This is a genomic window from Streptomyces sp. NPDC051976 (assembly GCF_040680795.1).
Taxonomy (GTDB): domain Bacteria; phylum Actinomycetota; class Actinomycetes; order Streptomycetales; family Streptomycetaceae; genus Actinacidiphila.
In genome coordinates, this window is sequence record NZ_JBFAXL010000067.1 from 1 (window position 1) to 45,763 (window position 45,763).

36 protein-coding genes and 9 pseudogenes are annotated in these 45,763 nt (G+C 68.1%); 29 read left to right on the forward strand and 16 right to left on the reverse strand.

Annotation, left to right across the window (positions count from 1 at the left end; genetic code table 11):
• Window positions 1–147 precede the first annotated feature (147 nt).
• Window positions 148–293, forward strand: a pseudogene (locus AB0M29_RS38560) (peptidase M55); the annotation flags it as partial.
• Window positions 294–606: 313 nt separating this feature from the next.
• On the opposite strand, the gene AB0M29_RS38565 reads toward AB0M29_RS38560, so the two are convergent.
• From AB0M29_RS38565 to AB0M29_RS38575, 3 genes are all read right to left on the reverse strand, one after another.
• Window positions 607–963 (reverse strand): hypothetical protein, encoded by a 357-nt coding sequence (locus AB0M29_RS38565; protein WP_365391480.1) that lies wholly within the window; start codon window positions 961–963, stop codon window positions 607–609.
• 752 nt (window positions 964–1,715) lie between these two features.
• Window positions 1,716–2,792 (reverse strand): carbohydrate kinase, encoded by a 1,077-nt coding sequence (locus AB0M29_RS38570; RefSeq protein WP_365391481.1) that lies wholly within the window; start codon window positions 2,790–2,792, stop codon window positions 1,716–1,718.
• Window positions 2,785–3,843 (reverse strand): LacI family DNA-binding transcriptional regulator, encoded by a 1,059-nt coding sequence (locus AB0M29_RS38575; protein WP_365391482.1) that lies wholly within the window; start codon window positions 3,841–3,843, stop codon window positions 2,785–2,787. Before AB0M29_RS38575 ends, AB0M29_RS38570 begins: the two co-directional genes overlap by 8 nt.
• Window positions 3,844–4,146: 303 nt before the next feature.
• On the opposite strand from AB0M29_RS38575, the gene AB0M29_RS38580 reads away from it, so the two are divergent.
• From AB0M29_RS38580 to AB0M29_RS38595, 4 genes are all read left to right on the forward strand, one after another.
• On the forward strand, window positions 4,147–5,121 hold the full coding sequence (locus AB0M29_RS38580) for a substrate-binding domain-containing protein (protein ID WP_365391483.1): 975 nt from the start codon (window positions 4,147–4,149) through the stop codon (window positions 5,119–5,121).
• Window positions 5,122–5,232: 111 nt separating this feature from the next.
• The gene (locus AB0M29_RS38585; RefSeq protein ID WP_365391484.1) at window positions 5,233–6,264 is read left to right on the forward strand and encodes an ABC transporter permease; all 1,032 of its coding nucleotides are present in this window, start codon (window positions 5,233–5,235) and stop codon (window positions 6,262–6,264) included.
• Window positions 6,261–7,043: an ATP-binding cassette domain-containing protein gene (locus tag AB0M29_RS38590; RefSeq protein ID WP_365391485.1), complete on the forward strand. Its 783-nt coding sequence runs from the start codon at window positions 6,261–6,263 to the stop codon at window positions 7,041–7,043. The genes AB0M29_RS38585 and AB0M29_RS38590 overlap by 4 nt, the downstream gene beginning before the upstream one ends.
• Before the next feature lie 18 nt (window positions 7,044–7,061).
• Window positions 7,062–8,081: an aldose 1-epimerase gene (locus tag AB0M29_RS38595; RefSeq protein WP_365391486.1), complete on the forward strand. Its 1,020-nt coding sequence runs from the start codon at window positions 7,062–7,064 to the stop codon at window positions 8,079–8,081.
• Between the two features lie 156 nt (window positions 8,082–8,237).
• Here the strand turns inward: AB0M29_RS38595 and AB0M29_RS38600 are convergent, their stop codons facing one another.
• Both AB0M29_RS38600 and AB0M29_RS38605 read right to left on the reverse strand, forming a co-directional pair.
• Entirely contained in the window at window positions 8,238–8,528 is a 291-nt protein-coding gene (locus tag AB0M29_RS38600; RefSeq protein ID WP_365391514.1) for a DUF6009 family protein, read from the reverse strand.
• Window positions 8,511–8,648: pseudogene (locus AB0M29_RS38605) on the reverse strand (SpoIIE family protein phosphatase); the annotation flags it as partial. The gene AB0M29_RS38600 and the pseudogene AB0M29_RS38605, both read right to left, overlap by 18 nt.
• Window positions 8,649–8,878: 230 nt before the next feature.
• Here AB0M29_RS38605 and AB0M29_RS38610 point away from each other — a divergent pair.
• From AB0M29_RS38610 to AB0M29_RS38630, 5 genes are all read left to right on the forward strand, one after another.
• Entirely contained in the window at window positions 8,879–9,937 is a 1,059-nt protein-coding gene (locus tag AB0M29_RS38610) for a LacI family DNA-binding transcriptional regulator (protein ID WP_365391487.1), read from the forward strand.
• A gap of 234 nt (window positions 9,938–10,171) precedes the next feature.
• Window positions 10,172–11,443, forward strand: coding sequence for a sugar ABC transporter substrate-binding protein (locus AB0M29_RS38615; protein ID WP_365391488.1), 1,272 nt, complete (start codon window positions 10,172–10,174; stop codon window positions 11,441–11,443).
• Window positions 11,418–12,443 (forward strand): sugar ABC transporter permease, encoded by a 1,026-nt coding sequence (locus AB0M29_RS38620; RefSeq protein ID WP_365391489.1) that lies wholly within the window; start codon window positions 11,418–11,420, stop codon window positions 12,441–12,443. Before AB0M29_RS38615 ends, AB0M29_RS38620 begins: the two co-directional genes overlap by 26 nt.
• A gap of 98 nt (window positions 12,444–12,541) precedes the next feature.
• Window positions 12,542–13,318 carry a carbohydrate ABC transporter permease gene (locus tag AB0M29_RS38625; RefSeq protein WP_365391490.1) on the forward strand — a complete coding sequence of 259 codons (777 nt, stop codon included), beginning with the start codon at window positions 12,542–12,544 and terminating at the stop codon, window positions 13,316–13,318.
• A gap of 44 nt (window positions 13,319–13,362) precedes the next feature.
• Entirely contained in the window at window positions 13,363–14,832 is a 1,470-nt protein-coding gene (locus AB0M29_RS38630; protein ID WP_365391491.1) for a glycoside hydrolase family 32 protein, read from the forward strand.
• Window positions 14,833–15,791: 959 nt separating this feature from the next.
• On the opposite strand, the pseudogene AB0M29_RS38635 reads toward AB0M29_RS38630, so the two are convergent.
• The 3 pseudogenes from AB0M29_RS38635 to AB0M29_RS38645 all read right to left on the reverse strand — a co-directional run.
• Window positions 15,792–16,542: pseudogene (locus tag AB0M29_RS38635) on the reverse strand (LacI family DNA-binding transcriptional regulator); the annotation flags it as partial.
• Window positions 16,543–16,611: 69 nt separating this feature from the next.
• Window positions 16,612–17,392, reverse strand: a pseudogene (locus AB0M29_RS38640) (ATP-binding cassette domain-containing protein).
• Window positions 17,388–17,567: pseudogene (locus AB0M29_RS38645) on the reverse strand (ABC transporter permease); the annotation flags it as partial. The pseudogenes AB0M29_RS38645 and AB0M29_RS38640, both read right to left, overlap by 5 nt.
• A 504-nt stretch (window positions 17,568–18,071) precedes the next feature.
• On the opposite strand from AB0M29_RS38645, the gene AB0M29_RS38650 reads away from it, so the two are divergent.
• The 6 genes from AB0M29_RS38650 (at window position 18,072) to AB0M29_RS38675 (ending at window position 24,571) form a co-directional block, all read left to right on the forward strand.
• Complete coding sequence (locus AB0M29_RS38650; protein WP_365391492.1) at window positions 18,072–18,536, forward strand: hypothetical protein; 465 nt, start codon at window positions 18,072–18,074, stop codon at window positions 18,534–18,536.
• Between the two features lies 1 nt (window position 18,537).
• Window positions 18,538–19,671 (forward strand): LacI family DNA-binding transcriptional regulator, encoded by a 1,134-nt coding sequence (locus tag AB0M29_RS38655; RefSeq protein WP_365391493.1) that lies wholly within the window; start codon window positions 18,538–18,540, stop codon window positions 19,669–19,671.
• A 129-nt stretch (window positions 19,672–19,800) separates the two neighbouring features.
• The gene (locus tag AB0M29_RS38660) at window positions 19,801–21,105 is read left to right on the forward strand and encodes an extracellular solute-binding protein (protein WP_365391494.1); all 1,305 of its coding nucleotides are present in this window, start codon (window positions 19,801–19,803) and stop codon (window positions 21,103–21,105) included.
• An 87-nt stretch (window positions 21,106–21,192) separates the two neighbouring features.
• Window positions 21,193–22,119, forward strand: a complete 927-nt coding sequence (locus tag AB0M29_RS38665) for a sugar ABC transporter permease (protein ID WP_365391495.1) — start codon at window positions 21,193–21,195, stop codon at window positions 22,117–22,119.
• A gap of 1 nt (window position 22,120) precedes the next feature.
• Window positions 22,121–23,035, forward strand: a complete 915-nt coding sequence (locus tag AB0M29_RS38670; RefSeq protein WP_365391496.1) for a carbohydrate ABC transporter permease — start codon at window positions 22,121–22,123, stop codon at window positions 23,033–23,035.
• Between the two features lie 6 nt (window positions 23,036–23,041).
• The gene (locus tag AB0M29_RS38675) at window positions 23,042–24,571 is read left to right on the forward strand and encodes a glycoside hydrolase family 32 protein (RefSeq protein WP_365391497.1); all 1,530 of its coding nucleotides are present in this window, start codon (window positions 23,042–23,044) and stop codon (window positions 24,569–24,571) included.
• Window positions 24,572–25,265: 694 nt separating this feature from the next.
• Here the strand turns inward: AB0M29_RS38675 and AB0M29_RS38680 are convergent.
• Complete coding sequence (locus AB0M29_RS38680) at window positions 25,266–27,818, reverse strand: GH32 C-terminal domain-containing protein (protein ID WP_365391515.1); 2,553 nt, start codon at window positions 27,816–27,818, stop codon at window positions 25,266–25,268.
• 139 nt (window positions 27,819–27,957) lie between these two features.
• Here AB0M29_RS38680 and AB0M29_RS38685 point away from each other — a divergent pair, with 139 nt between their 5' ends.
• Window positions 27,958–28,989: a LacI family DNA-binding transcriptional regulator gene (locus AB0M29_RS38685; RefSeq protein ID WP_365391498.1), complete on the forward strand. Its 1,032-nt coding sequence runs from the start codon at window positions 27,958–27,960 to the stop codon at window positions 28,987–28,989.
• A gap of 8 nt (window positions 28,990–28,997) precedes the next feature.
• On the opposite strand, the gene AB0M29_RS38690 is transcribed toward AB0M29_RS38685, so the two are convergent.
• Window positions 28,998–31,556, reverse strand: a complete 2,559-nt coding sequence (locus tag AB0M29_RS38690) for a GH32 C-terminal domain-containing protein (RefSeq protein WP_365391499.1) — start codon at window positions 31,554–31,556, stop codon at window positions 28,998–29,000.
• Between the two features lie 598 nt (window positions 31,557–32,154).
• On the opposite strand from AB0M29_RS38690, the pseudogene AB0M29_RS38695 reads away from it, so the two are divergent.
• A pseudogene (locus tag AB0M29_RS38695) lies at window positions 32,155–32,343 on the forward strand (helix-turn-helix transcriptional regulator); the annotation flags it as partial.
• Between the two features lie 49 nt (window positions 32,344–32,392).
• Here AB0M29_RS38695 and AB0M29_RS38700 read toward each other — a convergent pair.
• Window positions 32,393–33,133, reverse strand: coding sequence for a TetR/AcrR family transcriptional regulator C-terminal domain-containing protein (locus tag AB0M29_RS38700; protein WP_365391500.1), 741 nt, complete (start codon window positions 33,131–33,133; stop codon window positions 32,393–32,395).
• 56 nt (window positions 33,134–33,189) lie between these two features.
• On the opposite strand from AB0M29_RS38700, the gene AB0M29_RS38705 reads away from it, so the two are divergent.
• A complete protein-coding gene (locus tag AB0M29_RS38705; protein ID WP_365391501.1) occupies window positions 33,190–34,683 on the forward strand; it encodes an MFS transporter in 1,494 nt (497 codons plus the stop codon).
• A gap of 20 nt (window positions 34,684–34,703) precedes the next feature.
• Here the strand turns inward: AB0M29_RS38705 and AB0M29_RS38710 are convergent, their stop codons facing one another.
• The gene (locus AB0M29_RS38710) at window positions 34,704–35,075 is read right to left on the reverse strand and encodes a transposase (RefSeq protein WP_365391502.1); all 372 of its coding nucleotides are present in this window, start codon (window positions 35,073–35,075) and stop codon (window positions 34,704–34,706) included.
• A 155-nt stretch (window positions 35,076–35,230) separates the two neighbouring features.
• Between AB0M29_RS38710 and AB0M29_RS38715 the strand changes: the two genes are divergently transcribed.
• The 5 genes and pseudogenes from AB0M29_RS38715 (at window position 35,231) to AB0M29_RS38735 (ending at window position 37,698) form a co-directional block, all read left to right on the forward strand.
• Window positions 35,231–35,710, forward strand: a complete 480-nt coding sequence (locus AB0M29_RS38715) for a winged helix-turn-helix domain-containing protein (RefSeq protein WP_365391503.1) — start codon at window positions 35,231–35,233, stop codon at window positions 35,708–35,710.
• 110 nt (window positions 35,711–35,820) lie between these two features.
• Window positions 35,821–36,234, forward strand: a complete 414-nt coding sequence (locus tag AB0M29_RS38720; protein ID WP_365391504.1) for a hypothetical protein — start codon at window positions 35,821–35,823, stop codon at window positions 36,232–36,234.
• A 211-nt stretch (window positions 36,235–36,445) separates the two neighbouring features.
• Window positions 36,446–36,661, forward strand: a complete 216-nt coding sequence (locus AB0M29_RS38725; RefSeq protein WP_365391505.1) for a hypothetical protein — start codon at window positions 36,446–36,448, stop codon at window positions 36,659–36,661.
• A 70-nt stretch (window positions 36,662–36,731) separates the two neighbouring features.
• Window positions 36,732–37,252, forward strand: a pseudogene (locus AB0M29_RS38730) (transposase); the annotation flags it as partial.
• Complete coding sequence (locus AB0M29_RS38735) at window positions 37,249–37,698, forward strand: hypothetical protein (protein ID WP_365391506.1); 450 nt, start codon at window positions 37,249–37,251, stop codon at window positions 37,696–37,698. The pseudogene AB0M29_RS38730 and the gene AB0M29_RS38735, both read left to right, overlap by 4 nt.
• A gap of 43 nt (window positions 37,699–37,741) precedes the next feature.
• Here the strand turns inward: AB0M29_RS38735 and AB0M29_RS38740 are convergent, their stop codons facing one another.
• Complete coding sequence (locus AB0M29_RS38740) at window positions 37,742–37,969, reverse strand: helix-turn-helix domain-containing protein (RefSeq protein ID WP_365391507.1); 228 nt, start codon at window positions 37,967–37,969, stop codon at window positions 37,742–37,744.
• 202 nt (window positions 37,970–38,171) lie between these two features.
• Between AB0M29_RS38740 and AB0M29_RS38745 the strand changes: the two are divergent.
• Window positions 38,172–38,240 (forward strand): annotated as a pseudogene (locus AB0M29_RS38745) (hypothetical protein); the annotation flags it as partial.
• Between the two features lie 207 nt (window positions 38,241–38,447).
• Window positions 38,448–39,248 carry a hypothetical protein gene (locus tag AB0M29_RS38750; RefSeq protein WP_365391508.1) on the forward strand — a complete coding sequence of 267 codons (801 nt, stop codon included), beginning with the start codon at window positions 38,448–38,450 and terminating at the stop codon, window positions 39,246–39,248.
• Window positions 39,249–39,495: 247 nt separating this feature from the next.
• On the opposite strand, the pseudogene AB0M29_RS38755 reads toward AB0M29_RS38750, so the two are convergent.
• From AB0M29_RS38755 to AB0M29_RS38765, 3 genes and pseudogenes are all read right to left on the reverse strand, one after another.
• Window positions 39,496–40,407, reverse strand: a pseudogene (locus AB0M29_RS38755) (NB-ARC domain-containing protein); the annotation flags it as partial.
• On the reverse strand, window positions 40,352–40,711 hold the full coding sequence (locus AB0M29_RS38760; RefSeq protein ID WP_365391509.1) for a protein kinase: 360 nt from the start codon (window positions 40,709–40,711) through the stop codon (window positions 40,352–40,354). The pseudogene AB0M29_RS38755 and the gene AB0M29_RS38760, both read right to left, overlap by 56 nt.
• A gap of 407 nt (window positions 40,712–41,118) precedes the next feature.
• The gene (locus AB0M29_RS38765; protein ID WP_365391510.1) at window positions 41,119–41,322 is read right to left on the reverse strand and encodes a hypothetical protein; all 204 of its coding nucleotides are present in this window, start codon (window positions 41,320–41,322) and stop codon (window positions 41,119–41,121) included.
• 1,173 nt (window positions 41,323–42,495) lie between these two features.
• Between AB0M29_RS38765 and AB0M29_RS38770 the strand changes: the two genes are divergently transcribed.
• The 3 genes from AB0M29_RS38770 to AB0M29_RS38780 form a co-directional block, all read left to right on the forward strand.
• On the forward strand, window positions 42,496–43,578 hold the full coding sequence (locus tag AB0M29_RS38770; protein WP_365391511.1) for a hypothetical protein: 1,083 nt from the start codon (window positions 42,496–42,498) through the stop codon (window positions 43,576–43,578).
• A gap of 52 nt (window positions 43,579–43,630) precedes the next feature.
• Window positions 43,631–44,473 carry an alpha/beta hydrolase gene (locus AB0M29_RS38775; RefSeq protein ID WP_365391512.1) on the forward strand — a complete coding sequence of 281 codons (843 nt, stop codon included), beginning with the start codon at window positions 43,631–43,633 and terminating at the stop codon, window positions 44,471–44,473.
• 780 nt (window positions 44,474–45,253) lie between these two features.
• Window positions 45,254–45,763, forward strand: a 510-nt coding sequence (locus tag AB0M29_RS38780) for a cytochrome P450 (RefSeq protein ID WP_365391513.1), incomplete at its 3' end; no start/stop codon positions are given.

Here is a 45,763-nt window from a genome sequence, read left to right on the forward strand (position 1 = left end):
GCCGCACCCAGCACACGCGCCCGAGCCGAAACGCCCGCCCCGGTGGCCGACCGCTGCAGAGCATGCGGGTGCTCGGCTCTCAGCGAAGGGCCATCACGCGCCGACCCAGAAGACATCCGGCGCGAGCATTGAACCGTTCCGGTTCTGGTGGCCTCGACACTCTTGGGAATCCCAGGCGCCACCTCGGCCGATTCCCGGACCATCCAGGCGCAGGGCACTGTGCCCAGTCTCTACCGGCGGTTTGACGTGTGGATGCGGGTGGCGGCGTCCTGACCAATCAACCTCCCTACTGCTGTCCACCGCCGGGCAACACGACCGGCCGGAGAGCCGGGCGCGGCCCTGCGGTTGCCGTTTGGCCAGGTGCGGGGTGCCCGACCGAGGCTGGTCGCGACTGGTCGAGGGCGGCACCATGAAGGTGACTGGCGTCAGCAGCACCCCCGGGATTCGCGGCACAGCGACGGTTCGGCCCGCCGGCGTCACCTGGACCACATCACTGGTTGCGACGAGGGCGTAAGAGGTGACGTTCGTGGTGCAGTTGGTGAGTACGTCCTGGGGATCCGGGAGTCCATCCGCAACGGCCTTTCGTGACCGCGGCCCGCCATGACGTTATTGACGCTTGAAGGTCTCCTGGGTTCCCGACTGCCATGTAACGCTGAGCGTTGTGCCGTCATCGCTCAACGTGGCTTGGCCGGAGGCTCGATCGGCGTTGCCGTCGGTGCACCTGTCGAACCTGACAACAACGCTGCTGCCGTTGTTGTCCACGCTGCCGCCGCAGGTACGCGGGGTGATCATCAGGACTGATGAGTTCGTGACGCCGAAGGACACATAGTCGGCTCCGGCGTCCGAAACCCAGGTACCGTCCATTCCCATCGTGCCCGATGCCTTCACCGGGCCGGGCTTGCTGTCGCTGCCGCAGCCGCTCACCATCACAGCTGCCGCGAGGACAAGACCCGCAATTCCCATTCCCCTACGCATGATTCTTCCCCGGGTGCGGACTGGCGTTCGCGGCCTCGCGGGCCACAGGCTGGGCTCGATCTCCCCTTGCACGATGTCGTTTCCACGTCGCTCTCCGGCGCCGGGCCGCGACGTCGCTCCAGTTCCCGCGTCATGAACGGCTCATGCCCCCACCTGGCCAACCCATCTGCCATCCCTGGCGCTCCCCTTGGTGAAGCCGACCCCGGGCGGTGCGCCTTTTCGCTCTGGCCGTTGCAGGATTGTGGCGGAGACCCGCTCACCGTGTGTTCGGGCGACGCAGTACTGGCCCGATGGCAAGAGCCCATCGGGCCAGGCCCTATGGCGTACCGTCAGGTTCTCGTCGCCCGTCACTCCGGGCTCTACTCGCGGCGATCCGCGAGGCCGCCTGCGGGACGCCCCTGACGGCCGTCCACTCGCGATGCCACACCCCATCCCCCCGATTGTTTGCGCCCCGGCCAAACCCCGTGACATCACCGTGCCAGCCGCACTGCATCGGGCCATCCGTGAAACTACGTATCCGCCGAGATACTCCGCCGCCGACCAGCACGCGCCATTCCCCGAACTGCGAGCAGAAACGGCTGAGGCGTGTCGGCACGCACGGCACCTCACGGCTGTGGGTATCCCTGCGCCCCAACCACTCCGGTCAACCCACCACCGACGCAGCCGACTTGCGCGCCGGCAGCTGACGGGCGCCCCGCCGCCCGCGCAAACGACCAACCGTCGCACCAAAATACTGTCTGTCAGGGTTTGATCGGTGACCGTTCCAGCGGGCGCGGTGAACCGCCGGTTCCCGCCTGTCCGGTGCCTTCCGCGAACGTCAGATCCGTGGCCCTCAGGGGGGTCTGGGCAGGCAGGCCGGGGCGGGGCATGGCCGCGGGCGGGTCGGCGCCCAGCCGCTCGCAGGTCAGCGCGGAGACCAGGATCGCGTCGTCCACGACGGTCCCCAGCGCGCCCTGATCGGCCACGGCGAGCGCACGCGGGTGGTGCAATCCGTGGCGGGTCAGCGCGCCGAGCAGTCCGGCGGTGAACGCGTCGCCCGCGCCGACGGTGTCGACCACCGTGACCTTGCGTCCGGGACGGCGCACATGTCCGGCACCGGTATGGAAGGCGAGGGCGCCGTCAGGACCGTCGGTGATCACGACGAGTAGCGCGCCGAGTTCCAGCCAGCGGGCGGCGATCTTCTCGGCCGGCTCGTTCGGGTAGAGCCATTCGACGTCTTCACGGCTGGCCTTGACGACGTGGGCGATGGTGACGCTGCGCTCGACCATCCGTCGGCCACGCTCGGGGTCGCCCAGGAGGGCGGGTCGGACGTTGGGGTCGTAGCTGATCAGCGTCCCGCCTTCGGCGTGCAGGCGCTGGGCCAGGCCGTGGATGTGCCGGTCGCCAGGAGATGTCCAGGCGGCGAGCGAGCCGAAGTGGAGGACGGCTGTGTCCGGCGGGACGAGGGACGTCTCGGCCTCGGTCCACTGCCAGTCCGCGGTGCCGTCGAGGTAGAAGTCGTAGCTCGCCCTGCCGTCCGCGTCCATGGAGACCACCGCGAGTGTGGTGGGCTCGGCGGCCGCCGGCGCGGACGACAGGCCGACACCTTCCGCGGTTGCGTGCCCGCGGAGCATCCGGCCGAAGGTGTTGTCGGCCAGACGTGCCATCAGGGCGGTGCGGTGCCCGAGCCGGGTGAGGCCGACGGCGACGTTGAAGGGGCTCCCGCCCGGCTGGGCGCGGTAGTCGCCGGTCGCGTCGAGCTGGACCATGTCGATGAGTGCCTCACCGATCACGGTCACGCACGGGCGCTGCGCGGCGGTGGGTACGGCTTCAGTCATGGCGGGGCCCTTCGGCTGCGATCTCGCCGGAACCCCGCTCGATCAGTCGGGTCGGCACGGTGACGGTTCGGGTGGGTGATTCATCGCCGTCCAGCCGCTGGAAGAGCATCTCGGCGGCGGCCCTGCCCATGGCCTCGACGTCCTGGGCGATGACGGAGATGCCGGGGCTGAGGATGTCGGCCAGCGGGAAGTCGTCGAAGCCGACCTGGGCGACGGTGTTCTGCAGCCCGAGGTCGCGCAGAGCCCGCAGGGCGCCGATGGTGACCAGGTTCTGGCTGGTGAACAGTGCCGTGGGCGGGTCGGGCAGCTCCAGCAGCCGCTCGGTGGCGGCCACCGCGGCCTTCTCGCCGGCCGGCACCTGGTGCACGATCTCCTCGTCGTACGGGATGTGGGCGACCTCCAGCGCGTGCCGGTAGCCCTCGAAACGCCGGGCGGCGGTCGGGATGGAGACACGGTCACCGAGGTAGGCGATACGGCGGTGTCCGCCCGTGATGAGGTGGTTGACGGCGGTGACGGCGCCCTGCCGGTTGTTGGAGACCACCGCGTCCGCGTCGAGCAGGTTGGCCTCGCGGTCGACGAAGACCATGCAGGTGCCGGAACGCTGCTCGGTGATCAGGTAGCTCTGGTCACGTCCCGCCGGGACGATGACCAGGCCGTCGACCCGGCGGTCCACGAGTGCCTGGGCGAGTTCCCGCTCACGCGAGGGATTCTCGTCCACGCTGCCGACCAGGACCAGTACTCCGCGTTCCCTGGCCACGTTCTCCACCGTACGGGTCAGGGCGGCCGAGAAGGGGTTCGCGGCGTCCTCGACGATCATGCCGATGGTGGCGGTGCGGCCGTCGCCGCGGCGCAGGCTGCTGGCCGTGAGGTTGGGGCGGTACCCGAGCTGGTCGGCGGCCTCGCGGACCCTGGCGACGATCGCCGGATCGACGGTGGGCACGCCGTTGAACACGCGCGAGACCGTCTTGATGGCGACACCGGCCAACGCCGCGACCTCACGCATGGTGGGGCGGCTGCGCGTGGACCGGGGCGGCATCTCCCCCTGAGTCATCGTTGTCTCCCACCGGATTCTCGTTACCTACCCGTTGCTTGTGCATGTCTATCAGGGTCTTGACGCACTCGTCCATACAGGGCAAGTATCGCACTCGGTCAACGTTGTCTCAGCGTCGATCAAGGGACGGCTCCGAAAGGGATCACTACGATGAACATCACCTCCAGCCGGGTTTCGAGCCGCCGCAGCCGGCGTGTTCGGGCAGCAGCTATCGGCGTGACGGTCTGCCTCGGCGCGACGCTCGTGGCCTGCGGTTCTTCCAAGGGAAGCTCCTCTTCGTCCGCCTCGGGCAGCGGGAGCACGGTGGGTGTCTCGCTGATCCTCAAGACGCTCACCAACCCGTACTTCGTGAGCATGGAGAAGGACGCCAAGACCGCGGCCGCCAAGGACAACGTGAAACTCACCGTCGCGGCCGGCACCACCGACGGCGATACCCAGACGCAGATCACCGCCATCGACAACGCCATCGCGCGCGGCGACAAGGGCATCCTCATCACCACCAACGGTGACGCGGTGAACACGGCCCTGGGCCGTGCCAAGGGCGCCGGACTGTTCGTGATCGCCCTGGACACCGCGCCCAACCCGGCCAGCACCGCGGACATCACCTACGCCACGGACAACGAGCAGGCCGGCAAGCTCATCGGCCAGTACGCCGCGGCGGCCCTGGACGGCAAGCCGGCGGTCATCGCCATGCTCGACCTGTTCAACAACCAGGTCGTCTCCGTCGATGTCAACCGCGACCACGGTTTTCTGGAGGGTCTGGGCATCGACCCCGGCAGCAAGACCGAGAACGGCAAGGAAGCCAAGACCGGCAAGTACACCGGCGGCAAGGGCGGCTCGTACACGATCGCCTGTCACCAGCCCACCCAGGGGGCTATCGACGGCGGCCGCACCGCGATGGAGAACTGCCTGTCTGCCAACCCCGACATCAACGTCGTCTACGCGATCAACGAGCCCGCGGGTGAGGGCGGCTACAACGCGCTGAAGGCGGCCGGCAAGGACAAGCAGGCCGCCGTCTACGCCATCGACGGCAGCTGCTCCGGACTGAAGAACGTCACCAGCGGTGAGTTCGCCGCGGACGCGGTGCAGTACCCGGGCAAGATGGCCGCTCTCGGCGTCAGCTCGATCGCGAAGCTGGCCCGGGGCGGCAGCAAGCCCAGCGTGACCACCGGAAAGTCGTTCTTCGACACCGGCACCGCCCTGGTCGCCACCAAGCCCATGGCCGGCCAGACGCTGCAGTCCCCCGACCAGGCCGCCACCGCCTGCTGGGGCAGCTGACCCCCGAGCAGGGTGCGGCGCCGCAGGCCAACCTGACCACGCCACCAGCGCCGCACCCCCGTCTCACGAGCACATGAGCCCGAACCAGGGAAAACACCGGAAGGACCCCCTGTGACCACCCACGTCGACCAAGCCACACCGGCGCCGGCGGAGGATCTCCTCAACAGGCCCGCCACCCCCAGCCAGCGCATCCACTCGGTACTCCACCGCCAGCCGGCCCTCAGCCCGGCCATCGTCCTGGTGCTCGCCGCGATCGTGTTCTCCCTGGTGAACGAGCGCTTCTACGCGCTGCAGAACCTCTCGCTGGTCGCCCAGCAGGTCGCCGTCGTCGGCGCGCTCGCCGTCGGGCAGACCGTCATCATCCTCACCGCCGGCATCGACCTGTCGATCGGCGCGGTGATGGTGCTGTCCTCACTGCTGATGTCCAAGCTCGTCGCGGACCACCACTGGCCCGGGGTGCTCGCCCTGCTGGCCGGAATGGTCGTCGCGATCGCCGCGCAAGCCGTCAACGGCCTGCTCGTCACGAAGATCAAGCTGCCGCCGTTCATCGTCACCCTCGGCACGCTCAGCATCTTCACCGCGATCACCCTCATCTACGCCAAGGGCCAGACCGTCGCCCTGCACCCGGGCGGCATCCTGCTGTGGAGCGGCAAGACCGTCTCGCTGGGGCAGCTGAACCTCACCTACGGCGTCCTGCTCATGATCGCCCTGTACGCGGTGGTCGGCTACGCGCTGCGCTACACCGCCTGGGGACGCCACCTCTACGCGGCCGGCGACGACATCGAGGCCGCCCGGCTGGCCGGTATCTCCGTCAACCGGGTCCTGCTCAGCGCGTACATGGTGGGCGGATTCGCCATCGCCGTGGGCGCCTGGATCCTGGTCGGCCGGGTCGGCGGCGGTGACCCCAACAGCGGTCTGAACGCCAACCTGCAGTCCATCACCGCCGTGGTGATCGGCGGCACCAGCCTGTTCGGCGGACGCGGGGTGGTCTTCGGCTCGCTCATCGGCGCGCTGATCGTCCAGGTCTTCGTCAACGGCCTCGCCCTGGCCGGTATCGACCCCAACTACCAAGTCCTCGCAGTCGGCGTCCTGGTGATCGCAGCCGTCTCCGTCGACCAGTGGATCCGGAGCGTGAAGTCGTGACCAGTACCACCACCCCCGTCCTCGAGGCCAAGGGCCTGGTCAAGCTCTTCGGCAGGGTCGTCGGCCTGAACAGCGTCGACCTCACCCTCCACCCCGGAGAGGTCCTCGCCGTCATCGGTGACAACGGCGCCGGCAAATCCACCCTGATCAAGTGCCTGTCCGGAGCCCTCACCCCCGACCAGGGCAGCCTCCACGTCGACGGCAAGGAGGTCCACTTCAAGCGCCCGCAAGATGCCCGCGAAGCCGGCATCGAGACGGTCTACCAGACCCTGGCCGTCGCCCCGGCCCTGGACATCGCCAGCAACCTCTTCCTCGCCCGCGAGATCCGCCGCAAAGGCATCCTCGGCTCGGTGTTCCGCATGCTCGACACCGCCGAGATGAAGAAGCAGGCCGCGGACCACATGAAGCGGCTCGGCATCGGCACCCTGCAGAACATCAGCCAGGCCGTGGAGACCCTCTCCGGAGGCCAGCGCCAGTCCGTGGCCGTCGCCCGCACCGCGGCCTTCGGCGGCCGGGTCGTGATCCTCGACGAACCCACCGCCGCCCTCGGCGTCCGCGAGACCGGACAGGTCCTCAAGCTCATCCGCGACCTGCGCGACCAAGGCCTGGGCGTCATCCTCATCAGCCACAACATGCCCAACGTCTTCGAAGTGGCCGACCGCATCCACATCCAGCGCCTCGGCGGCTGCGCAGGTGTCATCACCCCGCAGTCGCACTCCATGCAGGACGCGGTGGCCATCATGACCGGCGCGAAGACGCTCGCCTCCCAAGCGAGCTGAGAGGGAGTACGAGGGAACATGGCCGCCGAGTACCGGATCTCCGAGAACCGCCTCGGCGGCGAACCCACCCTTGCCGTCTGCTCACCGGACGGATCAACGCGAGCCGTCCTCGCCCTGCGCGGCGCCACACTGCTGAGCTGGCACGTCACGAGCCAGGCGACCGGCCGGCTCAAGGACCTCACGGACGGCTACCGCGACGAGGCGGAACTCCTGGCACAGGACGGCGTACGCGCCGGCATCCTGGCACCCTTCCCCAACCGCGTCGCCGACGCCCGCTACCACCACGACGGCCACGACCACGACCTGCTCCCCGGCCAGCAAGGCGATCGGCTGATCTACCACGGCTTCGCCCGCCAAACCCCCTTCGAACTCGCCCACGCCACCACAACAGCCGACCACGCCCGCCTGCTGCTGCACACCACCAGCGTCCAGCCGAGACCCTGGACCGGATACCCCTTCGCCCTCGCACTCACGGTCGAGTACACGATCACCGCCAACGAGCTGGCCATGGTCGTGAGCGCGACGAACACCGGCGACGCCGCCGCCCCGTACGCCGCCGGCTGGCACCCCTACTTCACCCTGGGCCGCCCCATCGACGAGCTGGCCCTGCACATCCCCGCGCACACCCTCATCCGCACCGACGACTCCCTCATCCCGCTAGCCGGCAACAGCGCCCTACTCGCCCTGGACACCTGTCCCGGCAGGGACTTCCGCACGCCGAAACCACTGGGCGACAAGGTGATCGACGCCTGCTACGCGGACCTGAGCCCCGGCCCCGACGGCCGAATCGAGACGGTACTGAGCGACCCAGCAACCGGCGAGGAACTGCGCGTCTGGCAGCACAGCGGCTACATGCACGTCTTCACCGGCGACACCCTGAGCCGCGACCGCCGCGCCTCCATCGCCCTCGAACCCGTCGAGACGATCACCAACGCCTTCAACCGCCCCGAATTCACCGCCGACCTCGCCCTGACACCCGGCCAAAGGCGCACATTCGCCTTCGGCGTCAGATACGCGAGCGCGCCAGGTGGCGCTTGACCGAGCCGTGCGCGGCCTGGTCCTCCAGGGCTCCCGGAGAGATCTCGCAGCGCTTGAGAGAGGTCGCCCGAGGCATCCAAAGGAATCTCCGATCCACGCAGACGGCGCGGGGGTCCGACACCATGACGCGCTGCACGCCCAGCGTGGTCACTCCGACTACCTCGTGCTCGAACGCGGCGCCCACCCACACCGGAGGTCGGCGCCCTTGGCCATCTCAAGTGCGGCGTCAGGAGACGGCAGGCCTGACGTCGCCCTGGGAGCGGGTGTCTCCTCACCGACGCGTCGGGGTTGGATGGTGCGGGGGGCGACGGCTTCGTCGGGGGCGCCGGTCTGGTAGAGGCCGTGGGGTCCTTGGGGGCGGCCGTGAGGGAGCAGGAAGAACGTGCGTCGTTGGAAGAGGCCGCTGTCGGGGTTGGCTTCCGCGTCGGCGGTGCGCAGCGGGCCCATGGTGGCGCTGGCGTGCAGGCCGTGGCCGATGACGTCCCCGACGACCAGGGCCACGCGCAGGGAGAGGAGCGGGATCACGTCGAACCAGTCGCCGCCGATCTCCGCTCCGCTGCCAGCCGGCTGGGCCACGACGGGATGCGCACCGTAGCGGATCACCGGGTGTACGGCTGCCATGGGCAGCACGGCAGCCGGCCAGCACGCTGAGCGCCGGGGCTGGCGGAGGTGACGGGTCATGCAGGAGCCACGAGTTCGTAACGAGCCATTGACAGGACCTTTGGCCGGAGGCAATCTCATTGCAAGCAGATGGCTAAACGATTAGCCAACCTGGTTTCCACCACTTTGGGTAGGTCATGGCGCGCCGGATCGGGATCAAGGACGTAGCTGCTGCAGCCGGCGTGTCGGTGGCGACGGTGTCGAACATCCTGAACCGCGTGGAGGGCAAGCGGGCCAGCGAGGAGACCCGGAAGCGGGTCCTGCGGGTTGCCGAGGAGCTCGGGTACGCGCCGAACGGTCTGGCCCGAGGTCTGCGAACCCAGCGGTCCCACACCATCGGCTTCATCAGCGACGAGATCGCCACCACCCCGAACGCGAGCCGGATGGTTCTCGGCGCTCAGGAGACCGCGGCGGCCCATGGAATGGTCCTGCTTCTGGTGAATACCGGCGGCGATGAGCAGTTGGAGCGTCGCAGCATCGAGATGCTGCTGCAGCGCCAGGTCGACGGGGTGCTGTACGCGGCCATGTACCACCGGGTCGTACGCCTTCCCGAGAGCCTGCGCTCCACGCCTTCCGTCCTGCTCGACGCCCGCTGCGATGATCCCGCGGTCGGTTTTGTGGTGCCGGACGAGGTGCAGGGCGGGTACACAGCGGTGCGCGAACTGATCGATCACGGACACCGCCGGATCGGCATGACCACGGGAACCGCGGACATCCCTGCTCTTCACGGTCGCATCGAGGGCTATCGCAAGGCGCTGGCCGAGGCCGGTGCCCCTTACGATCCCGCGCTGATCGCCTCCGAGGAGGTGGCGCACCTGGGTTCGGTAGCCGACGACGTGGCTGCCGGATACCGGGCCGCGCGACGGCTGCTGACGACCGGGCAGCGCCCGACGGCACTGTTCTGTTTCAACGACCGTATGGCGGCCGGCGCCTACCGGGCCGCCGCCGAGCTTGGGCTTTCCATTCCCGGGGATCTGTCGGTGATCGGGTTCGACAACCAGGAGCTGGTTGCCGAGGCGCTTTATCCAGCGCTGAGCACTGTCCAGCTCCCCCACTACGAGATGGGAGAACGAGCGGTCACCCAGCTGCTCGCGCTCACCGGCACTCCCGGGGGCCCACCAGGCCCCGTCCTGCAAGAGATGCTGCATTGCCCGCTGGTGGGGCGGGCATCGGTCGCTTCGCCGCCCCGGCGTTGACGCCAGGACGGCGAAGCACTTCACACGATGACAGGCGACCGCTGCAATCGGTCGTCACTCCTGTCTGTACTTCGAACACAGTGAGGGTACACAACCATGTCCTCTGAACTCTTCCAGTCTTCGATGAGCCGTCGTGGCCTGCTGAGAGCTGGAGCCGCGACCGCCGCTGTGGCGGGCGTGAGCGGTCTGGCTTCCGCATGCTCTTCCGGATCTTCCAGCTCCTCCGGATCGAAGGTGTTGAAGGTCTCGGTCTTCGCGGACCAGTCGTCCGCGGACAAGCTGAGCAAGGCGGCCGCGACGTTCGAGGCGGCGCACCCGGGCGTGAAGGTGAAGTTCACCGGCACCTCGGGCACCGACTGGAACGACTTCTTCAGCAAGCTGCTCACCCAGATCGCCGCCGGCAACGCCCCCGACATCGCCTCGGTCGCGACCGAGGGCCTCCAGCTCTTCGCGGCCAAGGGACTGGCGGAACCGCTGGACGACTACGTCAAGCGGGACGCCTCCGAGCTCAAGTCGTACTTCGCCGACGTCCACCCGGCTCTGGTCGAGGCGATGATGTACCAGGGCCACCTGTACGAACTGCCGACGGACTTCAATGCGGGCAACATGTTCTACAGCACGTCTCTGCTCGAAAGCGCCGGCGTTGGCCAGCCTGCCGCCGACTGGAACAAGGACGACTTCTACAACATCGCCAAGAAGGTTTCCGCCGGGGGCGGCAACACGGTGGGTTACGACTGGGTCGTCCGGCTCTGGGGCAGTTGGACGTCCTGGATGTACGCCAACGGCGGCAACCTTCTCACGGAGGGCAAGTGGGACGGCGGTGACTGGCTGTGGAACACCTTCTACGCGAACGACCCCGCCGCGGCCCACCGCAAGGGCGGCTGGCGCTGGGGTGACCCCACTGCCAACTCCGCTCCAGTCGTCGAGTCCCTGGACTACATGATCCAGCTGCAAAAGGAAGGGCTGTCGCCCAAGCCCGACATCGGCGGTGGCAACACTCTTCAGGGGCTGTTCGCCAGCAACAAGATCGGCACGGCCATCGGCGGCGGATTCTGGGCGGGCGGACTCCACAACGCCGGCATGGCGGCGGGCTCCTTCGACGTCCAGTACTTCCCCAAGTGGAAGACCCAGCGACACCTGTTCGGGGCGGGTGGGTACGGCATCTTCAAGTCCTCCAAGAACAAGGATCTTGCCTGGGAGTTCGTGAAGACGCTGGTGTCCGCGAAGAACCTCGACCTGCTGTTCCCCGGCAACGTCACCACGTTCCCGCGCAAGTCGATGATGACGGCCGAGAGGTATGCCGCCAACGGGCCGAAGAACTGGCACGTCTTCTACGACACGCTCACCCAGTTTGACAACACCGCCCCGATCCCTGCCCCGCCGTACTACAACGCGATGGCGATCGCGCTGAACAAGCGCACCACCCAGGCCATGTCGTCGGGCAACGCCAAATCGGCCCTGGACGGTCTCCAGAGCGATCTTGAAGCCGCCGCGAAGGTGGGTTGACGCCCCGATGTCGAATCCTGTCCGAATCCTCAGTCGCGCGTCCGCGCCGCCGGGCGAGCGGCCCGGCAGCCCCACGCGGCCGCTGGCAGACGGTGACATCCTGCGGCGGCGTTCGCAAAGCCGCCGTGCACGCCGCGAAACCTTCTTCGGCTACGTCATGGTGGCGCCAGCCTTGGTCGTGGTCGTCGTCTTCACCATCGCCCCGATCCTCGCCTCGTTCGTCCTGGGCCTGTTCAAGTGGGACGCCATCTCCAGCCCTCAGTTCGTGGGGCTGGACAATTTCGACGCGCTCCTGCATGACAAGGCGGTCACCCACTCGCTGCTGGTGACCTCGGGCCTCGCCGTGATGATCGTCGTCCTCCAGGTCGCCCTCGGCCTGGGTCTGGCGCTGCTGGTCGCGCAGCGGGCGTCGAAGATCGTGCAGAACCTCTTCCGGGCTGCGTTCTTCCTGCCCATGCTGGCCTCGGCGGCGTCCATTTCCATCGTGATGTCGTACATGTTCAACGATCAGTTCGGCGTCATCAACTACTACCTGGACCTGCTGCATCTGCCACAGGTGTCGTGGCTGAGCTCCACAGGGGGAGCAACAGCCACCATCGTGCTGGTCGCGGTATGGCAGCAGCTGGGCTTCACGTTCATCCTGTTCGTCGCCGCGCTCGGCTCGCTACCGGTCGACGTGCTGGAGGCCGCCCAGATCGACGGTGCCACTTCCGCCCGCATGTTCTGGCGGATCAAGCTTCCCCTGATCAGCCCGACCCTGCTGTTCGCCTCCACCGTGGGCCTGATCAACACGATGCAGCTGTTTGACCAGCCGTACGTGATGACCAAGGGCGGCCCAGGCGACTCGACGTACACCACGGTGCTGCTCGTCTACCAGACCGCCTTCCAAAACCTCCAGTTCGGCTACGCCTCCGCGATCTCCGTGGTGCTGTTCGTCGTCCTGCTGGTCATCACGGCCGTGCAGTTCACGGTAAGCCGAAAGTGGGTGTTCTACTCGTGACCGCCATCCTCGGCAGGCCGACCTCGCCGACTGCCCGTACGCCCCGCCACCGTCACCGTTCCAAGGTCGGACGTCTGCTGTCGATCACAGTGCTGATCGTGGCAGCCCTCCTGGTGGTGGCCCCGCTCGTGTGGGCCGTCGCCACCTCGCTGCGCACACCGGCTACCTCGTTCGATCAGCCGCCGCAATGGATCCCCACCCACCCGATCTGGTCGAACTTCAAGGCAGTCTTCGACCAGGTGCCACTGACGTCGTTCTTCCTCAACAGCGTCGTCGTCACCGGACTCATCGTGGTCGGCCAGCTCATCACCTCCACGATGAGCGGCTATGCCTTCGCCATGGTCCGCTTCCGCGGCAACAAAGCCCTGTTCGGCATCATCCTGGCCACCATGATGGTCCCCATCCAGACGACCATCATCCCCGTCTTCCTGATCATCAAATACCTTGGCCTGACTGACAGCCGCATGGCACTGATCCTGCCCGTCATCGGAGGCGCCTTCGGCACCTTCCTGATGCGACAGTACTTTCTGCAGATGCCCCGGGAGCTCGGCGAGGCCGCACGGGTCGACGGTGCCTCGCACTTCCAGGTCTTCGCCCGCATCTACGTCCCCATGGCGCGCGCCCCGATGGCGACCCTGGCGGTCCTCACCTTCTCCGCCTACTGGAACGAGTTCTTCCGCCCGCTGATCTTCCTGCAGTCCACCGACAACTTCACCATGCCGCTGGGCCTGGTGACCCTGCAAGGAACCCTGGGCACCGGCAGCATCTCCATCGTGCTCGCCGGCGTGATCATCGCCCTCATCCCCAGCCTGCTCATCTTCCTCGCCGCCCAGCGGTACTTCGTCGAGGGAATCGTGGCCGGCTCCTTCCGCTGAGCCGCCCCACCCTCGCGCCCTCCCACACCTCGAAAGGCACGCGTGTGTCCAACGCGCCCTGTGACCGGCATCGACCCGTCGCGCACCTGCGACCGCCCCAAAACTGGATCAACGACCCCAACGGCCTGGTTCACCACGACGGCCAGTACCACGTCTGCTACCAGTACAACCCGCATGGAACCGATCACGCGAACATGCACTGGGGCCACTTCCGCAGCGCCGACCTGCTGAACTGGCAAATACTGCCCCTGGCCCTCACCCCCACTCCCGGCGGTGAGGACGCCGACGGCTGCTACTCCGGCAACGCCGTCTCCGACGGCGACAGGATCGTCGCCTTCTACTCCGCCTACCGTCGCGACCGCCAACACCAGCCGGTCACTACCGCCACCTCCCACGACGGGGGCCTGACTTTCCGACCACGCGGCGACCTTCTCATACCGGAACCACCCGACGGCACCACCATGTACCGCGACCCCTATGTATGGCGGCACGGCGACGGCTGGCGGATGCTGGTCGGCGCCGCCCTCGCCGACGGCCGCGCCGCTGTCCTGCTCTACGACTCTCCCGATCTGGAGGACTGGACCTACCTGGGCCCCTTCCACACCGGCGCTCCGCAGCCCGTCGGTGACGCCGGCGTACTCACCGGCGACGGGTGGGAGTGCCCCCAATACCTCCCGGCAGCCGACGACTTGGGGCGGGGCATCCTCATTCTCAGCGCCTGGACCGCCGAGGACGGACCTGGCGGCGTCCTGGCGCTGACCGGCAAGGACCGCAACGACGTTTTCGAGGCAGGCCCACCCCAACTCCTCGACCACGGGCCCGACTTCTACGCCCCCGCCGTGATGCGTGCGCCCGGCGGCAGATGGCTGCTTTGGGGCTGGGCCTGCGAAGCCCGCGACCAGGTGTGGACCCGAACTGACGGCTGGGCCGGGACCCTCACGGTCCCCCGCGAGATCAAGCTCACCGAGGACTGCCGGGTGCACCAGCAACCCGCCGCCGAACTGACCGCCCTCCGCGGGGAACGTGTCGTCCACGCGGCAGGATCAGTCATAGGCGACAAGCTGATCGAACTGGGCGAACCGGGCCGCAGTTTCGACCTCGCGGCACGCCTGGAGCTCTCCGGCCAGGCCGGCCTGCGCCTGGTCACCTCCGCAGACGGCTCCGAGTACCTCGACATCCGCCTCGACCCGTTCGCGGGCTTGCTGGTGGTCGATCGCGAGAATGCCTCACACGACCCGAAAGCGAACCGCGGCACATATCGCATGCCGTACCCCGTTGGCGAACCCGTCGACCTGCGGCTGATCGTCGACCACTCCATCGCCGAGATCTTCCTGTCCACCGGGCAGGCACTCACCCTGCGTATCTATCCGGTCGGCGACGGCCCGTGGCGCCTGCAGGCGCACGCCACTCCGGACGCGCAGCTCCGCTACTCAGTGGACGCGTGGCAGATTCGGCCGCTCAACATCAAGGAGCCCTCCGCCGAGGCACCAGCCTGGGAAGGTTCCCTAGCCTGACCGCGCTTGTCCAGCCAGGTGAGGGATTGGCGGACCTCGCCTGGCTGGACGGACAGGGGGGAACCGACGAATTGCCGTTTGCGAGGTGACGGAATGAGATAAGCAAGCTGAGGACGGTCGAAGTGGCTGCGAGATCTGCAGCGCCTGCCCGGCGTGATGTGATGGCCCCCCGCCACTCGAGGCGGGCGCGTGGTCACAGCGTGTCCGGTGCGGGGGCCGACAGCGAGATGGGGTGCGATGCGAAGCGAGGACACGCCAGGGAGGGCCTGCGACGCCCCACAGTTGCGGACAACTGCTCTGACGCGAGAGTCAGGCCGAGCCAGGAAGCTTCTGACTTCCGGCGAATGGCGCCCCACAGATGCCGACGCCGACGCAGCGGCTCGGGTCCTGGCCCGCCTTGCCGCGCCACTGCCCGCGCGCGGCCGGCAGCGCACAGGAGCGAGCCACCGACCGGGACCGACGGCTCCAACGGATCTGGCGCACTGCGGCCCACCACCTCGACGAACGTACCGTCAGCTCGTCGACCGCAGCCCTTCTCGGCGCTGTCGCCCGTGCCCTCCTGCCCTGGTACGCCACCCCGAACCCGCCAACTGCTGCGGCGGCTCCTCGCTACCCGGCACCCCAGGTAGCACCGGATGGCCTGCCGGTCCCACCGACCGCGGCGGGAGAAGCCCTGCTCCCAGACCTGATCTCGCTGTTCGCCTCCCTGGCCACTGCTCGCCCGACCGGGTCCGAGCCACTCACACCCCTGATCGTGCCATGGGAGATCAAGTACACAGGTCGGTTCCGGCACTACGGCAGGCCCGCCTTCGGCGTGTGGACGGCCGACACCTTCCGCTGCCCTGAGTGCGCGAATGCGGACGGTCCCCGGACAGTCGCTTGCGACTGGCGCCTGGTCACATTGCGCTGCCCATGCGGGACGGCCCCCGTCGACCACGGCCTCACCCTCTCCGAGGTCTGTTCCCGGCGAGCAGCGCAGTGGGCGGCTCGGCGAGGTCCAGAAGGCGTTCGGTAGCGGCGGCCGACGCGCCTTGGTCGTGGCAGCTGACGACGAGGCTCCTGTCGTAGGGGACGCCGGCACCGGCCAGAGCGGCGCGGTAGCCGACCAGGCGCTCGCGGCGGGTGTAGAGGCCCACCGGGAGGTCGGCGATGAATCCGATCCGCCGGTGACCGACCGCCAGCAGGTGCGCCGCGCCTTCCTGGGCGCCGGACCGGTTGGAACTCACCACTCTGTCGGTGGCCAGCCCGCTGCCGGGCCGGTCCAGGAAGACCACGGGCGGCCCGGAGGAGACCCCGCCGAGGTAGTCGTGATGCGCGCCGACCGAGGGAACGACGACGAGTGCGCTGACCCGGCGGCTGAGGAAGGTCTCGATGAGGGCCCGTTCCTGGGCCGGGTCCTCGGCCGAGGAGCCCATGAGCAGTGTCAGACCCCGCTCACGGACCGCGTCCTCGAAGCCCCGGCTACTGTGCCGAAGAAGGGGTTGCCCATGTCTGGCACAACCACGCCGATGGTGCTGTCCAGGCTGCCCCGCCGAATGTTGCGGGCCATGAGGTTGGGCTGGAAGCCGAGCCGGGTGACCGCCTCCATAACCTTCTCGCGGTCTTGGCCGAGGTCGGGCCGTCACCGTTGAGAACCCGGGAGACCGTCTTTGCGCTGACGCCGACCTCATGGGCCACATCACTGATCGTCGGCCGCCGATCCCCGCTCATATGCCACCGTTCTGCGCTATTGCCCGTGCCCGGCCGACCCTAGGCGCCGACCGACGGGGCATCTATAGGTCACGTGGCGGGGAGCCCTGCGGCCCTGGCCGCATCCGCGTCGGCGACGGTGGCTTTCCCACCGTCAACGCCCCGGTCATGATCGCCACGACCTCGGCCATCGAATAGTCGGGCGGCTTGATGAGCGCCTCTCGCTTCCCCATGCGATGGACGTGGATACGGTCGGCGAACTCGAAGACGTGCGGCATGTTGCGGCTGATGAGGACGACCGGCAGCTCCTTGTCCTTCACGCGGCGTATCAGGTCGAGCACCTGGCCGGACTCCTTAAGCCCAGGGCCGCGGTCGGTTCGTCCATGACAACGACGCTACTGGCCCAGGCGACCGCGCGGGCTACGGCCACTGCCTGGCACTGTCCGCCCGACAGAGTTTCGACGGTATGGGTCAGGGACCGCAGGCCGATCTTGAGTTCGGCCATGTGTGCCGCGGCCTCCTGGCGCATCCGCTTCTTGTCCAGCATCCGCAGCGCGCTGCTGAGCGGCCCGGGCCGGCGAAGCTCGCGGCCGAGGAACATGTTGGAGGCGATGTCCATGGAGGCGGCGACGGCCAGGTCCTGGTAGACGGTTTCGATGCCGTGGTCTCTGGCTTGCTGGGGTCCGTTGAAGCGGATGACCTCGCCGTTGAGCCGTATTTCGCCGCTGTCCGGAACGAGGGCACCGGTGAGGGCTTTGATCAGGCTGGACTTGCCGGCGCCGTTGTCGCCGATCACGGCGAGCACCTCACCGGGCATCAGGTCGAAGTCGACGCCGTCGATAGCGGTGACGTGACCGTAGCGCTTGACCACTGAGACGCGCGGCCTCGGGGCTGTTGCCGAGCGCGTACACGTGACGGCCCCAGGAGGTGTTGCTGAGCGCGTAGGCGAAAGCGCGGAAGAGGCCGATGGCCAGCACCGAGCCGTAAGTGACGTCGGTGTGCCCCAGCGGGAAGGTCTCGCCGAGGAAGGTCAGCGCCCGCGGCAGAGTATCTGTCCCCGAGCAGTTGCAGTCCCGCCCGGAAGGGATCGGCGCCCGGAACCCTCCGGAGAGGTGACGTCTCCGGAGGGTTCCGGGCCAAGTGCGTCGCGGGACTCCGCTTGGGGCCTTGCCGATGCCCCGAACCGAGCAGCAACGGCACGCCGCACGGCTCGGAGAGCACAGTTCGCTCGTTGCGAGCGCCTCGTGCAGATCCTGACCCTGTCGCGAAAGAAATATCTCACCAGCGTTGACATGGGCGCAATTATGGCGCAATGTCGTACTTGCGGTGCCAAAACGTTTGGGCAAACACACGAGCAGTGCATCCAGCCGGAAATCCAACGTTTGGCTACGGGTCAGACACGGAGCGTGATCAATATGGAGGCGGGGACTTCGCCTCCACGTCCGGCGCGGGGCCGCCGCTTCACCGGTACGACCCCAAGCCGACCCGACCATCACATCGTTCACGCCGCCGCCCCTGGCATCCCGCCGAGCGCGCCGAGGAGGACAACGATGAAACAGCTCACCGGGCCGCTCACCTGCGCCGCGTACCTTCGCTGCTATCCCCGGGACGACTGGGCCATGATGGGCCTGCAAAGCGCACTGGAGAGGCACGCGCTCGTCCTGGGTCTGCCCACTCCCGCCGCGTACATCGACAACGGCTGCCCCTCCGGCGAACCTGCCCCGGGCCGCACGCAATTGGACAGGGCCGTCGCCGCGGGGTGGGTCAGCGTTGTGCTCGTGCCGGGCCCCTGGGTCTTCGCGCTGAACGATGCCGACGCATGCAGGGCAGTTGAGGAGTTCACCAAGCAGGGCTGCGAGGTCATCGAGCTTCCGCGCGTCCAGCTCGCCGCCCCTCGGGGAAGCACGGTCTACACCTGGGATCGCCACTCCTTTCGGCCGCTGACCTGCCCGCCCACGCGGAGCGGGAGCCTCAGCTCCCTCCGGACAGGACACGAGTCGGTGCCGAGCCGTTGACATGGACGTCAATGTGCATGAGCCTCATCGCAACCCAGCCGCCCAAACGTTTTGGCAGGTCCTCATGAAACGCATCGGACTCAAGGATGTGGCCGCTGCGGCCGGCGTTTCGGTCACCACGGTGTCCCACGTACTGAACGACGTGCAGGGCAAGCGCATCAACTCCGCGACCCGGCAGACGGTGCTGGACGCGGCTGAGCGAATGGGATATCTGCCCAACGGCCTGGCTCGCGGACTGCGCCTGAGCCGGTCGAACACCGTGGGTTTCGTCTCCGACGAGATCGCGACCACGCCCCATGCGGGTCAGATCATCCGGGGAGCGCAGGAGGCTGCGGCCACGCGCGGCCTGATGCTGCTGATGCTGAACACCGGCGGCGACCAGGAGCTGGAGGACAAGGAGATCGCGCTGCTGCTCCAGCACCGCGTGGACGGCGTGCTCTACGCCGCGATGTACCACCGGGTGGTAGAGGTGCCCGAGCGGCTGCGTTCGGTTCCCACCGTCCTTCTGGACGCACGCAGTGACGATCCCGGCATCGCCTCGGTCGTACCGGACGAGGAGCAAGGCGGTCGAACAGCGACCCGTGAGCTGCTGGCCCGCGGTCACCGGCGGATCGGTTTCGTCAACCACATCGAGGACATCCCCGCTGCGCGGGGCCGGCTGGCGGGCTATAAGGCGGAGCTGGCGGGAGCGGGGATCGCCTTCGACCCCAATCTTGTGGTCGCCCACAACGCGGTTGGCTCGGGCGGCTACCAGGGAGCCCGGGCACTGCTCGACCAGGAGCACCCTCCGACCGCGCTGTTCTGCTTCAACGACCGTATGGCGATGGGTGCCTACCGGGCGGCGGCGGAAGCCGGGCTCGCCATTCCGGCGGACCTGTCGGTGATCGGGTTCGACAACCAGGAGCTGATCAGCGAGAACCTCTTCCCAGCTCTGACCACTGTGGCACTTCCGCATTACGAGATGGGTGCGCGGGCGATCGTGCACCTCCAGCAGGCGATCGACGCGGCGGCTGGCGCTGCGCCCGCAGCCGCAGCCGTCCATGAGTACCTGCATTGTCCGCTGATCTTGCGGGACTCGGTCGGTCCGCCGCCCGGCCGTGATGCCGGACAGCCAAGAACCACACCTACGGGGTGAACGCCGAGGGCGATCGCTTCGCCGCCCTGGTCGTTGACCCGGAGTGGCGAAGCACCACCAAGAGTTGACCGCCGAGGCCGGTCGCCTGGCGAGTTCCTCGCGGAACCTGCCTAGTGAGAGGGATGAACGATGGGATCGCACACCAGACGCCTCACGGCGGCCGGTCTGGCCGCAGCCACCGCCATGGCCGTGGTCGCCGCGTGCGGGGCCAGCAGCAACGGCTCGGGGTCGGGCTCGGACGGCAACACCATCTCCTTGTGGACCCACAACGCTGGCAACGCCGGGGAGTACAAGGCGGTCCAGCAGATCGTCAAGGACTTCAACGCGAGCCAGAGCACGTACAAGGTGAAGATCCAGGCGTTCCCGCAGGAGTCCTACAACGACTCGGTGGTGGCCGCCGCATCGGCCAAGAAGCTACCGTGCATCCTGGACAGCGACGGACCCAACGTTCCGAACTGGGCCTGGGGCGGATACCTGGCACCGTTGGACCTGACCGGCAGCCAGACACCGTTGTCCGATCAGCTACCCAGCACCGTCGGCACGTACCGGGGCAAGACCTACACCTTCGGGCTCTACGATGTCGCGCTGACGATGTTCGCACGCAAGTCCGTACTGGAAGCCAACAAGATCCGCATCCCGACCATCGACAAGCCCTGGACCAAGCAGGAGTTCGAGTCCGCACTGGCCACGCTGAAGGCATCCGGAAAGTTCACCTACCCGCTGGAGATGGGCACTGGTGGCACCGGCGAGTGGTGGCCGTACGCATACTCGCCACAGCTGCAAAGCTTCGGCGGTGACCTGATCGACCGTTCCCAGTACAAGACCGCCGACAAGGCCCTGAACGGTCCCCAGGCCGTGGCCTGGGGAACGTGGTTCCACTCCCTGGTGACGCACGGGTATATGGCACAGAAGTCCGGCGCCAGCCCCAACAACGACTTCCTCAACGGCAAGTCGGCCATCGAATGGGACGGCAGTTGGGATGCGGCCACGAACGCGGCCAAGCTCGGCAGCGACCTGGCGATCCTGCCGCCCGTGGACCTCGGGAAGGGACCCAAGATCGGCGGCGCCTCCTGGCAGTGGGGCATGAGTGCGACCTGCAGCAACAAGGCAGGAGCCCAGGCGTACCTGAAGTTCTCGCGGCAGACGAAGTACTTCGTGGACATGGCCAAGGCCGCGGGCACCATCCCGGCCACTGCCGCCGCGGCCGCTCAGATACCCGGCTACCAGCCCGGTGGGCCCTACACTTTCTTCACTCAGGAGGCCCGGAAGTTCGCGGTGGTCCGCCCCGTCACACCGGCGTATCCGTTCATCTCCTCGGTCTTCGAGAAGACCGCCAAGGACATCCTGGCCGGCGCCGACCCCAAGAACGCGCTGGACCAGGCGGTGCAGCAGATCAACACGAACCTGAAGACCAACAGCTACTACACCGGCTGACCGCCCCCACACCTCCAGGCGGGGTCGGCTCCAGGCCTACTGGCCACCGCCGTTCCCCGCCGGAGTACTGATCCGCCCGGAGTCTCCGTGACCACCACCATCACCGCAAGCGCTCGGCCGCCCAGCGCCGCGAGGCGCCTCCGGCGGCGCAGGGAGCAGCTGACCGCATTCGGCATGGTCAGCCCCGCTGCCCTGCTGCTGCTGTGCTTCCTCGTGGTTCCCGTTGCGCTGGCCTTCGGCCTGGCCTTCACCAGCGCGCGGCTGGTCTCCCCCACTCCAGCCCACTTCGTCGGCCTGGAGAACTTCCGTCTGCTCTTCAATGACCCGGTCTTCACCCGGTCGCTGATCAACACCCTTGTCTTTGCTGCCGTGGTCGTGCCGGTCCAGGCCGGCTTCGGACTGGTGCTGGCCCTCTTGATGAACAGCAAGGTCAGGGGCACCAACTTCTTCCGCACCGTGTACTTCGTTCCCGTGATCACCTCTATGGTCGTGGTGTCGCTGGTGTGGTTGTTCCTGTACCAGAAGACCGGGCTGGTCAATCACCTCATCCACACCTTCACCTTCGGCCTGGTGACCGGGCCGGACTGGCTCAACGATCCCTCCACCGCACTGCCGGCCATCATCTTCATGTCCGTATGGCAGGGCGTAGGTTTCCACATGGTGATCTGGCTGTCGGGTCTTCAGACCATTCCGGCCGAACTGCACGAAGCAGCCGCCATCGACGGCGCCGACCGCTGGGCCCAATTCCGCAACGTGACCTGGCCCGGCCTGCGGGCGACCAGGACGTTCGTGCTGATTACGATCACCATCGACGCCTTCCGCCTGTTCACCCAGGTGAACGTGATGACACAAGGCGGCCCGCGGAACTCCACCAGCACCGTGGTCTACCAGGCGGTGCACACCGGATACCAGCAGCAGCAAACCGCCTACGCGTCCGCGATCTCACTGGTGTTCTTCGTCATCGTGCTGGCCGTCTCCCTCATCCAGCGTTTCCTGACCCGGGAGAAGGACTGACATGCCGACCCCACAGACCCTGACTCCCTCCGACGGCCGGACCCGCCCCAACGCATGGCGGCGCGTACCAGGTGTGCTCCTGAAAATCGCGCTCGCGTTGTTCTTCGCCTTCCCGATCGTTTTCATGCTGGTCTCGTCCTTCAAACCGGACCAGCAGATCTTCAAGGACCTGGGCAACATCCGGGCGTTCCTGCCCGTCGGCGACGTGTCCCTGGACAACTACCGTGCCGTCTTCGACCGCGTGCCGGCCACCCGGTTCCTGGTGAACTCCCTCGTCATCTCAGCGGTCACCGTCGCCCTGGGCATCGTCGTGAACAGCCTGGCGGCATTCGCCCTGTCCCGGATGCGCTGGCCCGGACGCCGACTGGCACTGACCTTGATCATCGCAACGCTCGTCGTGCCGTTCGAGACGTTCGCCCTGCCGATGGTCTGGTGGGTCAACAAGCTGCCCTGGCTCCAGCTCAACGGGTTCCACCTGGTGATCACACAAGGATGGCTGGACACCTACCGGGTGCAGATCCTGCCCTTCGTCGCCAACGCCTTCTCCATCTTCCTGTTCCACCAGTACTTCCAGTCGATCCCAAAAGAACTGGACGAGGCAGCGCTCATGGACGGCGCCAGCTGGTTCGGCGTCTACCGGCGCATCATCATGCCCTTGTCGGGACCCGCGGTCGCGACCGTCGCGATCCTGACATTCCTGCCCATGTGGAACTCCTACCTGTGGCCGCTGATGACAATCCAGGATGAGCACCTTCGGCCCGTCATGATCGGCCTGCAGTACTTCTTCCAGCTCAATGTCTCCTGGGGCCAGATCATGGCCTACTCCACCATGATTACCGTGCCGGTGCTGGCGCTGTTCCTTGCCTTCCAGCGCTCCTTCATCAACAGCATCGCCTCCAGCGGCGTCAAGGGCTGACCGCCAATGCCTCGTCACGCCACGCCCGGGCGATCGCGGCCCCACGACCCACGAAGGACACACGTGTCTCATGCTGCCCGCGATCCCCACCTGCCGTCGGTCCATCTCAGGCCGCCCGCAAACTGGATCAACGATCCCAACGGCCTGTGCTACCACGACGGCCACTACCACGTCTTCCACCAGTACAACCCGCACGGGCCAGAGCACTCGAATATCCACTGGGGCCATTTCCGCAGCACGGACCTGGTCTCCTGGGAGCAGCTGCCGGTCGCCCTCGCCCCGTCACCCGGCGGCGAGGACGCCGACGGGTGCTTCTCCGGCAACGCGGTCTCCCACCGCGGCCGCCTCATCGCCTTCTACTCCGCCTACCGCAGCGACCGCTGGTACCAGCCCGTGGCCGCAGCGCACTCGAGCGACGGAGGGATCACCTGGGACAAGCAACCCGCCTTGGCGATCTCCGCACCACCCGCGGGCACGACTATGTACCGCGACCCCTATGTCTGGCACGAGGACGACCGGTGGCGCATGCTGGTCGGCGCCAGCCTCACCGGCGACCGCGGCGCGGCCCTTTTGTACGAATCCGCTGAGCTTGAAACCTGGCGGTACCTGGGCCCGTTCCTGTCCGAAGACAACAGCCCCATGCCGGGAGACGGCGGATGGACAGGCTGGGAGTGCCCCCAGTTCGCCACCTTCGGCGACCGAGCAGCCCTCATCGTCAGTCTGTGGGACGCCGTCAGCGGACCCAGCAGCGTGCGGGCATACGTCGGAACCGAACACCACGGTGCCTTTCAGGCGGCCTCGCACCACCGGCTCGACCACGGACCGGACTTCTATGCCCCGGCATTGCTCCGCGCACCGGATGGACGTTGGCTGCTGTGGGCCTGGTCCCCGGAAGCCCGCGACGCGGCGTGGTCCGCGCAAGCCGGCTGGGCAGGCATCCTCACCCTGCCCCGCGAGATATCCCTGACCGAAGACGGACGCGTGGCGCAGCAACCAGCACGTGAAGTGGCGAACCAGCGCACCCGCCACACGGTGCACGCTACCGGCCACTCAGCCGCAGCCACCGATCTCGGCCCCGTCGGTTCGACATTCGACCTCACCGCTCGGCTGCGGCCGCAGGCCGGTACTGCCGCCGGTCTGCGCCTGGTCACAGCGGCCGACGCAACGGAATACCTCGACATCACGATCGACACCGAAGCCGGAGAGCTTGTGGTGGACCGCAACCGGGCCTCACTGGACACCCGGGCCCACAAGGGACGCTACGCCGTGCCCTTGTACGACGCGGCAGCCGAGGACGGCACCGTAGAACTACGGGCTGTGGTGGACGCCTCGATCGTGGAGATCTTCCTGTCCTCCGGCCAGGCCCTGACGCTTCGCTGGTATCCGACTGCCGGACCGGCCGGGCGCCTGCACACTGTGGGCAGCGGGCACTACACCGTCGATGTCTGGGAGCTTCAGCCGCAGCTCCCGGCCTCGCAATCGCAGCCGGCCACCTCCCAAACAGACCCGCCTGGACGGTGCCCGGCCGTCTCCTGACGCCGGCCCGCTCCTTTCGTCGGCTGGGACGCGCCACCCGCGGCTCCCGGCCGACCTTCACCCCCTACGAGCACGGCGCCTACGCGGGAGCCTGGGAATCCGCGGAGTACCGGCATCCAATCCGTCCCAGGGAAGGGACAAAGTCACAGGCCTGAGGCGATGTCCACGGCGATCACGGAGACGTCCCTGGGCGGAGCCCTGGCCTGGCGCTGATGCGGTGTCCTGGCGATCACCAGCGGGTGCAGATCGCAGCGGTGTGACAATCCGGTGGCCGGCACGAAAGCAACGAAGCTCCGCGCCACAACCCCGTTCGGCGCGAACAACTCGGACATCCGCACCGGCCACGAGCAGCGAACATGGCCCCCTTGCACAGCTTCGCGATCAGCACCCTGCGCGCCGCCGGACACAGCGCAATCGCCGACGGCCTGCGCGAGATCTCCGACAAGCCGTTTCCCGACTGCTGGGCCTTATCGGCCTGCCGTGACCAGCAATGCCACGTGCTGATCACCCAGACGTTGGATCAGCCCTGGCCCGGCAGGGCTGATAGGCGTCGCGCAACAGCCGGTTGGTGGAGCACACGGCGGGGGTGTCCGTTCGGGAACCCGCCCTCGTTCGTCCGCGGGCCCCGGCAGGTTCGGCTGGAAGTGGAGCGGCGGGTCCGAACGGCGATGCGCCGTTCGGACCCGCCTGACATTCAGAGGCCTAGCCTCCATGCGGTCAGTTGTGTGACGTGGGCCGTCCCTGCGAGGGCGAACGCGCTCATCCCGGTGTCGCCGGGGCCGGGGAAGATCTGGTCGGTGAGCGTGACCAGGCCCCCGTTGGCGTAGACCTCGATCGACGAGGCATCGACGACCACATGAAGACGCAACTTGCCGTGGTCGAGGGTGAGCGGCGCACGGTGTACGCCGGGGAACGCCGGATGGAAGCTGGTGTCTCCAGACTCCGTTCGGTCAATGTATAGCTCACCGGTCTTGGTGTCGTAGCCGAGGCGGGTCTTGTGGCCCGCGCCCGAGCGCAGGTCAAGACCGAATGTCGTGGCACTGCCAGGGCTCAAGACCGCGTCAATCTCGGTTACCGGTCCACGATCGCCCAGCGGCACGGCGGTACCGGACACCGCCCGGTCCTTGACCTCCAACGGCGTCCCCCGCCGTAGTTCCGACAAGTCCACCGGCTCGGACACGAGCCGCAGGTTGCCGTCCACGGAGCGCAGCGACAGCTTGCGGGGCAACGAGTCAGCACTGCGCCAGGGGCTGGTGGGGATGTTCTGGCCGTAGTCCCAGTTGTTCATCCATGCCACCATGATCCGCTGCCCGCCTGGGGCATCGTTGTAGGTGGCCGCGGCGTAGAAGTCCGCCCCGTAGTCGACCCAGTGCGCGCGTTCGACGTTGCCGAGGGCGGGGGCGTCGGCGAACGTGAACTGGTCGGCCAAGATGTGTCCCCAACTGCCCTGGTTGGCGTCGACGATCTGTATCCGGGCCTTCTTCCCTGCCAGGTCCGCGAGGTTCCACGACGCCCAGTCCAGAGATTCGCTGTTCTGCCCGGTCGCGGTGCGCACCACCTTCCCGTCGACCAGGAGGTTGACGGAGGTCTGCGCATCGCGCGGCTTGGCCGCGACGTCGGAGAACACAATGTGGTCGAGCATGAGATGCCCCCACCCGCCGACGGCGTCGTCGACGACCTGGACAGTGGCCTGCTTGCCGATCAGGTCATTGACGTCCCAGGACGTCCACAGCATGTCGGAGCTGTCCAGGCCGGTCGCGGTGCGTACGACTTTCCCGTCGACGACCAGGTTGAACGCGGCTGCACCATCTCTGCCGTAGGGGTGGTCGCCACCCGCGATGAGGAAGTCGATGTAGCGGCGGGTGATCGTGAAGGTTGGCGAGGTGATGGTGCCGGTTGCCGGGTCGCAGGAGTCGACGCAGGTGTCCAGGGCTTTGCCGCCTATCTGGCCCGGGAGCGGGCCTGGGGCGGGACCGGCATTGACGAAGGACCCGGTGGCAGTCCAACCGTCGCCCCAGGTGGAACCCTCGAAGTCTGCGAACACGTCGCCGGGCGGCGGGGTGCCATCACCCGTGCCGTCGACGTGGGGGTGCTTGCCACCTCCGACCAGGAAGTTCAGGTACGGCTTGCCGACGGTGAATTCCGGTGAGGTCAGCGTCCCGGTCGAGGCGTCGTGGTCGAGGAAGCTGTTGACCAGTCCGGCGCCGACGAAGCCCGACACGTCCTGCTGGTCGGGCAGGGTGCCGGCCGCCGGTGCGGTGCCGAACGCGGTGCCGGTGGTGGTCCAGGGGCCGTAGCCGTCTTCGAAGTCGGCCAGGACCATGCCGGCAGGCGGCGTGTAGCTCGGCGGGTCATCGGAGGTGAACCTGGTTCCGTCGAAATCTCCGGTGAAGTACTGGGCCCCTGATCCGCCCGCGATCCCGCCCGGGTTGATGTTGACGACCAGAACCCACTTGTGCCGGTGCCCGGCACCGGCCACTGGCAGTTCGAACAGGTCGGGGCACTCCCACAGGCCTCCGGTTGCTCCGGCGGGGCCGAAGTCGCTCAGCGCCGTCCACGCCTTCAGGTCCGGCGAGGAGTAGAAGCGGACCCTCTGCTGGTCGGACAAGGCGACCACCATCAGCCAGCGGTGGGTTGCCTGCTGCCAGAACACCTTGGGATCGCGGAAGTTGTTCGAGCCGATGTCGAGGACAGGGTTGCCGGAGTACTTGGTCCAGGTAAGGCCCTCGTCCGTGCTGTAGGCCAGGGACTGTGCCTGCTTCCCGGTCTGCTTGTAGTTGCTGGTGTACACCGCGACCAGCGGGGGGTTGCGAGAGGTGCCGAGGCCGCTGGTGTTGTTTCGGTCGAGGACGACGCTGCCGGAGAACACCATCTCCTGATCGTCCTGCGGGATCGCCAGCGGCAGCTCCTTCCAGTGCACCAGGTCAGTGCTGACAGCGTGCCCCCAGGACATATTGCCCCAGGTATTGCCGGACGGGTTGTACTGGTAGAAGAGGTGATACTTACCCTTGTAGAAGATCAACCCATTCGGGTCGTTCATCCAATTCTGCGCGGGTGTGTAGTGGATTTGCGGCCGGTAGGGCTCAGACCCGGGGCCGGCGACGGCAGGTCTGGGGATTTGCTGCCGGGAGACCTCAGACCCGGGGTTGGCGACAGCAGCCCTGCTCGCGCCCAGCAGAGCGACGGACAACAGCGCGAGGGTCAGCAGTGCGCGCAGCCAGGGATGGCCGCGATGAGGGATCCGCATGACTTCTCTCCGAAATGAAGGCGAAGGATCGAGGAAACGTTTCCTGGAGTGCCCGCTAGCATGTGCCAAGAGGTGCCCAATGTCCATGGGTCGGGACCCACCGCCTCGGGCGGTGAGGTCTGCGCGGGAGGAGACGGCGATGACCGCAGGCGGAGCGCGGCCGAGCAGCAAGCGCGTGACGATGCGCGACGTCGCGGCGTTTGCCGGGGTGGGCCTTACGACGGTCTCCCGGGTCGTCAACGGCGTACTGGTCGATCCGGTACTGACTGCCCAGGTCCGCGACGCAGTCGAGCAGCTCGGTTATCGTCACGACGCCACCGCCAGCAATCTGCGCCGTACCGACCGTCGCACGGACACAGTCGGACTCGTCCTCGAAGACGTCGCCAACCCGTTTTCTTCTTCGCTGCACCGCGCTGTTGAGGACGTCGTGGCTGAACGGGGCTTGCTCCTCCTTACGGGCAGCAGCGACGAGGATCCACGGCGGGAACGCAGCCTGCTTACCTCCCTCCTGACCCGCCGGGTGGACGGCCTGGTGGTCCTGCCGACGGGCGAGGTGGGCAAGGAACTCGCCTCCGCGCGGCAGTTCGGAACTCCGGTGGTGTGCGTCGACCGGATGTTGGCGCTCGACGGCGTCGACACCGTGACCGTCGACAATGCCGGCGGCATCGCGGAGGCGGTGCGGCGGCTCACCTCGCTGGGACATCGCAAGATTGCCTTCCTCGGAGACCGGACGTCGCTGTGGACCGCGCAGCAGCGCTGGGATGGATTCGTAGCGGCGATGACCCAGGCCCGGTGCGCGGTGCGCACCTCTTGGGCCCGCCGGGATATCCACGACATCGCCGCGGCCGAAAGCGCCACGATCGAGATCTTCACCGGCCGGGACTCGCCGACCGCGCTGATCACCGCCCAGAACCTGCTGACGATCGGTGCGCGACGCGTGCTGCAGCAGCTGCAGCTGCAGCACTCCGTCGCGCACGTGGGCTTCGACGACTTCGAGATGGCGGATCTGCTCGATCCGCCGTTGTCCGTCGTCGCACAGGATCCAGCGGAAATAGGCAGAACAGCGGCGACGATGCTACTGGCCCGGCTGGACGGGGATTCAGGCCCAGGACGGCATGTCGTTCTGCCCACCCGGTATCTCGCACGCGGCTCAGGCGAGATACCGGGCTGATCTCGGGTTTAGCTGATGGTGGTGTTCTGGGCGGTCATCGACCCGTTCCAGACGTTGAGGCCGAGGCGGCCGCTGCTGTAGGTGGTGTCGGTCACGTTGATCACCGGGGTGGTGCCGTTGTTGAAGAACACCTGGATCCTGGATCCTGCCGCTACGACTTTCAGGTGATAGACCGTGCCGGGAGAGATCGGTGTGTTGTAGACACCGAGCGTGACCCAGGGGCGCCACAGTTTGATCTCGCCGGAGGTATTCACGTTGACCGTGTAATGACCGGTCGCAGAATCGTTGGAGCGGAAAGTCAGGCCGGCGGCAGCGCCAGCGGTGTCGGGGCGGAGGTCGGCTTCGTAGGTGAAGTCCGACGCGGTCTGCGAAGACAGGAGGTAGCCGTCGCCGCTGAACGTGCCCACCTCCCCGGCTGTGGTGTCCGCCCAGGAGCCTGCCACGCTCGTCCATGGACCCGACAGGTTCGTCTTGAAACCAGAGCTCGGGCCGGAGCCAGAGTCGGGGGGCCCGACCTCTGCGTTACGGATCGTGCCGCCGCCGTTGTAGACGTTGATGCCGAACAGGCCGCTGGTGTTCGTGCTGTCGGTGACGTCGATGACGGGTGCGGCACTGTTGTCGAAATAGACCTGGATGCGGGGGCCGACGGCCACGACCTTCATGTGGTAGTCGCGCCCGCGAACTATTGGGGTATTGAACGTGCCCACCGTGACCCCTGGCCGCCAGAGCTTGACCTGGCCGCCGCCGTCGGCATTGATGTTGACCGTGTAGTGCTTGGTCAGGTCATTCGACGCCCGGAACGTGATCCCCGCAGCATTCGCGGTGTCCAGCCGCAAATCGGCCGCATAGGAGAAATCCGAGCCCGACTGCGCCGACATGTAAAACCCGTCGCCCGGCGCCGTCCCCGTCTTCCCGTCCGGCAGAGACGTCCACGACCCGCCTGCCGCGCGCCACGGACCAGTCAGATTGCTCCCGGGATTGGTCCCGTCGTCGGCCGTCGTCGTGCTGTAGATGTCCTTGAACTCACGGATCTCCACATTGGAGAACTGCGCGGGTCCGCCGACGCTGTACAGCGCGATCCCCTTGTCTTCGGGGGCGGGGAAGATCTCGCTGGAGTGGACGTATTTGCCGTCATCGACGAAGACCTCCAGCGTGGTGCGATCGACCAGGATGCGCAGATGGACGTTCTTCTTGCTGATCGGCGACCGGCTCTCCAGATATCGGCCCGACCCGTCCGGGTTGCCGGTCTGGGAGCGGTTGACGTACACGTTGCCACCGGAAACGCCGACATCGGCGTGGTGGGTGCCGTCGGCCGACTTGCGCAGCTGGAGGCCGATGTTGGTCGCGGTGTCCCAGCTCACGTCCGCGCTCAGCTCGTAGGTGCTGCCGCTGTACGACAGCGGCACCTGCCCGTTGACCGGGATCGTGCCGAGGTCGACGGTGCGGTTGACAATGCTGTCCAGGGCGCTGACGGGCTGGGAGACCAGGCTGTAGAGGCTTCCGTCTTGCTTCTTGAGGCGGATCTCTCGCACGATCGAGTCCGTGCCGTTGAAGCCGTCGTTGGACCACGTCGGAGTGGTGTCGGGGTAGTCCCAGTTGTTCATCCAGCCCATCGCGTACCGCACGGCCGGGTCGGGCGAGCCGCCGACCATCTTGTCCCAGGTGACGGCGGCGTACCAGTCCCAGCCGTAGTCCAGCCACTGCGGGGTGGCGGCGTCGGCCTGGAACCCTGTCCCGCTGAAGGTTCCGGTCCAGTACGCGTAGGTGTTCGGTAGCCCGGACGCCTTGCCGTTGGCGGACGCGCCGAGGACCCACTTCGTGGTGCCGTCGTCGGCTTGGATCGTGAATAGGTCCGGGCACTCGACGGTGCCGATTCCGCTGGCGCCGAAGTTGCTTTGGAACTGCCAGTGCTTCAGGTCGGTCGAGGTGTAGAACCCGATGGTGTTGCCCTCGGCGAGGGCCATCACCCAGCGGTTGCGGGCCGTGTCTCGGACGATCTTAGGGTCGCGGAAGTCGGTTATACCCGGGTTGGGGAGCACGGGGGTGTCGCTGTAGTGCGAGAACGTCTTCCCCCCGTCGGTGGAGTACCACAGGAACTGCGCCTGCGCTCCGTTGCTGCTGTCACGCTGGGTCATGATGGAGACAACGGCATTCGCTCCGAAGCCGGCCGTGTTCGAGCCGTCGACGACCGCGGACCCTGACCACACGTCGCCGTTGGGTTGGGTGTTCTTCGGGATGGCGACGCCTTGGTCCTGGAAGGCCAGGTTGTCCGTAGTGGTGCTCCTGCGCCACGCGGTTCCCACACTGTGTGTGTAGTCGGCGTTGTACAGGTAGTAGTACTGGTACTTGCCGTCGAGGAAGATCGGCCGTTGCGGGTCGTTCATCCAGTTGTCGGGCACGGTGAAGTGGTAGGCCGCCCGGTATACGGGCGCTTGGTCGGCCTGCGCATGCTGCGGGGTCAGAGCCGCCTGGGCGGCCGCGATCAGCAGCGCAAGCGCGATGACGACGCGGCTGACCAGGGCTGATGGGCGTCGAACGTTCACAATTCCTCCGGCTTCGGAAGACATACGACGGCTACGGAGTGGTGACACCTTCCAGCCGCGAAGGCGTGACGGGGAGGTTACCGGGATGTTGAGGAAACGTATCCTCAGCGACTGCCCGACAGCATCGGGCCGTCTCGGGGGCATGTCAACACTTTCAACCCAGCGTTCGACGACGCCGGTGGCGCACCCGTAACAAAGACGCCCGGGGGGATTGACAGGTCCACTGCCCGGGTGCAAATTCGCCGCCAACACCTCACGCCCAAACGATTGGGCAACCCGATGACACGGCACTGCGGGAGCGAGGACGCGTCCTCCGGAAGGCGGGCACCCCTCCGCGTCTCAGATGAGAACTGGTGTCGAGCCTCTTCAACCCACGACGGGGCAGGGTGAGCCAGCGATGAGGAAACGTTTCCTGGCGTGCTGCTCTCCGCACGGCGCGTTCCCGTGGGGCGCGGCTGCGCTGGAGGGTCGGACTGCACGCGGGGACACGGGCGTTGAGGTCCACCGCGGACGCACGGGCCGGACGTCTGTGCAGGCTTCGGCGGCAGGCCCGGATCGCTTATATCGGCAAGGGCAACGTGCTGACCACGTTCGTGGACGACGAACCGCTGCGGGCGCCGGCCCCCGCGAGCGCGAGGTGCTGTCGCTGATGGCCGAGGGACGCTCCAACGCCGCCATCGGCGTACGCATGTTCGTGACCGAGAAGGCCGCGAGCAAACACAGCAACAGCATCTTCAACAAGCTCGGGCTGCAGCAGTCCGAGGAGGACAACCGCAGGCTCTTGGCCGTCCTGACCTACCTGCAGGCCTGAAACTGTGGCCGGGCCGCGGCGGGCCCCCGACTCTGGCCGCACCTGCGGGTCACTCTTGGGGCAACCGGGCCGCGATGCCGTCGAGTAGGCAGTCAAGGCCGAACTCGAACCGGGCCTGCTCGCCGTCGCGTGGTACGCCCTCGCGGATGTAGCGCTCGTAGACCGGGTAGTCGCCGGCGTCCAGAAGCCAGTTCAGGCGGGCCGTGTTCGCGTCCTTGACGTCCCGCGGCGACGTCCAGCCCTCCGGTGCGCGCAGGCGGCTGCGGGTGACCTCGTCGTGGGTGCCCGCGCGGGTGTAGGCAGTCACGGCGCCAGCGATGTCGGCCATCTGTGCCACGTCCAGTCCCAGGCCATCCAGGGCGGCGAGGTGCTGTTCGGTGACGGCCAGGAACGCCGGGGTCGGGGCGAAAAGGATCCGGCCCGGGATATCGGTCACCCAGGGGTGCTTCAGGATAGCCCCGCGAAAGCGCATCGCCGAGGCCCGCAGCACCGTACGCCAGTCGCCGGCGGTGTCGTCCAGCAGCATGGCCTTGCGCACCGTGTCGAGGATCAACTCGATGACGTCGTCCTTGCCCGAGACATAGCGGTAGCAGGTCATCGAGGAGACGCCGAGCTCCGCTGCGAGCCTTCGCATCGAGACCGCCGCGATGCCCTCGGCGTCGGCGATCTTCAGCGCCGCCGCGGCGATCAGAGCATGGGTCAGCACCGGGCGGTGGGCATGCGGCGACAGCGCCATCCGCTCCCAGATCGAGGGCGCAGGAGGTGCTTTGCCAGCATGTTCGACGCTCATGCGTACAACGTTATCGCGAATTTACATCGTAAGCGTCAACGCTTACAGTGTAAATCATGGCCCAGGACAGTGACCGTTCCACACCGCCCGACGACGGGCCTGCGGACCCGAAACGCTGGCGCGCCCTAGCCGTCTGCCTCGTCGCCGGCTTCATGACCCTGCTCGACGTCAGCATCGTGAACGTCGGCCTGCCGCAGATGCAGGCCGGGCTGCACGCCTCCCCGGCGGACGTGTCATGGGTGCGCGCCGGGTACACACTCACCTTCGGCCTGGTCCTGGTCCCGTCCGGCAAACTCGGCGACGCCCTCGGCCGCAAGCGCACGTTCCTGATCGGGCTCTTCCTGTTCACCGGCGTCAGCCTGATGTGCGCGCTCGCGCCGACGGCCGGCTGGCTCGTGTTCGCCCGCCTGCTCCAGGGCGTCGCCGGCGGCCTGCTCAACCCGCAGATCATCGCGATGATCCAGCAGCTGTTCCGTGGCGACGAACGCGGTAAGGCGTTCGGCCTCTACGGCGGGACCGTCGCGGTCGCCACCGCCGTCGGCCCGCTGGCCGGTGGCCTGCTGATCCAGGCCGGCGGCTGGCGCTGGATGTTCCTGGTGAACGTACCGATCGGCGTGGTGGGCCTGGTGCTGGCCGTGCTGCTCGTCCCGACGATCCCGTCGCGCCGCCGCGGACGCGGAGTCGACATGGTCGGCGTGATGCTGCTGGGCGGCGGTGTCACGTCCGTCATGCTGCCGCTGATCGAGCAGGAGGCGGGCGGCTCTGCGGCGCACTGGTGGCTGCTCGCCCTCGCGGCGGGGCTGATGGGGGTCTTCGTCGTATGGGAGATCTGGTGGAAGGGGCGGGGGCTCGACCCGCTGGTCGATCTCAGCCTGCTGAGGATGCCGTCGTTCAGTGCCAGCGGCGTCGTCGGCCTGGCGTACTTCGCCGGGTATCCCGGCGTACTGTTCATCCTGTCGCTCTACCTCCAGCAGGGCCGCGCGTACTCGGCACTGGCGGCCGGCGCGGCGGGGATGCCGTTCGCGGTCGGATCCGCGATCAGCGCGGTCGTGAGCGGCCGCGCCGTCTATCGCATCGGCCGGGTCCTGGTCGTCGCGGGCCTGACGGCGGTGCTGGCGGGACTCGTCGCCGCGGCCGTGATCATCCAGCACGACGCCGGCGGCGCGATCTGGGAGAAACTGTTCGTCCCGCTGCTGGTGGCAGGGCTCGGCAGCGGCCTGGTTATCGGGCCCAACCAGACGCTAGCGCTCCAATTCGCCCCGATGGGCAGCAGTGGGATCGCGGCCGCGATGCTGCAGACCGGGCAGCGCATCGGCATGTCCGTCGGCACCGCGATGGCCGCGACGATGTTCTTCGGTCATCTCAAGGCCCCGCACCGCGACTACAACGGCGCAGCGTCGCTCAGCCTCTACGGCTCCGCCGCCTTCGTCGCGGTCGCCTTCGTCACGGCCCTCGTGGACCTGCTGGCCGCACGCCGGAACCTCCGTCGCGGAATTCTCCGGCAGACGACGGGCGACGCCCAAACCGGCGGCGCCGTGGTCAAGTACTGAACTTGATCGGGTGATGTCGGTCAGCCGTCCATGATCAGCCCGGTCTCGGCGAGGCAGCCGTCGACCTGTTCAGGGCAGTACTGGATCTGCTTGAGCTTGCGCTTGACGGCCCGGGTGATCTGACCGAGGTCGGCCGCGGCGAGGTTGCCGATGTCGCGCTTGACCAGCGACCAGACGCCCTCCTGCGGGTTGAGGTCGGGCGCGTAGGTGGGCAGCTGAAACACGGTCAGCCACTCGGCGTTCGCGGCGATGAACTTCCGCATTCCGGCGGTCAGGTGGAGCCGGACGTTGTCCCAGACCAGCACAATCGGACCGCCGAGCTGGTTGCGGGCGCGGACGATCAGGTCGCGGAAGTCCCGCCAGCCGACCCTGGTAAGGCAGGGATCGACCAAGATCTGCCTGCCGTGAGAGATCCCGTTGCACGATCCGTGTGCCCCCCTGGCACCCGCTCACACCGACTCCGCCCGCGATGCCGTCTTCCTGCCGGGGCACCTGGGCGAGATGATCCGTTTCATCCCCGCCGAACTTGTCGAGGGACTGTCCCCAGATGTCGAACCGTCGAGCGTGCCCTCCAACTCCTCGCGGCCGCGGAGCTGCTCCCCACCGGGGCTACGCACGCCAGGCGCTGCCGTCGGCTCCCGCACCCCAGGGTTGTTCGCTCCACCGACGAAATGAGCGCGGACAGGTGGCGAAGCGAGGGTTGGGCGGTTTCCGGCCCGTGACCGTAGTGGCCACGCGTACGGTTGTCGTACTGCTGGATGGGGTCGTTGGGGGGGCGCCGTGGTGGAACAGGGGGCCGGCGGCGCACGGCTGGGAAGACCAGCGGTGGACCCTGGCCCGGGTCCAGGAGGTTATCGCGCGCAAGTTCCATGTCACCTGTTCGATCGCGGCGGTATGGCGGTTGCTGCATCGGCACAACTGGTCTTGGCAGGCCCCAGCCCGCCTCGGTGGCAGGGTGGACGGGAAGCTGTTGCAACCGGTAGAGATGAAGATCCAGATTCGACGGCTACGAACGAGGCCAGTCTGATGCCCAACCGCTCTTCCATACGCTGCGCGACTGCGGCTCTGCTGATCGCGCCTGTCCTGGCCGCGTGTTCGAGCGCGTCGGGCGCTTCCACGCCTGCGTCTGGTACGCCGGTGACTGTGGCCGCGTCCCCGGCGGCAGCCGGTACGGTCCCGGCGCAGCCCAGTGCCTCTGCGTCGATTGTCTACCCGACGACGGACGCGTCGCCGGGGGCCGCGCCGATGGAGGTGCGGGACGCCTTCGCGGTGCTCCAAGCGACCTACAACGACAACTGCGGCACGCCCGGGAACTGCGACTACTTCCTCGACCGACTGCTGCGGAACCTGGACGACCTGGATAATGCCATGAAGGCGCGCCCGGACGGCAAGAGCCACTTCGCCAAGCCGATCGCGTGGATTACGCAGATGCAGACCACGCTCGGCGGTGACGTCTCGTTCACGAACCTGAAGAAGCACCAGAGCCTCCTCACGGGCACCCGCGACAAGATCAACACATGGATGCAGTCCCATCCCGAGGACTACCGGTAACGAGCAGGGGGCGGACTGGCGCCGAGTGATCTTTTGAGGTCCAGTAACTGAGCCTTTTTCAACCTGTTGTCGGGTGTGCCGCAGCGGTCGCTGCGAACGGGGGCTGGACTGTTTCATACAGCGTCGGTATCCAGCCGCTCCGTGTGCTCGGCTCAGTCCCAGTAAGGCCGGACACCTGCCTCACATCCCCGAACCCTCGGCGGCAGCTGCCGTGGCGTTCGGTGCCCCACACCAGTTGATCCTCCTGCTCACGGTCCTGGGCCTGGGCGCCGCCCTGTTCACCACAGGGACCCCGATCAGCTCCGTCTTCACCCTGCTCGGCGGCTGCGGCGCGATCGGCGCTGCCACCATCGCCGCGGCCGGCGGCGGCCGCCGCCTGGCCCAGGTCCTGGTCGAGGCCGCCGTACGCGCCGCAGCCGGCAGGTAGGCGGCCGCTGTGACACGAATCCCCCCGCACCCGCCGTCCGCCGAGGCGCCGTACAGCGAACTCGCCGGGCCGATTAGCCGACCCCAGCCTGGTGGTGCTCGACACCCAGAGCCTGCACGCGGCGGCCGGTGTGCCGGCCGAGACGACGGGACGCGACGCGGCGAAGAAGGTGCCCGGCCGCAAGCGGGGACTCGCCGTGGACGTGCTTGGCCTGGTGATCGCCGTGGTCGTGCTGGCCGCCTCCGTCCACGACAACGCCTTCGGCACCGCTCTGCTCGACAAGGTCGCAGCAGGCAGTGGCGGCACCGTGACGAAGGCACTGGTGGACCAGGGGTTCAAGAAGACCGTCGTGGACCACGGTCAGCAGGTGGGCATCGACGTCGAAGTCGTCGAGCGCAACCCGGCCGAGACCGGGTTCGTCCCGCAGCCGATCCGCTGGCGAGTGGAGCAGACGAACGGGACCTTGATGCTGCACCGGCGGCTGGTACGCGACTACGAGCACCGCCCCGCCTCGGCCGGGTCTACTGGGCGATAAGCGACGTGATGGGCCGTCGGCTCACCGGTGGCGCGACGTCATGGCGCGGCGCATGACCAGCGGGGACCTGACCCTGGGGGCGGTGGTGGTACGTCTGGAGGAGCGCGAGCGGGAGATCGCCGCGCAGGCCGAAGAGACCCGTGAGCAGATCACGCGGCTCACCGCTGTGCTGGACGAGCTCGGCCGGGCCGCCGAGGCGGTGCGGATCACCCGCAAGACGCTGCTGGAGGTGTCCGACCCGGCCCCGCCCGCGCTGTCGGCGTCCGCCGCGGAGCTGCCGGAAGGGGCGGCCTACCAGGAAATCATGGTGGTGTTCGCCCAGGCAGGCGGTCCGCTGCGGGCGCGGGGCGTGTGCGAGGCGATGGACCTGGACCCGGCTCCGAACAACATCAACAACGTCCGTTTGAAGCTCAAGCGCCTGACCGGGCGCAACATCCTGGCCGAGCCCGAACCCGGCCGGTTCGCCCTGCCACGACCGTATCCGTCCGGCAAACAGCCCTGACCAGCTCGCCTACCCAAGGTCTGAGCTCGAATCGGCCGATGACTCACCGTAGCCTCGGACGGGTGGCCTTGATACTCCCCGGAGCCCAGCCGAGGACTTCCTCGAAACTGCGGGCAACGGTCGGAGTGGGCAGGTCCCCACGGTCGCGTTCGAAGGTCCGGAGGGTCGCGTGACTCAGCCAGGTACGTCGTGCGAGCTCGCGCTCCGAGATACCCTCGGCTTCACGGAACTCGACGAGGGCTCGCGCCAGCCGTGCCGATTCCTCACTCATGACGGCAGTATGCCGCTGAGTCCTGGCTGCGACAGCCTTCTGTCTCGATCTCAGGCCGCGAGAGCAGCGGGAGGCCCGCTAACTGCCCTGCCCTGCAGGTCAATCCCGCGACAGAGAGAAATCAGGCAAATCTTTTACATACCGCCCTCTCAGGACGGACCGCCTCGACGACGCCGAGCGCTGTCTTCTCGAAGCCAGGCGCATCTATCGTGCGATTGGCGACCCCACTGGCGAGGGCTCGGCCCTGGTCGACTACGGCGCAGTCCAAACGCAGCGCGGGAACAAAGACCACGCCGTTTCCCTCTATACCCAGGCGATCAGCCTGCTCCAAAGCCCGGACGGGCAACGCGCTCAAGCGATAGCCCTGATGAACCGCGGCGTGATTCACCAGCGACTCGGGAACCTCGCTCAGGCCGTTGCCGACACCCACCGAGCTCTCTTGTCCTTCCGCCAAGTCCAAGACCACCGTCACCAGGCCGTGGCCATCGGAAGCCTCGCCTGGTACCACCTGCTCGCCACGAACCACCGCGCTGCACTCGACCTCTACCGCGAGGAGCAACAGCTCGCCATCCTCCTCGCGGACATTCTCCTCCAAGCCAACGCGCTCATGGGCACTGGCGAGACCCACGCTGCCGCCGGCCAGATCGAAAAGGCCCGACACGCCTGGCAGGAAGCACAGCTCCTGTATGAGGAGATCAAACACCCCTGGGCCGCGCAGGCACATCACCGGCTCGATATCTCTCGGAAAGACCCGACGGCCACCTGGACCCCGACGGACTGGGAGGACCCCGAAACCATGCCCCCGCAGCCTCCGGAAACTTCTCCGACCCGCCCCCCCCCGGCCGGTGAGGCAGAAATACCGCCCAACGCGGGTGACGACACCGCGCCCGCGCTGCTGCTGACCGCCGGCCACAGCCGACGCTCTATCCAGCGCCAGCTCGGCATGACCTACCGCACCGTCCAACGGCTGGCGGATGCCGCCACCCCGGAGGATCTGTTCCAGGGACAGTGGCAAAACCGCCGGCCCAAGCTCGACGACTTCAAGCCGTACCTGAGCGAGCGCTGGGCCAAGGGCTGCACGAACGCCTGGACCCTCTGGGGAGAGATCAAGACGCACGGCTACCGCGGCGGCTACGGCGCCGTCCGTGCGTACCTGCAACCGTTCCGCACCACCCCGACCGCACCGGCCGCCCGACCACCGTCGCCGCGGACCGTCGCCGGGTGGATCCTGACCAACCCCGACACCCTGCGGGAGACCCGGCTTCAGCCAGAGCGGTGACCATAGACGGCGTGAAGTCGTGCCTCGGGTGGTGGCCCAGCAGGCGAAACGTCCTGCGTAGTGGATCAGGCAAATCACGGTAGGAGAGGTCGAAGACCGGGGTCAGTGCACGGCCTCCGGCGCGAATCTCTTCAAGGCGGCCCGCTTCCAGCCGCTCGGCCAGGACCGCGAGGGACCAGGCGGGCCGGGAGCGGAACCGGGCGGCAGTGAGCGCCAGGGCGAGTGGGAGCCGGTCACAGTACTCGATGACGCGTGCGGCAGCTTCGGGTTCGGCGGCCACACGGTCGTGTCCGGCGATCCGGGCGAGCAGGTCGAGCGCTTCGGTCTCGGTGAAAGTGTCGATCAGGTGCGGGGTGGCACCGTCGAGTCCGGCGAGACTACGGCGGCTGGTGATCAGGACCATGCATGTGGGCCCGGCTGGGATGAGGTCGCGGACCTGTTCCTCGGCGGCGGCGTTGTCCAGCAGCACCAAGGCACGACGATCCCGCATTCGGTCGCGGTACATCGCCGCCCGCTCGTCCCGACTCTCAGGGATCTGCTGCGCGGCTACTCCCAGCTGCCGCAGGAACGCCTCCAGCACCGCGGAGGGGTCCGCGGGCGGCAGATCGGGATCGAAGCCGCGCAGGTTCACATACAGCTGCACATCGGTGAAGCACCCTGTACGTACCAGTTCGTGGGCGGCATGGATCGCGAGCTGGGTCTTGCCGACCCCGGCCATGCCCTCGACCGGCGAGATCATGACCGTGTTCGCAACGCCGCGGTCGTGATGCTGCGTCGCGGCAGCGATCAGACGCGCGAGTTCCTCACGGCGCCCGGTGAACGTCGCTAGATCCGTGGGTAGTTGACCGAAGACCCCGACTGGGCCGCCGGTCCTGGCCAGCCCGTGGACCTTGATGCATGCCGTGCGCCAGAGATCAACCGCGGGTTCGTCTGCCCCCAGCGCCCGGACGATTCCCACGACTAGGTCCAGGTCCAGGCGACTGCGTCCGGTCTTGAAGGCGTCCTCGACCGTGGAAGTTGAGACCACTCGCGCCGGTCGCATCAGCGGTCCGACTTTTTTGGCAAGCACCCGGTACGACGGCATCCCCGCCCAGGCCCGCAACTCACCCAGCAAGCAGACGAACTCCGCCAGATCCGCCGCCTTGCTCGGATCCGGCATAGTGCCCCGCTGCCCACCCACGACGCTCACTCCCCCCGTGAAGCCGTGCTCCTGACAAGGAGAGTCTATTCTTCACGGTGCCGTCGGTGGCGAGCATCAGGTTGCCGGGTTTGATGTCCCGGTGGACGACGGACTGCTGGTGGGCGGCGGCCAGGCCGCGGGCGGTCTGTGCGGCGACATCGGCGGCGCGGGCGGCCTCCAGCGGGCCACACGCCCTGAGTTCCTCGGTAAGGCTTCGGCCTTCGACGAGTTCCATCACCAGGTACGGGCGTCCGTCGTGGTTGCCGAAGCCGTAGGCGGCCACCAGGTTGGGGTGGTTCAGGCGGGCCGTGGCCCGCGCCTCCAGTGGAACCGCTCGGTCAGGGTCGCATCGCCCTCCAGCGTCAGATTTTGACCGCGACCGGCCGGTGCAGGGTCGTGTCGACTCCGCGCCAGACCGAGCCCATGCCGCCTCGGGCCAGCGGCTCGTCCAGCCGGTACCTGTCCGCAATCAGCACACGCGCGCCCGTCCTCGACGTCCTTCAGGGATGACCGGCGGGTCCGAGCGCACAGGCAGGCGCGGGCACGGGGGGAACCCGCGCTCCCGGGCGGGCTCGCTCGTATCCGAGCGGCAGGCGGATATCCGGCATGGGGGATGCACGGAACCGCCACCGGGACCCGCCGGTCTGTTCAGTGGGGCGCAGCAGCGGCCGAAGGTGTTACATCGGTTGGTCACGGGTGCGGCCGCACCGCGTGGCCGGAGGCACGCTGCGGCAACCGGGAGGGTGCTGGGGCCGGACCGAGCCGGAAGTCCATCAGGGGGCCCACATCCCGCAGCGTCCGCTCGGCGGTCAGCCGCGCCTCCGCCGGAACATCGCCCAGCTCTTCCACCAGCGCGTCGTAGATCGGCATGTCGGCTGGACGCGCTGGACTCACGGTTCGAAGCTCCCTGTTCGGCGACTGCCCGGCCCTTCGGCCGAGCACCGGGGACCGAGTGTAGGGGGCCGGCTTCCCCGGCCGATGTGAAGATCAGCTCACCGACGGCTTCCCGAAGCGGAGCGTCTGCCTGGTCCCCCGTCCGGGGCACGGATGATGGCGGCCGAGGGTCTGGCGGCGGGGCGGTGGGACGAGGCGCTGGTCTGGTTCGAGCGGGCCGCCAACACCGGCATCACGGGTGCCCTGCGGACGGCGGCCGATCGCTTGGCGGCGGCGGCCCCGGACGGCGACACGCGAAGGACAGTGCGACGGGCGCCGACACTCCGCGATCGACTCACCCGGCCAGCTTCAGAGGAAGCCCCTGCTCTCCCATGAGTTCGGCAAAAGCAACCTCGATGTGGCTAACGGTCTCCTCACGGTGCCTGACCGCCCTGCCCCGCCATTTCTAGCCGGAGTTCACCCGCTTTCCGGCCACTTCACCGCCGCTCCGGCTGGTACCCCGCGCGTCGTATCCGTGCAGCTCAGCGGGTCTTTGACGGGCTTCCCCCTCATCAAACAATGTGCACCACCAAGCCTTCTGCCCTACAAAACCGCCCCTCCCCACCCACGACCGGGCTGCAAGCCCTTCTCCTACAAGGCGATGTGGCGCTCTCATCACCCCTACAAATGAGCCTGTCGACCCCATAACTCCAGCGGGTGAGCCGTCCATACACCAGGCCCGCCCTACCCCGTCAACCCCCACCACGGAAAGGCCACTCCCGGCGACAGAAGGCCCCCAAGGGCTCTGAATCTGGCCTTCAGCCGACAGGGGCCCCGCCAGGTCCCTGCCCAGCGCCACCTTCTGCGGGCGTCACAACGCCGTACAGCCGCATCACCTATCCCCGCTGGCCGCTGACAGCCCGGGGCATGGCGGAGCTAGCCCACCAACGCACTAGTTGTGCGGCGGGCTGCCCCTCGCAGTGTGCGTGGCTGCCGCTCGGCTGTCCGCACGTCCATGGCCTGAACCTTCCCAAGGTTCAGGCCATCGCCACACCCACCTGTCACATCGCCGTGCTCTTCGACCATCCGCGTCGCCGCTTCCGGGGGTTGCGCGGCTAACTACCGCGCTCTCTAGCGTCCGACTCCCCTACCGCCCCTCTTGTTCCACACCTACACGCTCGCCAAGGAGCCCCCATGCCCTCCCGCACCTTCCAAGCCGCCATCACCACACTGCCCGCAGGGGCCACCGCTCTGTTCGAGCACAGTGCGCTCGACGCGCTGGCCCCGCTGGTGCTGTGCTCGGTGCTCGCGGGCCTGCTCGGCCTCGCCCCCGTGGTGGTGCACTGGTGTGCCGATCAACCCCGGCGGGAGCGCGAACGGATCGTCAACCAGGCGCTGCGCGACGTGGCGCAGGCCGATCCCGAGCGGGCGCTGGTGTGGCGGGCCCAGCTGCCCCCTTTGGCCAGTCCGTTCGAGCGGGAGCCGTCGTCGGCGGAAGGGCCGGCCCCGCCTACCGCGGTCGCCCCGCCGGGCGATCCACAGCGAGCGGCGCGGACGGGACGGGATGATGTGCGCCATGACCGAGGCAGGCACCACTCCCGTCACCGCCCACGGCAGACGGAGGCCGTTCATGGGTGGATTCGCCGAAGCTGTCGTGGCCGAGAAATCGGCACAGAAGTGGCGGATTCGCGTGGTACGACAGCTATCCGGCAGAGTTCGAGCAGACGGGCGGTCAGACCAGTGGGGCGACAGGAAGAAGCGATCCGCGTTGCGGACGAGCTCTTGGCCGACATCGAGCTCAAGCGGTTGAAGGCGTCCGAGGTCGTCCTGAAGGCGAGCAGGCTCGCCCGGTTGGTCGGCCACACCGAGTTGACGGAGTTCCTCGGGTTCGAGCGCGACGGGTACCCGTCCGACGGTTCGGCTGCGGCGTGGATCGAACGGGCTGGCCGCTGGGCCGAGCAGGAGAAAAAGACCTTCTACACCCTTTCCATCGCGAAGGTGGAGGCCCAGGCCGAGGCCTTCCAGCAGGCCATCGACGCCCTGCGCGGTGGGGGCAATTATTCGGGCGACAAGGCTCTACTTGCGTCGTGCGACCATGACACGCGGATTGTCCAGTCCTCAGCCAACCTCGGCGTGTGGACCGGGATCTGTGGGCAAGTCGTCGCGACCGTCTACGGCATGGTTACCGAGATCTACCACGAGCTCCTGTTCAGCCAGCTCCAGGCGAGCCTGTTCGGGGACACACAGGAGGCGGTGGCGGCGGAAGGACCCCGGTGAGATCCGCGACGGCCGGGGCGATGAGTTCGCGCGGACGGGACAGTCCACACTCGTGTCAGCACCCACCACCGAACGGGACGGCCGTCATGACCGCACAGCACAAGGGTTCCTACGCCAAGGTGAACGGCCTGGAGATGTATTACGAGGTGCACGGACCGGAATCCGGTACCGGCACGGCCGCCGGGGCCGGTGCCGACCGTCCGCTGCTGCTGCTGCACGGCGGTGCCTCACCATCGACCTCTGCTTCGGCGCGCTCCTGCCCACGCTCGCGCGGACCCGCCGGGTCATCGCCGTCGAGCTGCAGGGGCACGGGCACGGGCACACGGCCGACATCGACCGCGAGATGACCGTGCCCGCACTGTCGGCGGACGTGCTGGCGCTGCTGGACGAACTCGACACCGAGCGGGCCGACTTCTTCGGGTTCAGCCTCGGCGGGCTGACGGCCCTGCAGACCGCCGTCGCGCAGCCCGAGCGGGTTGGCAGGCTGGTGATCGCCTCGACCGAGTACCGCCCGGACGGCTACTACGACGAGATCCTCCACCCCGTGCAGCGCTGGGGGTCGGCCCGGCTGCCCAGCGAGGCCGACTTCCAGGAGATGGCCGACGCGTACGCCGCGACGGCCCCCGACCCGGACCACTTCCAGCAGCTCCTCGCCAAGTGCACGGCCACCGCGCACTCCCACCCGGGCTGGAGCGACGAGGAGCTGCGCGCGCTGGCGGCCCCGACGCTGATGGTGATCGGCGACACCGACTTCGTACGGATCGAGCACGCCGCCGACGTGCTGCGCCTCATCCCGAACGCCGAGTTGGCGGTGCTGCCCGCGACGACGCACCTGCAGGTGACGCGCCGCACGACGGCACTGGTCCCGATGCTCGAGGCGTTTCTGGGACGCTGAGCACCGGGGGTTGGGGGGCGCTGGACCCCGCGGGGGCGGGGCGGGCCGCGAGGGGCGGGACCCTGCGCGACACGCCACTTCCTGAACGGGGGGTTGGGGGAAGCCGCGAGCCTCGACCGAGGACGTCGGCAGGAAGCCGTCGAACCGGGCACGACGGCACGGACGCACTTCGGCAGCGCCGCAGTCGGCTCGGTCGCGCGACGGCCGGGACACTTCGGCCGGGACCGAGTCGTCCCGGCCGTAGCGTTCGGGGCATGACCGCTTCCGTGCACGCGTTCCACCGCTACGCCGATGTCGAGGCCGCGCTCGCCGACCCGCGCCTCGTCCCGGTTCCCGCCGAGGACGGTCCGCCGGGGACCACGGCGTGGCTGCGGGCCCACGTCTCCCGGTTCAGCTCGGGCGCGGAGCACACCCGCCGACGGGCCCTGGTGGAGGCGGAGTTGGCCCGGCTGGATCCGGCGGCGCTGCGCCGCGCCGCCGCCGCACCGGGCCCCGGTGCCGCCGACGCGGACCCCCGGCTGCGTGCGGTCCGCGCCCTCGCGGAGGGTATCGGCCTCACGGAACCCGACGCCGTGGCGGCGGCCGTCGCCACCGTGGCAAGGGCGTACTTCGGCACCGACGATCCGGCGACGCGCGCGAGCGCCGACGCGGCGGTGGCCTGGCTGCTGCCCGGCGCGCTGGCGGTCGGCCACCAGGGCGGGGACGCGGCGCGACCCGATCGACCAGCCCCGTCGGAGCCCGCGTGGGAGCCCGCGTGGGAGGCCGCCGCCAACCGGATCGGTGCTGGTCCAGGCGTGCGACGCGACGGGCACGCTCGTCGAGCACGCCGAGAAGGCCGCGGCGTCCTGCCCGCGACCGTCCGTCGAGACCGCCGAGACCGCTACGAAGCCGCTCCCGGCCGAGCCCCTGCTCACCGAGACACTGCGGCACGATCCTCCCGTCCACACGATGCGCCGGGTCGCGGCCGGGGCGACGCGGGTGGCGGGAATGGAGATCGCCGAGGGCGATCTGGTCCTGCTGGACGTCGCGGCGGCCAACCGGGACCCCGCGGTCTTCGGCGCGCCCGCCGTCTTCGCCCCGGAGCGGTCCGCTCCCCCGGCCCTCACCTTCGGCGCCGCGCCCCGGGTGTGCCCCGGCCGCGATCAACGCAGCGCTCCGCCGAGCCCTCCCGTCGCCAGATTCACGCTCGGACCATCACGGTTCGGCGAGCGTGCAGGTGACACGTCACGCCCGCACCGCACTTGGCATGGCACAGCGCTCCCGGATCCCCAGGGCGATGCACAGGTTCTG

What these genes read in the sequence shown, in the direction of transcription:
- AB0M29_RS38575 (WP_365391482.1), bottom strand. Translation starts at nt 3,843, where the DNA reads ATGACTCAGGGGGAGATGCCGCCCCGGTCCACGCGCAGCCGCCCCACC.
- AB0M29_RS38705 (WP_365391501.1), top strand. Translation starts at nt 33,190, where the DNA reads ATGGCCCAGGACAGTGACCGTTCCACACCGCCCGACGACGGGCCTGCG.
- AB0M29_RS38655 (WP_365391493.1), top strand. Translation starts at nt 18,538, where the DNA reads ATGGACGTCAATGTGCATGAGCCTCATCGCAACCCAGCCGCCCAAACG.
- AB0M29_RS38735 (WP_365391506.1), top strand. Translation starts at nt 37,249, where the DNA reads ATGACCAGCGGGGACCTGACCCTGGGGGCGGTGGTGGTACGTCTGGAG.
- AB0M29_RS38595 (WP_365391486.1), top strand. Translation starts at nt 7,062, where the DNA reads ATGGCCGCCGAGTACCGGATCTCCGAGAACCGCCTCGGCGGCGAACCC.
- AB0M29_RS38670 (WP_365391496.1), top strand. Translation starts at nt 22,121, where the DNA reads ATGCCGACCCCACAGACCCTGACTCCCTCCGACGGCCGGACCCGCCCC.
- AB0M29_RS38570 (WP_365391481.1), bottom strand. Translation starts at nt 2,792, where the DNA reads ATGACTGAAGCCGTACCCACCGCCGCGCAGCGCCCGTGCGTGACCGTG.
- AB0M29_RS38680 (WP_365391515.1), bottom strand. Translation starts at nt 27,818, where the DNA reads ATGCGGATCCCTCATCGCGGCCATCCCTGGCTGCGCGCACTGCTGACC.
- AB0M29_RS38715 (WP_365391503.1), top strand. Translation starts at nt 35,231, where the DNA reads ATGTCGAACCGTCGAGCGTGCCCTCCAACTCCTCGCGGCCGCGGAGCT.
- AB0M29_RS38770 (WP_365391511.1), top strand. Translation starts at nt 42,496, where the DNA reads ATGCCCTCCCGCACCTTCCAAGCCGCCATCACCACACTGCCCGCAGGG.
- AB0M29_RS38740 (WP_365391507.1), bottom strand. Translation starts at nt 37,969, where the DNA reads ATGAGTGAGGAATCGGCACGGCTGGCGCGAGCCCTCGTCGAGTTCCGT.
- AB0M29_RS38700 (WP_365391500.1), bottom strand. Translation starts at nt 33,133, where the DNA reads ATGAGCGTCGAACATGCTGGCAAAGCACCTCCTGCGCCCTCGATCTGG.
- AB0M29_RS38565 (WP_365391480.1), bottom strand. Translation starts at nt 963, where the DNA reads ATGGGAATTGCGGGTCTTGTCCTCGCGGCAGCTGTGATGGTGAGCGGC.
- AB0M29_RS38675 (WP_365391497.1), top strand. Translation starts at nt 23,042, where the DNA reads ATGCCTCGTCACGCCACGCCCGGGCGATCGCGGCCCCACGACCCACGA.
- AB0M29_RS38690 (WP_365391499.1), bottom strand. Translation starts at nt 31,556, where the DNA reads ATGTCTTCCGAAGCCGGAGGAATTGTGAACGTTCGACGCCCATCAGCC.
- AB0M29_RS38685 (WP_365391498.1), top strand. Translation starts at nt 27,958, where the DNA reads ATGACCGCAGGCGGAGCGCGGCCGAGCAGCAAGCGCGTGACGATGCGC.
- AB0M29_RS38600 (WP_365391514.1), bottom strand. Translation starts at nt 8,528, where the DNA reads ATGGGCCCGCTGCGCACCGCCGACGCGGAAGCCAACCCCGACAGCGGC.
- AB0M29_RS38650 (WP_365391492.1), top strand. Translation starts at nt 18,072, where the DNA reads ATGAAACAGCTCACCGGGCCGCTCACCTGCGCCGCGTACCTTCGCTGC.
- AB0M29_RS38610 (WP_365391487.1), top strand. Translation starts at nt 8,879, where the DNA reads ATGGCGCGCCGGATCGGGATCAAGGACGTAGCTGCTGCAGCCGGCGTG.
- AB0M29_RS38660 (WP_365391494.1), top strand. Translation starts at nt 19,801, where the DNA reads ATGGGATCGCACACCAGACGCCTCACGGCGGCCGGTCTGGCCGCAGCC.